Origin of the sequence: Nonomuraea basaltis (genome assembly GCF_005893125.1) — a bacterium.
In the GTDB taxonomy this organism is placed as follows: Bacteria; Actinomycetota; Actinomycetes; order Streptosporangiales; family Streptosporangiaceae; genus Nonomuraea; species Nonomuraea basaltis.
This window is the reverse complement of the sequence record NZ_VCJS01000011.1, coordinates 54777-110121: the sequence shown is the minus strand read 5'-3', so window position 1 is coordinate 110121 and position 55345 is coordinate 54777. Positions and strand designations below refer to the sequence as shown.

At 69.5% G+C, this 55345-nt stretch carries 57 protein-coding genes, 2 tRNA genes, 1 pseudogene and 1 riboswitch (1 of these 61 running past the window's edge); of the genes and pseudogenes, 31 read left to right on the top strand and 29 right to left on the bottom strand.

Features of this window, described 5'->3' with window-relative positions; all coding sequences use genetic code 11:
• From EJK15_RS07830 to EJK15_RS07815, 4 genes are all read left to right on the top strand, one after another.
• Positions 1–32, top strand: partial view of a PAS domain S-box protein gene (locus EJK15_RS07830; RefSeq protein ID WP_171074167.1) — the 3' portion only. It extends 739 nt beyond the left edge of the window; the window shows 32 of its 771 coding nt (coding positions 740–771); its start codon lies off the left edge, out of view; it ends in the stop codon at positions 30–32.
• Positions 16–477 carry a hypothetical protein gene (locus EJK15_RS07825; protein ID WP_138709699.1) on the top strand — a complete coding sequence of 154 codons (462 nt, stop codon included), beginning with the start codon at positions 16–18 and terminating at the stop codon, positions 475–477. The genes EJK15_RS07830 and EJK15_RS07825 overlap by 17 nt, the downstream gene beginning before the upstream one ends.
• 69 nt (positions 478–546) lie before the next feature.
• Positions 547–1623, top strand: a complete 1077-nt coding sequence (locus tag EJK15_RS07820; protein ID WP_206060705.1) for a DUF6745 domain-containing protein — start codon at positions 547–549, stop codon at positions 1621–1623.
• A gap of 10 nt (positions 1624–1633) precedes the next feature.
• The gene (locus EJK15_RS07815) at positions 1634–2065 is read left to right on the top strand and encodes a hypothetical protein (protein WP_138709697.1); all 432 of its coding nucleotides are present in this window, start codon (positions 1634–1636) and stop codon (positions 2063–2065) included.
• Here the strand turns inward: EJK15_RS07815 and EJK15_RS07810 are convergent.
• The 3 genes from EJK15_RS07810 to EJK15_RS07800 all read right to left on the bottom strand — a co-directional run bounded on the left by EJK15_RS07810 (position 2062) and on the right by EJK15_RS07800 (position 5192).
• Positions 2062–3042 (bottom strand): LLM class flavin-dependent oxidoreductase, encoded by a 981-nt coding sequence (locus EJK15_RS07810; protein WP_138709696.1) that lies wholly within the window; start codon positions 3040–3042, stop codon positions 2062–2064. The genes EJK15_RS07815 and EJK15_RS07810 overlap by 4 nt on opposite strands.
• 107 nt (positions 3043–3149) lie before the next feature.
• On the bottom strand, positions 3150–4472 hold the full coding sequence (locus tag EJK15_RS07805) for a glycoside hydrolase family 6 protein (RefSeq protein ID WP_138709695.1): 1323 nt from the start codon (positions 4470–4472) through the stop codon (positions 3150–3152).
• A gap of 156 nt (positions 4473–4628) precedes the next feature.
• Complete coding sequence (locus EJK15_RS07800) at positions 4629–5192, bottom strand: TetR/AcrR family transcriptional regulator (RefSeq protein WP_138709694.1); 564 nt, start codon at positions 5190–5192, stop codon at positions 4629–4631.
• A 97-nt stretch (positions 5193–5289) separates the two neighbouring features.
• Here EJK15_RS07800 and EJK15_RS07795 point away from each other — a divergent pair, with 97 nt between their 5' ends.
• The 5 genes from EJK15_RS07795 to EJK15_RS07775 all read left to right on the top strand — a co-directional run bounded on the left by EJK15_RS07795 (position 5290) and on the right by EJK15_RS07775 (position 9981).
• Positions 5290–7095, top strand: coding sequence for an MDR family MFS transporter (locus EJK15_RS07795; RefSeq protein ID WP_138709693.1), 1806 nt, complete (start codon positions 5290–5292; stop codon positions 7093–7095).
• Positions 7092–7502, top strand: a complete 411-nt coding sequence (locus EJK15_RS07790) for a hypothetical protein (protein WP_138709692.1) — start codon at positions 7092–7094, stop codon at positions 7500–7502. The genes EJK15_RS07795 and EJK15_RS07790 overlap by 4 nt, the downstream gene beginning before the upstream one ends.
• Positions 7503–7542: 40 nt before the next feature.
• Positions 7543–8265 carry a M15 family metallopeptidase gene (locus tag EJK15_RS07785; protein ID WP_171074165.1) on the top strand — a complete coding sequence of 241 codons (723 nt, stop codon included), beginning with the start codon at positions 7543–7545 and terminating at the stop codon, positions 8263–8265.
• A 177-nt stretch (positions 8266–8442) separates the two neighbouring features.
• Entirely contained in the window at positions 8443–8865 is a 423-nt protein-coding gene (locus EJK15_RS07780) for a hypothetical protein (RefSeq protein WP_138709691.1), read from the top strand.
• 264 nt (positions 8866–9129) lie between these two features.
• Positions 9130–9981: an NUDIX hydrolase gene (locus EJK15_RS07775; RefSeq protein ID WP_138709690.1), complete on the top strand. Its 852-nt coding sequence runs from the start codon at positions 9130–9132 to the stop codon at positions 9979–9981.
• A gap of 69 nt (positions 9982–10050) precedes the next feature.
• Here the strand turns inward: EJK15_RS07775 and EJK15_RS07770 are convergent, their stop codons facing one another.
• On the bottom strand, positions 10051–10404 hold the full coding sequence (locus EJK15_RS07770) for an STAS domain-containing protein (RefSeq protein WP_171074164.1): 354 nt from the start codon (positions 10402–10404) through the stop codon (positions 10051–10053).
• Between the two features lie 24 nt (positions 10405–10428).
• On the opposite strand from EJK15_RS07770, the gene EJK15_RS07765 reads away from it, so the two are divergent.
• Positions 10429–10515: transfer RNA gene (locus EJK15_RS07765), tRNA-Ser, on the top strand.
• Between the two features lies 1 nt (position 10516).
• Here the strand turns inward: EJK15_RS07765 and EJK15_RS07760 are convergent.
• A complete protein-coding gene (locus tag EJK15_RS07760; RefSeq protein ID WP_138709688.1) occupies positions 10517–12379 on the bottom strand; it encodes a MinD/ParA family ATP-binding protein in 1863 nt (620 codons plus the stop codon).
• A gap of 114 nt (positions 12380–12493) precedes the next feature.
• Between EJK15_RS07760 and EJK15_RS07755 the strand changes: the two genes are divergently transcribed.
• Both EJK15_RS07755 and EJK15_RS07750 read left to right on the top strand, forming a co-directional pair.
• Positions 12494–13450: an NAD(P)H-quinone oxidoreductase gene (locus EJK15_RS07755; RefSeq protein WP_138709687.1), complete on the top strand. Its 957-nt coding sequence runs from the start codon at positions 12494–12496 to the stop codon at positions 13448–13450.
• Positions 13451–13455: 5 nt separating this feature from the next.
• Positions 13456–13971: a bacterial proteasome activator family protein gene (locus EJK15_RS07750; protein ID WP_138709686.1), complete on the top strand. Its 516-nt coding sequence runs from the start codon at positions 13456–13458 to the stop codon at positions 13969–13971.
• Here EJK15_RS07750 and EJK15_RS07745 read toward each other — a convergent pair.
• The gene (locus tag EJK15_RS07745; protein ID WP_338089851.1) at positions 13968–14738 is read right to left on the bottom strand and encodes an HAD family hydrolase; all 771 of its coding nucleotides are present in this window, start codon (positions 14736–14738) and stop codon (positions 13968–13970) included. The two genes, EJK15_RS07750 and EJK15_RS07745, sit on opposite strands and share 4 nt — an antisense overlap.
• A 251-nt stretch (positions 14739–14989) precedes the next feature.
• On the opposite strand from EJK15_RS07745, the gene EJK15_RS07740 reads away from it, so the two are divergent.
• Both EJK15_RS07740 and EJK15_RS72645 read left to right on the top strand, forming a co-directional pair.
• On the top strand, positions 14990–15193 hold the full coding sequence (locus EJK15_RS07740) for a cold-shock protein (RefSeq protein ID WP_043619750.1): 204 nt from the start codon (positions 14990–14992) through the stop codon (positions 15191–15193).
• Positions 15194–15358: 165 nt separating this feature from the next.
• The gene (locus tag EJK15_RS72645) at positions 15359–16771 is read left to right on the top strand and encodes a hypothetical protein (RefSeq protein WP_206060704.1); all 1413 of its coding nucleotides are present in this window, start codon (positions 15359–15361) and stop codon (positions 16769–16771) included.
• On the opposite strand, the gene serS is transcribed toward EJK15_RS72645, so the two are convergent.
• From serS to EJK15_RS07715, 4 genes are all read right to left on the bottom strand, one after another.
• Positions 16755–18017, bottom strand: coding sequence for a serine--tRNA ligase (serS, locus tag EJK15_RS07730; protein ID WP_138709684.1), 1263 nt, complete (start codon positions 18015–18017; stop codon positions 16755–16757). The genes EJK15_RS72645 and serS overlap by 17 nt on opposite strands.
• 142 nt (positions 18018–18159) lie before the next feature.
• Complete coding sequence (gene pheA, locus EJK15_RS07725) at positions 18160–19080, bottom strand: prephenate dehydratase (RefSeq protein WP_138709683.1); 921 nt, start codon at positions 19078–19080, stop codon at positions 18160–18162.
• A gap of 74 nt (positions 19081–19154) precedes the next feature.
• The gene (locus EJK15_RS07720) at positions 19155–19574 is read right to left on the bottom strand and encodes a DUF4446 family protein (RefSeq protein ID WP_240776820.1); all 420 of its coding nucleotides are present in this window, start codon (positions 19572–19574) and stop codon (positions 19155–19157) included.
• A 22-nt stretch (positions 19575–19596) separates the two neighbouring features.
• A complete protein-coding gene (locus EJK15_RS07715; RefSeq protein ID WP_138709682.1) occupies positions 19597–20787 on the bottom strand; it encodes a glycosyltransferase 87 family protein in 1191 nt (396 codons plus the stop codon).
• Positions 20788–20844: 57 nt separating this feature from the next.
• On the opposite strand from EJK15_RS07715, the gene EJK15_RS74260 reads away from it, so the two are divergent.
• A complete protein-coding gene (locus EJK15_RS74260; protein ID WP_240776819.1) occupies positions 20845–23421 on the top strand; it encodes a hypothetical protein in 2577 nt (858 codons plus the stop codon).
• A gap of 259 nt (positions 23422–23680) precedes the next feature.
• Here EJK15_RS74260 and mptB read toward each other — a convergent pair.
• From mptB to EJK15_RS07695, 3 genes and pseudogenes are all read right to left on the bottom strand, one after another.
• Positions 23681–24496 (bottom strand): annotated as a pseudogene (mptB, locus tag EJK15_RS74255) (polyprenol phosphomannose-dependent alpha 1,6 mannosyltransferase MptB); the annotation flags it as partial.
• A 535-nt stretch (positions 24497–25031) separates the two neighbouring features.
• Entirely contained in the window at positions 25032–25760 is a 729-nt protein-coding gene (locus tag EJK15_RS07700) for a glycosyltransferase family 2 protein (RefSeq protein ID WP_138709681.1), read from the bottom strand.
• 320 nt (positions 25761–26080) lie between these two features.
• Positions 26081–26428: an STAS domain-containing protein gene (locus tag EJK15_RS07695; protein ID WP_138709680.1), complete on the bottom strand. Its 348-nt coding sequence runs from the start codon at positions 26426–26428 to the stop codon at positions 26081–26083.
• A gap of 186 nt (positions 26429–26614) precedes the next feature.
• Between EJK15_RS07695 and EJK15_RS07690 the strand changes: the two genes are divergently transcribed.
• Complete coding sequence (locus tag EJK15_RS07690; protein WP_240776818.1) at positions 26615–27088, top strand: hypothetical protein; 474 nt, start codon at positions 26615–26617, stop codon at positions 27086–27088.
• On the opposite strand, the gene EJK15_RS07685 is transcribed toward EJK15_RS07690, so the two are convergent.
• Positions 27078–28193 carry a sensor histidine kinase gene (locus EJK15_RS07685; RefSeq protein ID WP_138709679.1) on the bottom strand — a complete coding sequence of 372 codons (1116 nt, stop codon included), beginning with the start codon at positions 28191–28193 and terminating at the stop codon, positions 27078–27080. The two genes, EJK15_RS07690 and EJK15_RS07685, sit on opposite strands and share 11 nt — an antisense overlap.
• Positions 28193–28891 (bottom strand): response regulator transcription factor, encoded by a 699-nt coding sequence (locus tag EJK15_RS07680; RefSeq protein ID WP_138709678.1) that lies wholly within the window; start codon positions 28889–28891, stop codon positions 28193–28195. Before EJK15_RS07680 ends, EJK15_RS07685 begins: the two co-directional genes overlap by 1 nt.
• Before the next feature lie 94 nt (positions 28892–28985).
• Between EJK15_RS07680 and EJK15_RS70300 the strand changes: the two genes are divergently transcribed.
• The 3 genes from EJK15_RS70300 to EJK15_RS07670 all read left to right on the top strand — a co-directional run bounded on the left by EJK15_RS70300 (position 28986) and on the right by EJK15_RS07670 (position 30088).
• A complete protein-coding gene (locus EJK15_RS70300) occupies positions 28986–29159 on the top strand; it encodes a hypothetical protein (protein WP_171074158.1) in 174 nt (57 codons plus the stop codon).
• A complete protein-coding gene (locus EJK15_RS07675) occupies positions 29156–29356 on the top strand; it encodes a DUF6412 domain-containing protein (RefSeq protein WP_138709677.1) in 201 nt (66 codons plus the stop codon). Before EJK15_RS70300 ends, EJK15_RS07675 begins: the two co-directional genes overlap by 4 nt.
• A gap of 78 nt (positions 29357–29434) precedes the next feature.
• Positions 29435–30088: a YidC/Oxa1 family membrane protein insertase gene (locus EJK15_RS07670; protein ID WP_138709676.1), complete on the top strand. Its 654-nt coding sequence runs from the start codon at positions 29435–29437 to the stop codon at positions 30086–30088.
• Here EJK15_RS07670 and EJK15_RS07665 read toward each other — a convergent pair.
• Positions 30072–30503, bottom strand: coding sequence for an ATP-binding protein (locus tag EJK15_RS07665; RefSeq protein WP_240776817.1), 432 nt, complete (start codon positions 30501–30503; stop codon positions 30072–30074). The two genes, EJK15_RS07670 and EJK15_RS07665, sit on opposite strands and share 17 nt — an antisense overlap.
• A 142-nt stretch (positions 30504–30645) precedes the next feature.
• Positions 30646–32514 carry a sensor histidine kinase gene (locus EJK15_RS07660; protein WP_138709674.1) on the bottom strand — a complete coding sequence of 623 codons (1869 nt, stop codon included), beginning with the start codon at positions 32512–32514 and terminating at the stop codon, positions 30646–30648.
• A 97-nt stretch (positions 32515–32611) separates the two neighbouring features.
• Here EJK15_RS07660 and EJK15_RS07655 point away from each other — a divergent pair, with 97 nt between their 5' ends.
• Complete coding sequence (locus EJK15_RS07655) at positions 32612–33184, top strand: methylated-DNA--[protein]-cysteine S-methyltransferase (protein ID WP_138709673.1); 573 nt, start codon at positions 32612–32614, stop codon at positions 33182–33184.
• Here EJK15_RS07655 and EJK15_RS07650 read toward each other — a convergent pair.
• The 3 genes from EJK15_RS07650 to EJK15_RS07640 all read right to left on the bottom strand — a co-directional run bounded on the left by EJK15_RS07650 (position 33150) and on the right by EJK15_RS07640 (position 35405).
• Entirely contained in the window at positions 33150–34481 is a 1332-nt protein-coding gene (locus tag EJK15_RS07650; protein WP_138709672.1) for a purine-cytosine permease family protein, read from the bottom strand. The genes EJK15_RS07655 and EJK15_RS07650 overlap by 35 nt on opposite strands.
• Positions 34473–34585, bottom strand: a riboswitch (TPP riboswitch). Its footprint overlaps the gene before it by 9 nt.
• Positions 34586–34650: 65 nt before the next feature.
• On the bottom strand, positions 34651–34974 hold the full coding sequence (locus tag EJK15_RS07645) for a rhodanese-like domain-containing protein (protein WP_138709671.1): 324 nt from the start codon (positions 34972–34974) through the stop codon (positions 34651–34653).
• Positions 34971–35405: a winged helix-turn-helix transcriptional regulator gene (locus EJK15_RS07640; protein WP_138709670.1), complete on the bottom strand. Its 435-nt coding sequence runs from the start codon at positions 35403–35405 to the stop codon at positions 34971–34973. The genes EJK15_RS07645 and EJK15_RS07640 overlap by 4 nt, the downstream gene beginning before the upstream one ends.
• Positions 35406–35482: 77 nt before the next feature.
• On the opposite strand from EJK15_RS07640, the gene EJK15_RS07635 reads away from it, so the two are divergent.
• A complete protein-coding gene (locus EJK15_RS07635) occupies positions 35483–36889 on the top strand; it encodes an MFS transporter (protein ID WP_138709669.1) in 1407 nt (468 codons plus the stop codon).
• 1 nt (position 36890) lies between these two features.
• Here EJK15_RS07635 and EJK15_RS07630 read toward each other — a convergent pair whose 3' ends face one another.
• Genes EJK15_RS07630 through EJK15_RS07620 form a run of 3 tightly spaced genes read right to left on the bottom strand, consistent with a single transcriptional unit; the run spans position 36891 to position 39752 of the window.
• Positions 36891–37769, bottom strand: a complete 879-nt coding sequence (locus EJK15_RS07630) for an Fpg/Nei family DNA glycosylase (RefSeq protein WP_138709668.1) — start codon at positions 37767–37769, stop codon at positions 36891–36893.
• Positions 37770–37828: 59 nt separating this feature from the next.
• A complete protein-coding gene (locus tag EJK15_RS07625; protein WP_138709667.1) occupies positions 37829–38434 on the bottom strand; it encodes a TenA family protein in 606 nt (201 codons plus the stop codon).
• Between the two features lie 43 nt (positions 38435–38477).
• Positions 38478–39752, bottom strand: coding sequence for an LCP family protein (locus EJK15_RS07620; RefSeq protein WP_240776816.1), 1275 nt, complete (start codon positions 39750–39752; stop codon positions 38478–38480).
• 323 nt (positions 39753–40075) lie between these two features.
• On the opposite strand from EJK15_RS07620, the gene EJK15_RS07615 reads away from it, so the two are divergent.
• Together EJK15_RS07615 and EJK15_RS07610 are read left to right on the top strand one after the other, a co-directional pair.
• On the top strand, positions 40076–41434 hold the full coding sequence (locus EJK15_RS07615; RefSeq protein WP_138709666.1) for a hemolysin family protein: 1359 nt from the start codon (positions 40076–40078) through the stop codon (positions 41432–41434).
• Positions 41431–42450, top strand: a complete 1020-nt coding sequence (locus EJK15_RS07610) for a hemolysin family protein (protein ID WP_138709665.1) — start codon at positions 41431–41433, stop codon at positions 42448–42450. The genes EJK15_RS07615 and EJK15_RS07610 overlap by 4 nt, the downstream gene beginning before the upstream one ends.
• Positions 42451–42777: 327 nt before the next feature.
• Here EJK15_RS07610 and EJK15_RS07605 read toward each other — a convergent pair.
• Positions 42778–42860 (bottom strand) — tRNA-Leu (locus tag EJK15_RS07605).
• A gap of 202 nt (positions 42861–43062) precedes the next feature.
• On the opposite strand from EJK15_RS07605, the gene EJK15_RS07600 reads away from it, so the two are divergent.
• The 7 genes from EJK15_RS07600 to pknB all read left to right on the top strand — a co-directional run bounded on the left by EJK15_RS07600 (position 43063) and on the right by pknB (position 51745).
• Positions 43063–43803: an FhaA domain-containing protein gene (locus tag EJK15_RS07600; RefSeq protein ID WP_090946111.1), complete on the top strand. Its 741-nt coding sequence runs from the start codon at positions 43063–43065 to the stop codon at positions 43801–43803.
• Between the two features lie 17 nt (positions 43804–43820).
• The gene (locus EJK15_RS07595) at positions 43821–44291 is read left to right on the top strand and encodes an FHA domain-containing protein FhaB/FipA (RefSeq protein ID WP_138709664.1); all 471 of its coding nucleotides are present in this window, start codon (positions 43821–43823) and stop codon (positions 44289–44291) included.
• Entirely contained in the window at positions 44288–45586 is a 1299-nt protein-coding gene (locus EJK15_RS07590) for a Stp1/IreP family PP2C-type Ser/Thr phosphatase (protein ID WP_138709663.1), read from the top strand. The genes EJK15_RS07595 and EJK15_RS07590 overlap by 4 nt, the downstream gene beginning before the upstream one ends.
• Positions 45587–46981, top strand: a complete 1395-nt coding sequence (locus tag EJK15_RS07585) for an FtsW/RodA/SpoVE family cell cycle protein (RefSeq protein WP_240776815.1) — start codon at positions 45587–45589, stop codon at positions 46979–46981.
• Positions 46978–48438 carry a peptidoglycan D,D-transpeptidase FtsI family protein gene (locus EJK15_RS07580; protein WP_138709662.1) on the top strand — a complete coding sequence of 487 codons (1461 nt, stop codon included), beginning with the start codon at positions 46978–46980 and terminating at the stop codon, positions 48436–48438. Before EJK15_RS07585 ends, EJK15_RS07580 begins: the two co-directional genes overlap by 4 nt.
• Before the next feature lie 21 nt (positions 48439–48459).
• On the top strand, positions 48460–49812 hold the full coding sequence (locus tag EJK15_RS07575; RefSeq protein ID WP_138709661.1) for a serine/threonine-protein kinase: 1353 nt from the start codon (positions 48460–48462) through the stop codon (positions 49810–49812).
• An 82-nt stretch (positions 49813–49894) separates the two neighbouring features.
• Positions 49895–51745: a Stk1 family PASTA domain-containing Ser/Thr kinase gene (gene pknB / locus EJK15_RS07570; RefSeq protein ID WP_138709660.1), complete on the top strand. Its 1851-nt coding sequence runs from the start codon at positions 49895–49897 to the stop codon at positions 51743–51745.
• Positions 51746–51915: 170 nt separating this feature from the next.
• Here the strand turns inward: pknB and EJK15_RS07565 are convergent, their stop codons facing one another.
• From EJK15_RS07565 to EJK15_RS07560, 3 genes are read right to left on the bottom strand one after another with little or no spacing between them, the layout of a single operon-like run.
• The gene (locus tag EJK15_RS07565) at positions 51916–52488 is read right to left on the bottom strand and encodes a glutamine amidotransferase-related protein (RefSeq protein WP_138709659.1); all 573 of its coding nucleotides are present in this window, start codon (positions 52486–52488) and stop codon (positions 51916–51918) included.
• Entirely contained in the window at positions 52485–52643 is a 159-nt protein-coding gene (locus EJK15_RS70295; RefSeq protein ID WP_171074163.1) for a hypothetical protein, read from the bottom strand. Before EJK15_RS70295 ends, EJK15_RS07565 begins: the two co-directional genes overlap by 4 nt.
• 1 nt (position 52644) lies before the next feature.
• Positions 52645–53298 (bottom strand): class E sortase, encoded by a 654-nt coding sequence (locus tag EJK15_RS07560; RefSeq protein ID WP_138709658.1) that lies wholly within the window; start codon positions 53296–53298, stop codon positions 52645–52647.
• Positions 53299–53443: 145 nt separating this feature from the next.
• Between EJK15_RS07560 and EJK15_RS07555 the strand changes: the two genes are divergently transcribed.
• Complete coding sequence (locus EJK15_RS07555; protein ID WP_127938089.1) at positions 53444–53689, top strand: cell division protein CrgA; 246 nt, start codon at positions 53444–53446, stop codon at positions 53687–53689.
• A 61-nt stretch (positions 53690–53750) separates the two neighbouring features.
• On the opposite strand, the gene EJK15_RS07550 is transcribed toward EJK15_RS07555, so the two are convergent.
• Entirely contained in the window at positions 53751–54617 is an 867-nt protein-coding gene (locus tag EJK15_RS07550) for a rhomboid family intramembrane serine protease (protein WP_138709657.1), read from the bottom strand.
• Between the two features lie 75 nt (positions 54618–54692).
• Positions 54693–55229, bottom strand: a complete 537-nt coding sequence (locus EJK15_RS07545; protein ID WP_138709656.1) for a peptidylprolyl isomerase — start codon at positions 55227–55229, stop codon at positions 54693–54695.
• Positions 55230–55345: the final 116 nt, after the last annotated feature.

Genomic DNA, 55345 nt, shown 5'->3' with positions numbered 1-55345 from the left:
TGGGAGGAGGCCGCGATGTCCGCGCTGAGTGACCTCCTCATCCAGCTCGCCGTGGGCACCGTCCCGCTCGGCGTGGCGTACCTCGCCTTCAGGTCGGCCACCGACGCCAACAAGAAGACGCAGCAGACCGCGCTGATGCAGGCCGAGCGGCAGGCCGAGCTAGAACGTTCCAAAGTGGACGCCGAGGCGTTCCTCCGGGCGAAGACGATCTACGAGGACGCGCTGAGCCTGATGGAGACGCAGATGGCCCGGGTGCACAACCAGTCCGCGCAGCTCAGCACCGACCTGGCCAACGAGCAGAGCACCTCGACCGCGATGCGCGACCAGATCCGCCGGCTCCAGGCGCAGATCCGGGCCCTGGAGCGGACCGTGATCGCCCTGCGGTCCCAGCTCGTCGCGGCGGGCCTCTCACCGGCACCTTCGTCGGAGACCACCGGCCCCTACACGGTCGGCCGGCGAAATGACGACACGTGGTAGACACGCGCCGCGCCGATCTGTCACTATTTCGTACATGATCGTGAGAAAGGACGACGCCACCCTCATCTGGTGAGCGTCCTCGTGCAGCGGGAAGCTGCCAAAATCCGCGAACAATGGCTGGGCTGGGCGTTGTCGACGCTGCCCGCCGACCGTCCGGCCGCTGAGGCCGCCATCTCCGAGCTGTACGACCTGATCGGGCTCGCCCCGCCGCGCTTCCACTGGGTCCTGTCGCCGCTCGCGGCCCTGGTGACCGAGCCGCCCGGAGTTCCTGCCCGCGAGAGTGTCGCGCGCCTGCCCGGCTGGCCGCTGCCGGCCCGCTTCTCCGCCCTGATCGTGGAGCTGTGCTACGGGCTCGACCGCCGGGTCGAAGGGCGCCGGGAGCCACTCGAACGGCTGATCCGCCAGGAGATCCGCTTTCCGGTCTCCCAGTCCGTCAGCAGCTCGCTCCTCCCGCCGCTCCAGGCGGCGCACGATGTGCCGTTCTACCAGGTCAGCCGCTGGTACAGCAGGCAGGCCCCGTCCTGGGTGGCCCACTACGACGCCCTGCGCCGGCTCGCCGGGGTGGAGTTCACCGCCGAGCAGCGCCGCCGGCTCGGCCTGTGGGAGACCGTGGCCAGGTCGTGCGGCTGGTGGTGGCCGCGGCAGGACGTGTGCGTGGTCTCCGAGCGGCCCACCTTCGTCCACACCGAGACAGCGGCCGACGACGGGCGGGTGCGGCTGCACCACGCGGACGGGCCGGCGATCGGGTACGCGGACGGGTGGAACCTGCACTCCTGGCACGGTACCCAGGTGCCCGCCTGGGTGATCGAGGACCCGGACGTCCGGCGGATCGCGAACGAGGGCAACGTCGAGGTCAGGCGGTGCGCGATCGAGCGCATCGGCTGGGCCTCCTACATCGAGCAGGCCGAGCTACGGCTGGTGTCCGTCGCTCCCGACCCCGGCAATCCGGGCTTCGAGCTGCAGCTCTACGACATGCGCAGGGAGACCGGGGTGCTCCTCGCGGTCAACGGGTCGCTTGAACGCGACGGGCACCGCCGCCGGTACGGGCTGACCGTGCCGGGCTACTTCGACGATCCGATCGCCGCCGCCGGCTGGACCTACGGGCTGTCCGGCGAGCAGTACTCCCTACTCCTGCGCAGAACCTGAGGTGATTCCCATGAACGTGACACTCGCTTCCCTTTCCCAGCAGACCGGACTCACCGTCCTCGACCACCTCGAGCAGTCGGTGACCATCCCCGTCGTCGACGGGCTCCAGGCCCAGGGCGACCTCATCGTCATCCCGCACTCCGTCGTCGCCTCGTCCGTCAAGCCAAGATCCGATTGGATTCCCGTACCCGCTGAGGGGATCGAGCTGCTGCGCGGCGCCGCCGGGGGCAACCCGCACACGCTCGTCGCCGAGCCGGGCACCTGCCGGTGGACGACCGCCGTGACGGACGCCGACGGGCTGGCGATCGGCATGTTCGAGGCGTCGGCCGTCGTCTACCTGCTGCATCCCGAACACGGAGGCTCAGGCTGCGCGCCGGGCACGTACGTGGTCCGGCGGCAGCGCGAGCGCGACGGTCAACGGGCGCGCCTCGTGGCGGACTAGAGCCCGTACGCCCGGGCCAGCAGCTCCGCCGAGCGCAACCACGCCTTCCTGTCGGGCGCGGAGAACACGACGATGAGCTCGTCGGCCCGGGCGTGCTCGGCGAACCGGTCGACGTACGCCTTCACCTCGTCCGGGTCCCCGACGGCGGAGTACTTGGCCATCTGCAGGAGCTGCTGCCCGGCCGGCGACTCGAGGATCATGTCGGCCTCCTCGGGCGTGAACGTGCGCCCCCGCCCGAGGAACCGGCTCACCCTGAACCGCTTGGCCGACAGGAACTGCTCCTGCGCCTCCTCGGTGGTGTCCGCCGCGATCACGTTGAGCGCGGCCATCACGTACGGCTGCTCCAGCTGCGCGGACGGCTTGAACTCGCGCCGGTAGAGCGCCACGGCCTCCTCCAGAGCGGCCGGGGCGAAGTGCGAGGCGAACGCGTACGGCAGCCCGAGCGCGGCGGCGAGCTGGGCGCCGAACAGGGAGGAGCCGAGGATGTACAGCGGCACGTTGGTTCCCTTGCCGGGGGTCGCGTCCACTCCCGGGATCCGCGACTCGCCCGCCAGGTAGCCCTGCAGCTCCAGGACGTCCTGCGGGAACGCGTCCGCGACGGCCGGGCTGCGGCGCAGGGCCCGCATGGTCTGCTGGTCGCTGCCGGGCGCACGGCCGAGCCCGAGGTCGATCCGCCCGGGATGCAGGGTTTCGAGCGTGCCGAACTGCTCGGCGATCGTCAGCGGGGCGTGGTTCGGGAGCATGACGCCGCCGGCTCCGAGGCGGATCGTCCGCGTGTGGGCGGCCACGTGGGCGATGAGCACACTGGTCGCCGAGGACGCGATGCTGTCCATGTTGTGGTGCTCTGCGTACCAGATCCGCTCGTATCCGAGCTCTTCCGCGCGCTGCGCCAGGGCCACGCTGGCGGTGAAGCTGTCGCTCGCCGTCTCGCCCTCGCCGATGTGCGCCAGATCAAGGATGGACAGCGGCAGAGCCATGGGTACGCGCCTTTCGCAGAGCGGGCATTGGTGACCTGGCTCTTGGCAACAGCCGCGAAGGCGCGGTTATTTCGCCATCGGCCCCCGGCGGGGGCCGATGGCGACGGTCAGGAGGCGGTGCAGGTGACCGGGGACGGGGTGCCGTTCTGGCCGTTCGAGCTGCCGAGGAAGCCGAACGTGGTGGTGGCGCCGGGGGCCAGGGCGCCGTTCCAGTTCAGGTTGGTGACCGTGACGGTGCCGCTGCCGGCGAGGGTGCCGTTCCAGAGCTGGGAGATCGTCTGGCCGTTCGGGAACGTCCAGCCGACCTTCCAGCCGGCGATGGCGGCCGAGCCGGTGTTCTTCACGGTGACCTCACCCTGGAAGCCGTCCGACCACTGGCCGGTCACCTTGTAGGTCGCCGTGCAGCCTGCCGGGCCAGTGGTCGGCGTCACGGTCGGCGTCACGGTCGGCGTCACGGTGGGGGTGACCGTCGGGGTGACGGTGGGCGGCGGGGCGGCGATGGCCAGGTCGTACGCCCGCTGCGGCACGAACTGCCCGGCCCCCGCGATGCATCCGTCCGCCTCGCCCGGAAGCTTGACCCACAGGAAGGCGTCGATGGCCGGGTCGCCGGTGTTCGTGGTGCTCCAGGTGCCGGTCGCGCGGCCGGGCGGGTCGCACCACTCGCTGCCGGCCGGGCCGTTGCCGTTGCGGCTGGTGTCGATGACGGCCTTCAGCCCGGACGCGCCGGTCGCCGCGATCACGCTCTTCGCGTACGACACCAGCCCTGGCGTCGACCGGTAGTTGGAGGTGTTGACCGCGATGCCGTCGGCGCTGCTCGCCACCTCCGCGCCGGTCAGCCTGGAGGCGGCCTCCGAGGCGGACAGCCAGGCGTCGTGCCCGATGTCGAAGTACACCTTGACCTGCGACGACGTCGCCTTGAACCGCTTGCCCGCGTACGCCATGGAGGCCTTGACCTCGGCCTGCTCGGCGGAGTTCATGCAGTTGGACATGATCGCCAGGGCGTCGGGCTCCAGGATGATCGTCGCGGGACGGCCACCGAGCCCGGCCGCGATCTGGTCGATCCAGGCGCGGTAGGCCTGGTGGTCGGGCGCGCCGCCGGCGCTGGCGCCGCCGCAGTCGCGGTTCGGCATGGCGTACACGACCGTGATCGGGATCTTGCCGGCCGCGGCGGCGGCGCCGACGTACGCGTCGACCTGGCTCCGCACGGTCGAGGGGTTGTACGTCGCGAACCACCGGCCCTGCGGCACGGCGGCGATCCGGTCCCTGATCACGGAGGCACGGCTGTCGTTCGGATTCGCGGCCACCCACTTGGCGGCGTTGGTCTGGGGATCCACGTAGAAAGCGGAGTCGGCTGCCTGGGCGGTGGACGAGGAGAGGACGACCGCCCCTGCCGCGGCCATGGCGGCCGCCGTCAGGAGCACCGCCAACATGGGCCTTCTGCGAGACATGCAATCACTCCGTCGGTTCTGTGGGAGCGCTCCCACCGGCACACCGGATGCTAGGGAGCCGCTACCGCCTACTCCAAGACATCCGATCGCTGGCAGCCTCATTCCCCCAGGCCAGAGCGGTCCCGGCGGGTGAAAGTTTCACTCCGCCAGGCACGCCTCGAAGACCGCGGTCAGCCGGTCGACGTCGGCCGCGGTCGGCGTCTCGGGACCGACGCGGCGGCGCATGGCGCCGATGCCCAGGAAGACCGACGCGGCCATGCGGGCCCTGGCGCGCGCGTCCGGGCCGCCGCCGAGCTGGGCCTCCAGCGGCTGGAGCACGGCGGCGATCAGGCGCTCGCGGGCCACCTCCTGGACCTCGGGATGGCGGGCGGAGCGCTCGAGCGCGCGCAGGATCGGGGTCTCCGGCGGGTGCTGCATGCGCTCGGCGGCGTACTCCGCCAGCCGCCTCGGCAACCCCTCCCGGTCGCCTTCGAAGAGGGTGCTGATGGACGGCTCGCCCTCCAGCACCGCGCCGAACAGCCCGGCCTTGGAGCCGAAATAGCGGCCCACCAGCGCGATGTTGGCCTCCGCCGCAGCGGCGATCATACGGACGGTCACCTGCTCGTAGCCGTGCTCGCCGAACAGCGTGCGCGCCGCCTGCAAGATCCGCTCGCGCGTGGCCTCCCGGCCCCGCGGCCTGCCCTCGGTCACCTGGGCGTTCATGCCCCGAACTCTACTCAAGGCACCCCAGCTTGCCGAGCGGCAAGTAAACATGCGTATACTCAAGTCGGACAAAGCTATACGAAGGGGGTGTGGAGTCTTGGTAGCCCAGGCGCAGACCGCCTCCCCCGCGACGCGGAGCTACTCCCACCGCGAAATCCTCGAGGTCATGTCCGGGCTGATGCTCGCGATGCTCACGTCGATGATCTCGACCTCGGTGGTGGGCACGGCTCTGCCGACGATCGTGGGGGAGCTCGGCGGTCAGGACCAGTACTCATGGGTGGCGAGTGCCACCATGTTGACGATGACGGTGTCCACGCCGTTGTGGGGCAAGCTGTCCGACCTCTTCGGGCGCAAGCTGCTCTTCCAGACCGCCCTGGGGCTGTTCGTCGCGGCCTCGCTGGTGGCCGGACTGTCGCAGGACATGGGGCAGCTCATCGCGGCGCGGGCCGTACAGGGCCTGGGTGTGGGCGGATTGTCGGCGCTGGCGCAGGTGATCCTGGGGGACATCGTCTCGCCCCGCGAGCGCGGCCGGTACTCCGGCTACATGGGCGCCGTCTTCGGGATCTCCACGGTCGCGGGGCCGCTGCTCGGCGGGTTCATCGTGGACGCCGACTGGCTCGGGTGGCGCTGGTGCTTCTACGTCGTGGTGCCGTTCGCGCTGGTGGCGTCCATCGTGATCCAGAAGGTGCTGCGGCTGCCGAAGGTCAGGCGGAGCACCTCGATCGACATCTGGGGCGCGACGACGATCACGGCCAGCGCGAGCGCGCTCATGCTGCTGCTGACGCTCGGCGGCAACCAGTTCGCGTGGAGCTCGGTGTGGACCTACTTCCTGGCCGCGACCAGCCTGCTCATGCTGGCCCTCTCGGTGCTGGCGGAGCGGACCGCGCGCAACCCGATCCTGCCGCCGCGGCTGTTCCGCAACCGCACGTTCGTGCTGACCAGCCTGGCCTCGTTGTTCGTCGGCATGGCGATGTTCGGCGCGATGATCTACCTGCCGCAGTACCTGCAGATCGTCAAGGGGCTCAGCCCCACCAAGTCGGGCCTGATGACGCTGCCCATGGTGGTGGCGCTGTTCCTGGCCGGCGTGGTCTCGGGCCGGATCGTCACCAAGACCGGCAAGTGGAAGATCTTCCCGGTCGCGGGGCTGCTGATCGTGGCCGTCGGGCTGTTCCTGCTGTCGCGGCTGCACGTGGACTCCAGCGAGTGGCTGATCGGCTTCGACGTGGCCGTGCTCGGCATCGGCCTCGGCCTGTCCATGCAGATGCTGATCCTGGCCGCCCAGAACGGCTCCGAGCCACGCGACATGGCCTCCACCACGGCGGGGGTCTCCTTCTTCCGCTCGCTGGGCGGCGCCGTCGGCGTGGCCGCATTCGGCGCGATCCTGACGAACCGGCTCAAGGACGAGATGGCCGGGATGCTCAGGGCCGCGAACATCACGCTGCCCGGCGGTTCGGAGGTCAAGCTCGGCAGCCCCGCCGCGATCCAGCAGCTTCCCGAGCCGATCAAGCACATCGTGCTGGAGTCGTTCACGCGGGGGCTGGAGACCGTGTTCATGGTGGGCGTGCCCATCGCGCTGATCGGGTTCGTGGCCACGATCTTCCTCAGGGAGCTGCCGCTGCGCGGCGCCACGGCGGCTGCGCCCGTGCCCAAGCCGCTCGGCAAGGACGACCTGGTGCTGGCCGGACTGCTGCTGGAGCTTGTGGCGCAGCGCATCGAGCGGTCCAACGGCGAGCGGTCCGCGCTGCTCACTGCGGTCGCCAGAATGGCGCCGCCGGATGACCGCTCCGAGCGCGAGCGCGCCAGGTCGGTCGCGCAGACGGTGCTGCGGCCCGCCTCGCGCGCCCTGATCGCGCAGGCCGCACCACCACGGAAAGACCTCGTAACCGGAGGAGTCTCGCAATGATTCGCAAGTTCGCAGGCGCCGTCGCGGCGGCCCTGGCCGCGCTGGCCGGGCTGTGGCTGATGATCGCCCCCTTCGCTCTCGGCACCCAGCCCGAGAACGCCGACTGGACGAACCCCACCATGACCGAGTTCTTCACCGGCCTCGGCGTGGCCGTCGTGGGGCTCGCCGGCATGGTGTGCTTCGCCCTGGCCATCCGTGAGGAGCTGGTGGCTCGGGGCCTGGTGGCCGTCCGGCCGCACAAGGTCGAGCCGGAGCCCGAGCCCGTGCCGGCCGCGCCCCAGACGACGTCCGCGGAGCTGGCGACCCTGCTCGCCCCGCTCGTCGAGGCGCTGCGCGAGGACCTGAACACTCCTGGTGCGGCTCGGTGGCGGCCACCCTGGCGAAACGGGCTCGGCGCACGGTGCTGATAGTCCCCTGAGCTGGCGAGACGTCGCATATGGTGGCTAGATGAAACGTGCTGCCGCCATAACATTCGTGGTGCTCGCGTCCGTTTCGTGCGGCGCGGCGGAGCAGGTCGCGGCGCCCGCTCCTGAGCCCACGACATCCGCTCCTGTCTACAACAAGCCCGGCTCGCCGACCGCCGCGCCGAGCCCGACGGCCCCGCCCGCGTTCAGCGCCAAGGTCTCGAAGGTCGCCCGCGACCGCCTGCCGTACTCGTGGCGGCCGGGCTGCCCGGTCCACTACCAGGACCTGCGGCTGATCACGCTGTCGTACTGGGGGTTCGACGGCAAGCCGCACACCGGCGAGCTGGTCGTGCGCAAGACGGTCACCGACGACATGGTGACGGTCTTCAAGAAGCTGTACGCGTGGCGCTGGCCGGTCAAGCAGATGAAGCTGGTGGACGCGTACAAGGCGGACGACTTCGACTCGATCGAGGCCAACAACACCTCTGCCTTCAACTGCCGGCGGGCGACGGGATCCAGCAGTTGGTCCAACCACGCGTACGGGGAGGCGATAGACATCAATCCCCGTGAGAACCCGTATGTCACCGCAAGTGGCAGCACGGCACACGAAAACGCCAAAAAGTTCACCAAGCGCCCCATGAAGGGTAAGGGTGTGATCAATCCTGGCGACAAGGTGGTGAAGGCCTTCTCGCAGGTCGGCTGGGAGTGGGGCGGCTACTGGTCCGGAGCGAAGGACTACCAGCATTTCTCCAAGGGTGGCGGGTAGGACCTGCGCAAACGGTCACGCCCCCATCCTTGTCCCCGCATGACTCCTCAGGAGACCGGCATCGTTCCTAGGACGAGAGCCTTGCTCTAGTACGTGCGAGCGCATCCGTCCGGTTCATACCTATACCTTGGCGGGCTATTCGGGGCAGACAGCGATGGGCCACCACACACTGGGGCCATGGGATACCCTCCACAGCCTCACCCGCAAGAACCGTGGGGCCCGCAGGCACAGGAACACGGCCAGCCGGGGTACGGCCAGCCAGCCGGTCAGGCGACTCCGCCGCCAGGGTACGGACCGCAGGGCCCCCGCCATGGGCAGGGCCAGGGACCCGGCCGGCCGAGACACGGCCTCCAGAATCCGCACGACCGGCAGCCCCAGTACGACCGGCAGCCCCAGTACAACCCGCATACCCAGTACGACCCGCAGAGCCACTACGACGCGCAGACCCAGTACGGCCAGGGCGATCCGTACGGCATGCCCTCGCCCGGGAGCAGGGGGGTCATCGCCGACAGGAGCTCGCTGGCGACTTCACGTACTTCGGCCATCGCCGAGCCCCCGTGGCCGCGCGACACCTATGGCAATCGGACGACGGGTTGCTAAGTGGCACCCACGGCATAATGAGCGCCATTTCCCCCGGGTATGACACCAGCGAGAACGCGTTCCCATCGGAGCGGCCCGCCCAAATGACAGCAAGGCTTCGGGCCGTCTCTGGGCCGTCAGACGACCCAATCGCCCCACCACGATCAACATCGACCAACGCATTTACGCAGGTTGACGCGGAAACCCTCTACATTGGGCAGATGAGATCGCCCCAGGAGGAACTACCAGCATTTCGCCAAGGGCGAAGGCTGAGAGAATCGGCCCATGGCGGCTAAGGACGGCGACGGGTGGGCTGAGTGCTCCCTGGGCCACAGGCATTGGGGACTGCACGGGGCTTCGGGGCTGCTCCTCGTACACCACGACGAGCTCGGCGTGCCGCACGTTCTCATGCAGAAGCGCGTCTGGTGGAGCCACCATGGCGGCACGTGGGGGCTGCCGGGCGGAGCGCGTGACAGCCATGAGGACGCCGTCACCAGCGCGTTGCGCGAGGCCCGCGAGGAGGCGGCGCTCGGTGCCGATGGGCTGCGCGTGCAGGGCGTCTACCTCGACGACCACGGCGGGTGGGCGTTCGAGACGGTGATCGCCGAGTCCGCCGAGCGGCTGGCCGCGGCGCCCGCCAACCGCGAGAGCACAGAGCTGCGCTGGCTGGCCCTGCCCGAGATCGCCGATCGGAGGTTGCATCCCGGCTTCGCGGCGACGTGGGGCGAGGTCCAGGGCATGCTCAGGCCGGAGACCATCGTGCTCGACGTGGCCAACATCGTCGGCGCGCGGGCGGAGCACGGCTGGTGGCACGACCGGGCGGGGGCGGCGACCCGGCTGCTGGAGGACGTGGCGGTGCTCAGGCTGGAGCATCCGGTGCTGGCGCAGTGGTACCCGAAGGTGGTGGCGGTCGTGGAGGGCGCGGCCAGAGGCGTGTCCGAGGTGCCGGGGATCCAGGTGGTCGCGGCCACCGGCAGCGGGGACGACGCGATCGTCGAGGTGGTGCGCGCGGCCAGGCCTTGGGAGCGGGTGGTCGTCGTCACCGCCGACCGGGCGCTGCGGGAGCGGGTCGGCGAGCTGGGCGCGGAGACCGCAGGCCCGAAGTGGCTGCTGTCCCGGCTCAGCGATCGGCGATAGCGCGCCGTCTCAGCTTGGTGATCGGCCATGGCGCGCTGTCCCAGCTCGGCGGGCGGGGGTTGCGCCCACTCACAGCTCCGCGACGGCCACGCTGTCGAAGGCGGCCTTGAGAGCCGTCACCTCGAGCACGCGCTGCAGCACGCCGTGCACTCCGACCAGGCGTAACGAGCCGGCCTGCGCGGCCACCCGGCGCTGGTGCTCCACCAGAACCCACAGGCCGCTCGAGTCGCAGAAGTCGAGCGGCGACGCGTCCACGACGATCTCCACGCGGCCCTCGGCGAGCAGCTTCACCAGGACGTCCCTGAGCAGCGGCGCGGTCAGCTTGTCGAGATCGCCGTCGACGCGCACGAGCGTGGCCGAGTGACCGCGCTCCACCTCGACGTTGAGATCCGCCACCTCCTGAACGTACACCCCTGTCACCACAGCCGCTATCGTGGTTTGCGCACAGGAGGGTTCGCATAGTGGACGAGTGCAGCCGCCTTGAAAGCGGCCAGGTCAGCGATGGCCTCGTGGGTTCGAATCCCACACCCTCCGCTCACTCGCGGACTCCCGCGAACCCGTCGCCCACGCAGGCGGCGAGCTGGAGGTAGGCGTCCCTGGTGACCTCCTGCAGCCGGTCCAGGTCGATCTCCGCGCCCTCCTCCAGATGCGGGTCGTACGGCACCCGGATCACGGCGCGGCACCTGGCGGCGAAGTGGGCCTCCAGCTTCTTGATGTCGACCGCCGACTTCGACCGCGGCCGGACGCTGCACAACACCACGGTCGCGTTCTTCACCAGGTCGCCGTAGTGGTGCGCCTCCAGCCAGTCGAGCGTGGCGGAGGCCGCCCGGGCGCCGTCCACCGACGCGGAGCTGACCAGGACGATCTGGTCGGCGAGCCCGAGCACGCCGCCCATGGCGGAGTGGAGCAGCCCGGTGCCGCAGTCGGTGATGCAGATGGAGTAGAAGTTCTCCAGCACCTGGGAGACGTCCTGATAGTCGGCGCCGCTGAACGCCTCCGACACCGACGGGTCGCGGTCGGAGGCGAGCACCTCAAGCCGCGAGGGCGCCTGCGAGGTGAACGCCCTGATGTCGACGTAGCGCTTGACCTGGTCGCGCTCGTTGAGCAGGTCGCGCACGGTGGCGGAGGTCTCCAGGACCAGCTTGTCGGAGAGCGTGCCCCGGTCGGGGTTGGCGTCCACGGCGATGACGCGGTCGCCGCGCATCTGGGCCAGGGTGGCGCCGAGGCCGACCGTGGTCGTGGTCTTGCCCACGCCGCCCTTCAGGCTCAGCACGGCCACCCGGTGATGTCCGGTGGTCACCGGGGTGCGAGCCCTGGCCACGAGCTCGCGGCGGCGGCGTACCTCCGGCGGCTCGCCGGGCTTGATCCAACCGCCCGACGCCTTGTAGATCAGGCGGCGCCAGCCCTTGGAGGGGGCGTTACGCCTTCCGCGTAGCAGGGACTCCGGGTCAAGGCTGTCGGCGGTCGGCCGGCCGGTGGCCGGCGGCCTGGGTGGGGCGGTGAACACCGGAATGGGGGCCGGACGGCGGCGCGGCTGGGGAGGCGGCGCCGGGATCTCGCGCTCCGCGGGCCGCCATTCCTGCTGCTCCGTCCACTGGGGACGCTCCTGCTGCTGCGGCGGCTCCGGCCGCCGCTCGACCGGCTCGGGCCGCCGCTCGACCGGCTCGGGCCGCTGCTGGACCGGCTCGGGCCGCTGGGGAGGCTCGTCCTTGGGAAGTGGCTCCGGCTCGCTCCGCTGAGGGCGCTCGGCGGACTCCGCCCACTTCAGCGGCTCGTTCCTGGGGAGGGTGTCCTCCCATGCCTCGTGGGCGTCCTTATCCGGGGCGCGCTCCTCGGCGGGGGCGTGCTCCTCGAAGGGCTTGCGCACCTGTACGGTCTGCGGCTCCTCTACGGGCGGCTCGGCCGGCCGCGACCAGTCGGGCGGCGGCGGCCACGGGGCGTCCTGGGGCTCGTCCGCGGTCTGCTCCGGCTTGCCGGCCTCGACCGGCGGCGGCGTGAACGACAGCGCGTAGGTATCGGTGTCGTCCGGGCGCGGCAGCGGCTTGAGCGGGGCGTGGAACGGGTCGTCCGCGCTCGGGCTCGGCGGCGGGCTCTTGGGCTCCTCCTTGGCGCCTGCCTTGCCGAGCCACTCCCCGGCCTCGCTCTCCTCCTCGGGGAGGTCCTCGGCCGCCTCGGCGCCGTACACGGAGTCGACGGCCGCCCGGAACAGCGGCGGCGTCGGCGTGTCATGCTGCGTCGGGACGAGCAGCCACGGGTCCTTGGGGTACGGCGAGGAGACGGGCTCGTCGGCAGAAGCAGTCGAGGCGCTGACGGAGACGGGAGCCTCGTCCGTCTCCTTGATCGCATCCAGCCAGGCCAGCTGTTCCTCGAGAGATTCTTCTCGATCGTGTCTTGCCACCGTGTTCCCCCTCGGGTGGGTCTAAAGGGGCAGCAAATACCTTGCAGGTTAACGCCACAGACTCCCGTGCAGCCCGGCAACCCACAACTTCTTTGCCCGGCTACCGTGGTTCGCATGCGAGCCATTGAGATTGCCGAGCCGGGCGGACCAGAGGTGCTGGAGTGGCGGGAGGTGCCGGAGCCGCGTGTCGAGCGCGGTGACGTGCTCATCGACGTGGCAGCCTCGGCGGTGAATCGTGCCGATGTTCTGCAACGTAACGGATTCTACGATCCTCCCCCGGGCACGCCGCCGTACCCGGGGCTGGAGGTCTCCGGCGTGGTGGCCGCGGTCGGCGCGGACGTCGAGCAGTTCCAGGTGGGGGACGAGGTGTGCGCGCTGCTCGCCGGCGGCGGTTACGCCGAGCGCGTAGCCGTGCCCTGGCAGCAGGTGATGCCGGTGCCGGACGGCGTGCCGCTGGCGGTCGCCGCCGGGCTGCCCGAGGCGGCGTGCACGGTGTGGTCCAACGTGTTCATGGTCGGCCGGCTTCGCCGAGGCGAGACGCTGCTGGTGCACGGCGGGGCGAGCGGGGTGGGAACGTTCGCCGTCCAGCTCGCCAAGGCGCTCGGCTCGTACGTCGTCGCGACCGTCGGCACGGCGGAGAAGGGCGAGCGCGTCCGGGAGCTCGGCGCCGACGAGGTCGTCAACTACCGCGAGGAGGACTTCGCCGAGAAGGTGAAGGCCGACGTCATCCTCGACATCATGGGCGCAAAGTATCTCGCGGGGAACGTCCGGGCGCTCCGCACCGGCGGCCGGCTGGTGGTCATCGGGCTGCAGGGCGGCCGCAAGGCCGAGATCGACCTCGGCGCCCTGCTCGCCAAGCGCGCCTCCGTCCACGGCACCACGCTGCGGGCACGGCCGGTGGAGGAGAAGGGCGCCATCGTCCGGAGCGTCGTGGACAACGTCTGGCCCCTGGTCGGGGCCGGTGCCGTACGTCCCGTAGTGTACGCGGAGGTCCCCATCTCGGAGGCGGCCGAAGCTCACCGAATGTTGGATTCGGGGGAGCACGTCGGCAAGATCCTGCTAGTACGGTGAGTGTTATGAATGCTGAGGAGAACAACACCCCCCACATCGTGGTGGTGGGCCCCGACTTCCAAGGTCAGGGCGATAGCGGCGAAGAGGATCGCTCGGTCACCAACCTGGTCGAGCAGCCCGCCAAGGTGATGCGCATCGGCAGCATGATCAGGCAGCTTCTCGAGGAGGTCCGCGCGGCGCCCCTCGACGAGGCCAGCCGCAAGCGGTTGAAGGAGATCCACGAGTCCTCCATCAAGGAGCTCGAGGACGGCCTGGCGCCGGAGTTGGTCGACGAGCTGGAGCGCTTGTCTCTCCCGTTCACCGACGAGAACGGCACGCCGCCGAGCGAGGCGGAGCTGCGCATCGCGCACGCCCAGCTCGTCGGCTGGCTCGAGGGGTTGTTCCACGGCATCCAGACCACGCTGTTCGCGCAGCAGATGGCCGCCCGCGCCCAGCTGGAGCAGATGCGCAGGGCGCTGCCCGGCGTGCCGGGCGATGAAGGACCGCAGCGGCCGCACGGCGGCTCGGGGCCCTACCTCTAGAACAGCTTCTCCAGCACCCGCGCGACGCCGTCGTCGTCGTTGGCCGCGGTCACGTGGTCGACCGCGGCCAGCACGTCGGGGTGCGCGTTCGCGACGGCGTACGACGTGCCTGCCCAGCTCAGCATGGGCAGGTCGTTCGGCATGTCACCGAACGCGACGGCCTGCGACGGCTTGATCTCGAGTTGCCCGGCGAACGCCGCCAGGGCGGTCGCCTTCGTCACGCCCTGGGCGCTCATCTCGATCAGGCCCCTGCCGCTGGAGTGCGTGGCGGTCACCAGGTGCCCGACCAACTCGTGCACGACGGACTGCAATTCATCCGCGCCCATGCGCGGGTGCAGCGCCAGCAGCTTCGCGCATGGACGAGAGGTCACCGAATCGACACACACCGCTGCGGCGCTCTTGCGGTCCAGGCCGCCGAGCAGGAAATCGGACTCATGCGCAAAACCGGCTTCGTACTCGACCGAAAATACGAGTCCGGACACGTTCGCTCGTAGCTGAGCGACGACTTCCCCGAGGACCTCGACGGCGATCAGGTGAGATTCCACTATCTGTTCGGTATGCAGATCGTAGATCAGCGCTCCGTTCGCACAGATGGCGATCCCGTGGTGACGTACCGCACTCGCGACCCCGCCCATCCACCGGGGCGGCCGCCCGGTCACGAACACCAGCACGGAGCCCGATTCCTCGACCCTGCCGAAGGCCACGACCGTGCGGGGAGACACGGTTCCGTCGGTTCGCAACGCGGTTCCGTCGAGGTCGGTGGCCACTAGGCGTGGTGCGGGAAGGCTCTGCATAACAGGTTCCAGTTTGCCGGGTGATGCCACCTGACAGAAATCTTCCTAGGGAGAGGAACACCAACGCTCCAGAATGGTGTTAGATGTGGAGGCGTTGTATTAGCTGATCCCGTAGTGAAAACCAGCATGACTTTGTCTGAGCCACCCCGGGGTGCTTGCTGTACGACACACCGGGACCCACGAGGTGTGGGTCCCATAGATTCACATCCTGAGGGAGAGCTTTTATGGCTCAGGGAACCGTCAAGTGGTTCAACGCCGAGAAGGGCTTCGGCTTCATCGCCCCGGACGGCGGTGCGCCGGACGTGTTCGTGCACTTCTCCGAGATCGTCGGCAACGGCTACCGCAGCCTTGAAGACGGCCAGCGGGTCGAGTTCGAGATCACGCAGGGCCAGAAGGGGCCGCAGGCCTCTCAGGTCCGAGCCATCTGACCTGTAGCAGCGAGACAGACCGGGGTTCGCTTCCAGCGGGCCTCGGTCTTTTGCTTGTGTCGGGTTGGTCACGGGTGGGCCAACACCCCGAACCTCCAGCCCTTCCCCACCGTCGACCTCTATATGAAGTACGCGTGGTTATGTCATCCCGTGACCGTTACCGGGGTGATCGTGCTCTTGGTCAACGACCACCTGCTCAAGCAGGCCTGGCCCGGGTTCGCCACGGGCAAGCTCAGCGACGTGGCCGGACTCGTCGCGGCGCCCGCGCTGCTGGCCCTGCTCTTCCGGCGGCGGGCCGACCTGGCCGCCACGGTGCTCACGGGAGTGCTGTTCGCGCTCGTGAAGACGACGGAGACGGGCGCTGAGGCCGCCTCCCAGGCCTGGACCCTCGTCGCGGGCCCGTCGCGCGTCCTGGCCGATCCTACGGACCTCCTGGCGCTGCCCGCGCTCGCCCTGGCCTGGTGGGTACGCCGGCGCAGCCGCACGACGGCCCCCTCCGCGCGATGGCGGATCATCGTGACGATCCCGCTGGCCGTGCTGGCGGTGACCGCCACCGCCGCGGCACCTCCGCCACCCGCGGCCGACTCCGTCGAAGTGGACAGGGGAGGGCGGATCACCGTCCGCGCCGAGTACGGGACCACATGGTTCTCCGAAGACGGCGGCACCACCTGGTCGGAGGAGAGCACCGTCTCCTGGCCGGAGGAAGGCGACGCCACCTCGTCAGCGGGGAGCGACGTCTTCCCGTCGGAGGGCAGCGGGGAGCCGGTCAAGGTGCGGCAGAGCGCCGCGTGCGTGCCCTACCAGGCGATGCGCTGCTACCGGGTGGTCCCCGGCCAGATGGCCGTGGAGCAGTCCGACGACGGCAGCAAGACCTGGGCCCTGTCGTGGTCGCTGTCCGGGGACGACCGCGAGCGCCTCCTCAGGCGGTACGACGAGTCTTCCGGGCTGAGCGCGAAGGGCCTTGCCGTACAGGGCTGGCCTGGCGGGCACGTCGTGGTCGTCGCGAACGGCGTGGACGGCATCATGGTCCGCGACGTCTCGGGCACGTGGCGACGCGTGGGCTGGCCCGGCGAGACCGAGGCCGCGCAGGTGGACCTCGATCCCGAGTTCGATGTGGCACTCTTCCTGGCCGCGTGCATGCTGTTCGGCGGCGCCGGGGCCGGGCTGCGCCGGCACCACCGCTCCTACCCGGTCTTCGCGGTGGTGACCTGCCTGGGCTTCTATCTCGCCCTGCTCGGCTGGGGCCCGGAGCTGCCCTTCTCGAGCTCCGGGCCGATGCTGCTCGCCGGCTCGCTGATGACCATGACGGGCGCTCTGGTGTGCTTTGTCCTCCTGTGCACCGGGCACGCGCGGCCCCTGCCGGTGGCCGTCGGGGTGCTGGCCGCGCCGCTGGTCTACGCGAGCGCCTACCTGCCCTTCCACGGCTGGGCGGCCGGCGTGCCCGGCTCTCACTGGGTCGCCGTCGTGCTGGCCGTGCTGCTGACCGCCGCGGTGCTGCTCGGGAGCGTCGCCATCATCAGGCGCGACGCCCGGCGAACGGACGCCGGGCGCACGAAAGCGGCTACTTGGCAGGCGTGAGCACGTCGAGGCCCACGAAGGGGCGCAGCGCCTTGGGGACCACCACGGAGCCGTCGGCCTGCTGGTGGTTCTCCAGGATGGCCACGATCCAGCGGGTCGTGGCCAGCGTGCCGTTGAGCGTGGCCAGGTGGCGAGGCTTGCCGTCCTTGCCGCGGTAGCGGACGGCGAGCCTGCGGGCCTGGAACTCGGTGCAGTTGGAGGTCGAGGTCAGCTCCCGGTAGCGGCCCTGGGTGGGGATCCACGCCTCGCAGTCGAACTTGCGGGCGGCCGACATGCCCAGGTCGCCCGCCGCCGTGTCGATGATCCGGTAGGGAACCTCGATCTTGGCGAGCATGTCCTTCTCCCAGGCGAGCAAGCGCTGGTGCTCCTCATGGGCGTCCTCAGGGCGCACGTAGGAGAACATCTCGACCTTGTCGAACTGGTGCACCCGGATGATGCCCCGGGTGTCCTTTCCGTACGAGCCGGCCTCGCGGCGGAAGCACGACGACCAGCCCGCGTAGCGCAGCGGCAGCTCGCCGGCGTCGACGATCTCTTGGGCGTGGTAGCCGGCCAGCGCCACCTCCGAGGTGCCGACCAGGTAGAGGTCGTCGTCGGGGAGGCGGTAGATCTCCTTGTCGTGGGCCACGTGGAAGCCGGTGCCCTGCATGGTCTCCGGCTTCACGAGCACCGGCGTGATCATCGGGGTGAACCCGGCCTCGATCGCCTGCTGCATGGCCATGTTGAGCAGGCCTAGCTGCAGGCGCGCGCCGACGCCCTTGAGGAAGAAGAACCGCGAGCCGGACACCTTGGCGCCCCGCTCCATGTCGATGGCGCCGAGCGCCTCGCCCAGCTCCAGATGGTCCTTGGGCTCGAAGTCGAACTCCCGCGGCTCGCCGACGGTCTCCAGCACCACGTAGTCGTCCTCGCCGCCGGCCGGCGCACCCTCTTCGACGATGTTGGGCACCGTCTGGACGAGCTCGTCGAGCTCGGCCCCGAGCTTCTCCGCCTCCGCCTCCAAGGCCTTGACCTGGCTCGCGAGATCCTTGGCCCGCCGGAGCAACGCGGCCTTCTCCTCGCCCTGCGCCTTGGAGACCGACTTGCCCATGCTCTTCTGCTCGGCGCGCAGAGACTCGAACGAGGTCAGCGCGGATCGGCGGCGCCCGTCGAGGTCGAGCAGCGTGTCGACGACGGAGTCGTCCTCACCGCGGGCACGCTGCGACGCCCGTAGCCGGTCGGGATCCTCACGAAGGGTACGCAGGTCAATCACAAGGAAAGGCTACCGGCGCCTGGCAACGCCTCGCCCCTGGATTACCGCGGCCCGCCCTCCCCGGATCGCCACGCTGAGCCCGTATAGAGGCCGGACCTGGGCCAGGCGTCGATTCGGGCGAGGCGTCAGGGGGCGCCGAGGCTCACACCTGGCCGGCGCGGACGCGGGCCAGCCATTCCCCTGCCTCGGCGAACTCCGCGTCGCCCGTGCCCCGCTTGATCTGCGGCGCGATGCCGTCGGCTCGCGGGTAGCTGCCGAGGAAGCGCACCTCGCCGCAGATGCGGTGCAGCCCGGCGATCGCCTCGCCGACCCGGGCGTCGGCGACGTGCCCCTCGAAGTCGAAGTGGAAGAAGTAGCGCCCGATGCCGTCGCCGGTCGGCCGCGACTCGATGCGGGTCAGGTTGACCCCGCGCACGGAGAACTCCGTCAGCATCTCCAGCAGGGCGCCCGGGTGGTCGTCGGCCAGGAAGACGACCAGCGTGGTGCGGTCGGAGCCGGTCGGCTCGGGCAGCGACCCCGGCCGGCTCACCCTGACGAACCTGGTCACGGTGTCCGACCTGTCGCCGATGCCGGTGGCCAGCTCCACCAAGCCATAGTGCTCGCCGGCGATGCGGGCGGCGATGGCGGCGTCGTAAGGGGAGCCCGGCAGCGACACCTCCTGGGCCGCGGCCGCCGTCGAGGGCGCGGCCACCACGACCGCGTCGGGCAGCTCGCGGGAGGTGAAGGCGCGGCACTGGGTGATGGCCGCCGGATGCGAGTAGACCCGCTTGATGTGCGGGATCTCGGTGTCCGGCCTGGCCAGCAGCGAGAACTGCACGGGCAGCAGCAGCTCGGCCGTGATCAGCAACGGCTCGCCCCAGGCGAACTCGTCGAGCGTCGTGGTGATCGCGCCCTCGACGGAGTTTTCCAGCGGGACCACGGCGCCGTCGGCGTCCCCCGCCCGGACGGCGTTGAGCGCGGCGCTGACCGTGGCGCACGGCAGCCGCTCAGCGGTGGGGTCCAGGAGCCGAAGGGCCTCTTCGGTGAAGGTCCCCTCCGGTCCGAGATAGGCGAGTCCGGGCATGCATCCAGAGTAACCGCAGGTTGACACGCCGCGTGCGTCTCTTTACGCGTTCGAGCACGGCGGGCCGGCCGCTCTCAGAGCGGCCCTGACGCCCGGCACGGGACCAACGGCCCGAGCCCGAGCCTGGCCGCGCGCACCGCCTCTTCCTCCTCCGGCGACAGCGGCTGCTGCCCCTTCCCGCCCACCACGGGCCGTACGTAGGTCCGCGTCTCGCTCCGGCCGTTGATCGAGGTCAGGACGATGCCGTCACCCAGCCCGTTGATCATCGCGATCGAGAACGACAGCCGCCCGGACATCTCGGAGAGGGCGTCGTACCGGCAGACGGCCACGTCCCTGATGGCCTTGAGATCGCCCCTGCCCTCGCTGATCTGCCTGGCCAGCATCCGCCGGCAGTCCTCCATCGTGGCCCTGGCCTGCCGGAGCGCCAGATAACCGATCACGACACCGCTGACCCCGGCGACGACGCCCACGATGACCCATGTGGTAACGAGCACGGCACAGAGGGTAACGGCTACGTCAAGCGATCTCCCGCCGTTTCGGCAACCAGGACACCAACAACCACACCAGAGCCAAGGCGCCCAGCCCGAACCCGTTCTGGACGATCTTCCCCAGCACCAGGCTGACCCCGGGTATGTCCGCGGCCTTCAGCGAGACCCCCCACCACGGGATCGGCACCACGTAGTACAGCCACACCCCCGCCGCCACCCGCAGCCTGACCGGATCCCGCCCGTCGCCCACGATCGCGCCGAGCACCACGACCACCCAGGCCAGGTGGTGGATCCAGGCGACGGGCGAGAGCAGCACGGCCAGCAGGCCGACGAGCGCGACGGCGGTGACCGGGTCGTCCGCCTTGTACGCGTCGCGGGCGCCACGGAAGCCGTACCAGCCGACCGCCGCCACGATCGCGAGCCAGATCACGGACGTCAGCGCGTCGGGCAGGTAGAGGCGGAGCAGCATGCCGCGGATCGACTGGTTGGTGGTGGCCTCGTTCGCGCCGAGCCGCGTGGGATCGAGCAGCGCCGAGAACCAGAAGTCGGCCGCGTCCTGCGGGATCACCGCGAACGGCAGCAACGTGAGCACCGCTGCCGCGAACGCCGCCATGAAGAACGTCCGCCACTGCCGGGTGACCAGCAGATAGATCAGGAAGACGCCGGGCGTCAGCTTCACAGCCGTGGCCAGCCCGATCAGGAAACCCCGAGGCCACCACGGCCGCCTGGCCGCGCAGTCGGCCAGGCACAGCGCCACGAGCATGATGTCCACCTGCCCGAACCGCACCTGGTCCCTGATCGGCATCAGGTACGCGCAGGCCACCATGACCAGCCCGAACACCCAGGGCACGTGCTTCCGCAACGCCGGTCTGAACGAGAACGCGACGGTCACGGCCAGCGCCACGAAGATCCCGGCTGTCCACAGCCACTGGGCCGTGCCCCACGACATCTTGGCCAGCACCACGGCCAGCATCGCCGCGACGGGCGGGTACGTGAACGGCAGCAACTGCGGCGCGGGCGTGTAGTAGTCGTACACCGGCCGGCCCTCGAGGAGCATCTGCCCGCCGGTACGGTAAACGTCCAGGTCGACCAGCCGTTGATCGTCCGGGTTCGTGAGCCACATGTGCACCAGCGGGGCCACGGCCGCCGCGACGACGAGCGCCACGACGGCCCACGCCCACCACTGCCGCCGGATCACCCGCACCTCGCCACTTGTCATGAGGCGGCACGTTACCGTGGCTGTTGTCGATCGAGGGCAGACGCTGGGGGTCCGCACATGCCATACGACGCCATGCCCGGCCCACACGGCGGCCGGTTCTGGGCGCGTCGCGTACGGCGTGCGCACGCGCACCGGCCCCTTGACCGCGCGCCCAGGCGTACGTTCGCCGCCGCGCTGCTCGTCGGCATGGCCCTCGCGGCACCGCTGGCTCCGGCGGCGGCGCACGCGGCCCAGCAACGGGCGTCGCAGGAGCCGGCACGCCAGGGATGGACCATCGGCGACCAGGCGCACCCAGGGCATGCCGTGCAGGCACACCAGTCGCGGGCCTTGAGCAAGCAGGCCGTTCAGGGGCGGGTGGCGCTCATCGGCGTGCCCGGGCTCGAATGGAGCGACCTCGACCAGGCCCGGACCCCCAACCTGTGGGGCCTGGTCGGTCAGGGCGCCTCCGCCTCCCTCTCGACGCGCGCCGTGCCGCCCCCGGACCGCGGCATCACCTGCCCCATCGCCGGCTGGATGACCGTTTCCGCAGGCCAGCGGGCCGGTACGGGGGGCAAGGGCTGCTCCTCTCCCGCCGCTCCCCAGCTCGCGGGCACGGAAGCCACCGTCCCGAACTGGCCGGCCCTGACCGCGTACCAGTCCGAGACCGGTTACGCCGCGCAGCTCGGCACGCTGGGACAGCTGGTGACCGATGGTGGAGGCAAGGTCGCCGCCATCGGACCGGGCGCCGCGGTTGGCGGGGCCGACAGGTCCGGAAAAATCGCCAAATACGCCCCCACTCCCGATGCCTTGGGGGACCCGACCCCGTACAACCTGATCGTGTTCGAGGCCGCCGACCTCGCGAACGCCTGGAGCCGCCGGCCCCTCGACGAGTACGGCGTCCCCACCCCGCTCCCAGCCGCGGCCCGCCAGGCCGCCGTCGCCCAGGCGGACCAGCAGATCGGCGCCCTGCTGAGCAAGCTGCCGCCCGGCACGACCATCCTGGTGGCCGGCGTCTCCGACGTGACCCCGAACGCCCACCTGCACGTGGCGATCGCCGCCGGCCCGTCCCCGAGCGGCGAGCCGTACCCGCACGGCTCCCTCACCGCCACCTCCACCCGCCAGGACGCCCTGGTCACGATCAACGACCTCACCGCCACGACCATCCAGGTCCTGGGCCTGACCACCCCGCGCCAAGTGGCGGGCCGCCCTTGGCAACCGGGCGGCCCGGCCCCCGCCACCCCCGCCGACACGGTGACCCAGCTGGCGGACGGAGATCTGGCCAGCCAGGTCCTCCGCGAGGTGCGCGGCCCGTTCTTCACCGTCCTGGTTACGGTCCAGCTTCTCTTCTACGCCTGGGCCGCCCTCGCCCTTCGCCGCCGGCGCTCCCCGGAGCGCCCAAGCTCCTCTGGCGCCGGCGCAGAGAGGTCCACCGACACCGGCAACCCAGCCGGCGAATCAGGTCTCGCCACACATCTCGCACATTCCACGGAGCCCGGAACACCACCCGCCACAGAACAGGCGCGAAGCGGGCCGGATGCTTCGGCCGCCACCTCCACCGAACTTCTCGCGAGCGCCTCCAAGCTCCTCCGAGCCGTCCAGGTCGTGGCGGTGATCAGCGGGGCCATCGCCGTCTCCACCTTCCTGGCGCAGTTGGTGCCCTGGTGGACGCTGCCGGTGCCGATGCTTTCGGTGATCGTGACGATCCTCGGCATCGCCGGCCTGATCACCGCCGTCGCCTTCGCCGGTCCGTGGCGTGCTCACGTGCTCGGCCCGCTCACCACCGTCGCGGCGATCACCTCCCTCGCCCTCCTCATCGACGTCATGACCGGCTCCAGGCTGCAGGTGAACGCGGTGACCGGCTACGAGCCCGTGACCGGCGGGCGGTTCTACGGCTTCAGCAACATCGCCTTCGCCGTCTACGCCACGGGCACCATCCTCGGGCTGGCCGGGGTGGCACAGTGGCTGTTCGGCAGAGGCGTGTCCAGGCTCGTGGTCGTCACGGTGTGCGCGTTGTACGGCGGTTTCGCGGTGTTCGCGGACGGGTGGCCTTCGTGGGGTGCGGACTTCGGCGGGGTGCCGGCGTTCGTGATCGGGCTGGCCGTCTTCCTCATCCTGCTCTCGGGCAGACGCGTGTCGGTGCTGAGGCTCCTGCTCGTCGGCCTGGTGGGGGCGGTGTTCGTCGGCGCTCTGTCCGTGTTCGACTGGCTGCGTCCAGAGGCCCAGCGGACCCATCTGGGCACGTTCGTGCAGCAGGTCATCGACGGTCAGGCGTTGACCGTCGTCGGCCGCAAGTTCAGTGCCATGATCGGCGTGACGGTCGGCAACTGGTCACTGACCCTCCTCTCGCTGGTCGCGCTGGCCTTCCTGTTCCTGGTGCTGGCCCGCCCCTCGCGCTGGGGCGCCTCCGCCCTCGGCCAGGCGTACGCACTCGCCCCGACCCTCAGGCCAGGTCTGCTCGGCGCCCTGACGTGCGCCCTCGTCGGCTTCCTGATGAACGACTCGGGCATCGCCATCCCCGCTATGGCGCTGACGGTGGCCGTCCCGCTGACGCTGGCCGCCTGCGTTCGCGCCCTGCAGCTCGCCACGCCCACACCACCAGGGCCACGGTCAGAGCAAGCAGCACCCACGCGATCTGAGGCCGGACCACGGTCCTGAGCCAATCGAGGTCCGCAGGCTGCCCGTCAACCCGGGCAGGCAGGTAGGCGAGAGACAGGGCCAGCAGGTGAACGACCACGAACCCGTCGACCGCCGAGGCCGTCACGAGCGCCAGCATCCCGAACGCCAGCCCGTCGTACCAGGGCAGGATGTAGGGGGTCGCGAACAGGTACGCCACCACCAACCCCGCCGCCACGACCGGCGCCTCCAGCCCGCGCACGCCGTTCACACCGTGGTGCCCGCTCGACCGGTGCGTACGGCCGGCCCAGCGCAGCAGGCACCAGGCGACGAGCGCGAGCACCAGCAGAGAGCCGACCTGAATCTCCCCCCGGTACGCGCTACCGGTGCCCACGATCGACTGCAGCCAGCCCTGGACGAGCTTCCAGAAAGAGGCGTGCGAGATCGACTTGCTGGTGCGCGTCACCGGCGCGATCGCCTCCGACCCGATGATCGCGTACCCGGCGACCACCAACGCGAGGGCGCAGGCCGCCATGAGCGCCAGGCGGGCGGGACGCCGGCGTAGCTCCCAGGCCGGGCCGAGGGCCACGAGACCGGCATTGATCTTGATCGCCACCCCCAGCCCGAGCAGGACGCCCGAGCCCGCGGGGCGGCTCCTGGCCAGGAGCGCGGCGACCATGCAGGCGACGGCCAGGGTATCCACGTGCATGCCCGCGACCAGGTGATAGAGCAGCAGTGGGTTAGCAGTCCACAGCAGGGCGGCCCGCAGGCGCCTGGCCGGATCGTCCCTGGTGAAGCGGTCGATGAGGAGGCCGGTCGCGATGAAGGCGGCGGCGTTGAACAGGGCCAGCACGAAGATCGTCAGCCGGAGCGAGTCACCGCCCGCCCAGCTCGCGACCGCCTGCAGGGCCGTCGCCACCGGACCGTAGACGCTCGCCTCCTCACGCCACGGCTCCTCGACCGCGTCGGTGACGGGGTCGCCCGGCAGATCGACCGCGCCATGGGTGTACGGGCTGAGGCCCATCGTGACCATGCGGCCGTACGCGGCGTAGTTGAGGTGGTCGCCGGAGCCCGAGGGGGGAAGGAACGCGAGGACCCCGGCGGCCAGGCATCCCATGAGCACGAGCAGTCGCGAACTCGGCAGGCCCCGACGCCCACCCGACCCGGCCTCCCCGGCCGGCCCCGGACGACCGGTCTCATGGTCGGATGCGGCCGGCGCGCGGCTCTCGGAACCGGATCCGACCGCGATCGGGACTCTGGCCTCGGCCGTGGGTGAGGCGCGGATCGCGAGCAGGGCGGCCAAGAGGCCGAGGCCGCCGAGGATGAGCGCGGCCGCGGCGAGGGCGATCACCAGATGGGGGGCGGGGTGGACGTCGAGAGAGTACGGCGGATGCCAGGCGGGGCCGCTCAAAGCGGGGACCATGGCCGAAGGGCCGAGGAGGCCGATGGTGATCGTCAGCAGGATCGAGACACCGATCGCCCCGGTGGCCGCTCGTGCGAGCCGGCCTCGTGCCTTGTCGTGCCGCGTCTCCGAAGTCACCCGCAAATTCCAGCACACTCGCCAGACGCCTCCGGCCGGACGGCGGCTCCCTGTGGATGACCGGCCCGGGGAAGCAATGTCAGCGGCGTCGTGCCGCTTCCCGAGAAGGTGGTCAGCGTTTGGGGTGGAATTTGTTGAGATTTTCGGTGATGAGCGGGTCTCGGGTGGCGAGGGCGCGTGCCACGTCCCGGAGTTGGATCGCGCGGTGGAGCTGCGCCCGCCAATCCGTTCCCGTGGCTCGATGCGCCATGTCGACCTCGACCTCCGTGACCCGGTACGCCTTGCGGAGCAGGTCGATCGTCAGCGCGGTCTCCACGCCGAACCCGTGCGCCAGCGGCCGGGCCGCTTCGAAGGCGGCTCTGGTGAGGCAGCGCTGGCCGTTGAGGGGCTGGGCGAACTCCGAGCCGGTGGCCCGGCGGATGCCCTCCCTGGACAGGCGTACGACTAAGCCGTGGCCGCCGAGCCTCACCCTGGTCGTGAACACGGCGATGGTCATGTCGGCCTTGGAGGCGCGTACGGGCTCGATGAGCGGCGCCGCGGCGCTGGCCGTCTCGCCGAGGTCGGCGTCGAGGAAGAGCAGGTGGCGGGGAGTGGCATCCTCGTCCAGGAGGCGTACGGCCTCCGCTCCCGTCTCCATGGCCGCGGCCTTGCCCCGGTTGCGGCTGTGCCGCACCACACGGGCCCCCGCCGCGCGCGCCACCCTGCCGGTCCGGTCACGCGAGCCGTCGTCCACGACCACGACGAGATCCACGCCGGGCAGGGCCGCGGCGGCCTTGACGGTGGCCGCGATGCGGTCGGCTTCGTTGGCGGCAGGAATGATGACCGCCGTATCACCGCTCACTGACCGTCACCCCCATCGAACAGGACATCGCCGCCCAGACCCAACCCTTCACCGATACGCCACCAACCCAGCGCCCAGTACAGCACCACCGACCCAGCACGCGCCGCCACGGGCCCGGCGCGCACCCAGCAGGCCGCCGCCATGCGCCTGTACGACGGTACCTGCCCGACACCCATACGACGCAGTGCCCGTCAGACGCCCATGCGACACGGTGACCGCTCGGCGCCCATGCGATGCGGCGTCCACTCGACGTCTAAAAGCGAACCCGGCGACGGCATCGCCTGAGCGACCACCGTCCCCGCGTTCGCGTACGGCTTCCGTCATGATCGCTCGGTGATGAGGAACTCCTGCGGCACCTCATCATGCACGGTGAACACCGAATCCAGCCCGGTGACCTGCAGGATCTTGCGTACGGCGGGACGAGGGGCGGCCACCTCGAGAGACCCGCCCTGCTCCTTCATCCGTTTGAGCGCCGACAGCAGCACATTCATCCCCGTGGAGTCGCAGAAATCCACGGCGGACATGTCGATGACCACCCGGCTGGGCCCGTCCTGCAGCAGCCGAGTGAACTCCGACTGCAGGCGAGGCGCCGTATAGAGGTCGATTTCCCCGGTGACGGCAACGAGTGCGCACCCGGCATGTGATCGAGTCGAGACCTTGAGCTCCACATGGGCAGGCTAGCGGCGCGAGAGCTTCCGGTCACGTTGTCACGCCGATAGGGCAACCACAGGTTTTTGTCCTCCGTTTGGGCTTCATGGAAACGGAGAGTACGCGAAGCTTGACAGCGTGACACCGAAACAGCCGTCACCACACCGAGAAGGAGGGACCAGGGCACGCCAAACGGGCCCCGCATCATGAAAGCAGAGAAACCTGAAGATCCTCAGCGTCAAGGGCTCCGAGAACGCCTGGAGTCCATCCTCATCCGCACAGAAAAGGCCACCTCATGGCATGACGAAGCAGGGCGCCTCCGCGGCCTGGTGAACCACGAAGGCTACGTCCCCGTCCGCACCCGGCTCGCGACCGAGGACCTCGAGTTCCTCGCCGGAGCCCGTACCGATCTGCTCAGATTCTCGGAGCTCGGGCTCAGGCTGCTCGATCTCCACCAGCCGCGGGACGCGGGCGGCATCACCAGTGACACCGCGCACCCGATCCTGCGGTGCCGGAGCTGCATGTGGCGCTGGCCATGCCCGACATATCGGGCAATGCTTGAGTCATTCGGTACGCATCGGGATACGAGCGAAACAACGGAAACCACCGAAACACCGGATCTCTCGGAAAACGGCACCGGCCCCCGGAGCGCGCTGCAGGGACCGGCCGTCAGCCGCTGACCAGGGGAAGCCGGATCTCGAAGCGGCACCCCGGCCCCTCGTTGACCACCTCGATCACCCCGTCGTGCGCCTCCACGATGCCCTGTGCGATGGCCAGCCCGAGCCCCGCGCCACCATCGACGCTGGGTGTCCGAGCCGCCTCCCCCCGGAAGGCCACCTCGAACACCCGGGGCAGATCCTCCTCGGGAATGCCCCCGCAACAGTCCGTCACCGACACGCACGCCATCCCCTCGTCCACTCCGGCCCGCAGCACCACGGTCCGGTCCGACGGCGTGTGCCGGATGGCGTTGACCACGAGGTTCCCGAGTGCCCGCCCCAGCGCCCCGGCGTCGGCCTCCACCGGCACGGCCGCCGCCGCCTCGGCCGTGAGCACCACACCCTTGGCCCTGGCGAGCGGCTCGGCGCCGTCCAGCGTGTCGGCGACGAGGTCGGCCAGCCCGATCCGGGCCCGCGAGAGACGCAGGGCCCCGGCGTGGATGCGCGACAGCTCGAACAGGTCGTCGACCATCGAGGAGAGCCGCTCCACCTCCAGTTTGATCTGCCGGTGGTAGCGCGAGACCGTCCTCGGGGACGTCACCACCCCGTCCTCGAGCGCCTCGGCCATGGCCCGCATCCCGGCCAGCGGCGTCCGCAGGTCGTGGCTCACCCAGGCGACGAGCTCGCGCCGCGCCCCCTCGAGGGCCTGCTCCCGCGCGTACGCCTCCTCCAGCGTGTTGGCGATCTCCTGCAGCTCGGCGGGCAGCCCCTGGGGTGCTGCGAACGGCATGTCGCGTACGGCCGCCACGAGCCGCCTGCTCTCCCTCACCACCCGTTTGGCCAGCACGAACGCGACGCCCAACCCCACCAGCCCGCCGACGGCCACCACGCTCAGCACGAAGTCCCTGACGACCCCCTCAAGCAGCATCTTCATGATGATCGCCACGACGCCGGCCAGCGTGGCCGCCACGGCGACCACCACGACCACGGCCAGCATCACCCCGATGGACCTGGTACGCAGCCGCCACATCACCCCGATGCCCGCCAGCGCGATCAGCAGCCCGAGCCCGGCGGTGACGGCCACGACCATCGGCAGCTGCTCGGCGGGCGGCGGCATCGCGAGCGTCATCACGAATCACCGTCCAGCGGTTCGTACCGGTATCCGACGCCCCACACCGTGACGATCCGGCGCGGCGCGGTCGGGTCGGGCTCGATCTTCTCCCGCAGCCGCCGGACGTGCACCGTCACGGTGGACGAGTCGCCGAACGACCACCCCCACACCTGATTGAGCAGCGCCGACCGGCTGAAGGCCTGGCGTGGGTTGCGCATGAGGTACGCCAGCAGATCGAACTCCCGGGCGGTCAGCATCACCTCGCCGCCGCGCAGCCGTACCTCGTGGGCCCCCACGTCCACCACCAGGTCCGCGTCGCGCAGCACGCCGGTGCCGCCGGTGATGGAGGCGCCCCGGGCCCGCCGCAGCACGGACTGCACGCGCAGCGCCAGCTCGCGCGGGCTGAACGGCTTGGTCACGTAGTCGTCGGCCCCCGTCTCCAGGCCGACCACCCGGTCGATCTCCTCACCGAGCGCGGTCAGCATGATCACCGGCACCGGCCAGCGCTCCCTGAGCTTCCTGCACACCTGCAGGCCGTCGATCTTGGGCAGCATCAGGTCGAGCACCATCAGGTCCGGCGGATGCGCCAGCGCCCGGCGCAGCGCCTCGGCGCCGTCCCCGACGCATTCCACCTCGTGCCCGTCGCGCTCCAGATAGCGGGCAACGACCTCGGAGACGGTCGGATCGTCATCGACCACCAGGATGCGCGTGTTCACTACTTCACGGTATGGCCCAGCGACCCGGAAGTGACATGGACGTCATTGGTTCGTAAGCCTCGCGGATCATGCCGGGAGGACGTACGGTGGCTGCATGAGTAGAGTCGTGATGCTCGTCATAGGGACCTTGCTGGGTCTCTTCGTGCTGTTCAACTTCCTGCTGCCGCTGCTGGCAGGCTTGCTCAAGGTCGCTCTGATCGTGGGTGTGGTCGCTCTGCTCGTCTTCATCACGGTCACCGTTGTGGGCAAGTCCTCCCGATCACATTGACGCTGTTCCTGCTCGATCCGTGGCTGGCCGGGATCACCATGGTGGCGATCCTGCTGCTGGCCACGTGGGCGGCCGCGCTGCTGCCCACCCTCAGCGGGGAGCCACCGAGCTTTCCGCTGACTTACGCACGCCGTACGGCGTTCCAGCGCCAGCGCGACCCCGACGCATCCGGACGTCCGCGTCCACGAGCCCCTTAGGCCGGCCCCGCTTCCTCTGACAAGCGGGGCTCGCCGAGTCGTGAGCCCTGATTCAGCTCACGATTGGTCGAAGGGCTCATGATCGATTCTCTTGTCACGTTCGTCATCAGCATGGCCGGCGGCCACGCGGCGCTCGGGATCGTGCTGTTCACGGTGGCCGTGCGGCTCATGCTGCTGCCGCTCAACGTCCGCCAGGCCCGTACGGCGAAGATCCGCGAGCGCATCGCGCCCAAGCTGCGGGAGCTGCAGAAGCGCTACAGGCGCAACCCCGAGCGGCTGGCCAAGGAGACGTCCGCGCTGTATGCCAAGGAGGGCAGCTCGCCGTTCGCCGGGTTCCTGCCGATGCTGGCGCAGCTGCCGTTCATGTGGCTGATGTACCGCGTGGCCACTCACCCGACGGCGCTGGCCGGTCACGATTTGTTCGGGGCGCCGCTGGGTCACCAGGTGGCGGGCGTGATCGCTAATTACGGTCTGGCCAGTGCCCCATTTTTGGTCTTTGTTCTGGTCATCGCCCTGGTCACAGCGGTGGCATGGCTGTCCGCAAAGCACATCGCCAAGAACACCGAGATCGCCGAGGAGCAGCCGGAGCTGATGAGGAAGATCATGCGGCTGCTGCCGTACGGCTCCGTGGTGGCGGCGCTCGTGCTCCCGCTCGCGGCCGGGCTCTATCTGCTGGTGTCCACGGCGTGGGCGACCGGCGAGCGCGCGGTGCTGGCTACCCGGCCTCTTTGAGTGCCGGGACCTGCCCGTTCATCGATCCCTTGGGGGCGGGCAGGATGGCCCACACGGTGGTCGTGTCGCCGTCGTGGCGCACTCCCCAGCTCTCCGCCACGTATTCCACGATGCCGAGCCCCCGGCCTCCGAGCGAGGACAGGGTCGGGCGGCCCGCCCGCGGCTCCGTGGCCGCACCTCCGTCGCTGACCGCCACCTCGATGTGATCGTCGCTACACAGCCAGGTCACCCGCACCATTCCCGACGGCAGCGGATGAGCGTGCCGCAGCGCGTTGCTCAGCAACTCGCTCACCACGAGCACCGCATCGTCGATCGCGGTGGCGAACACCCCACTGTCCTGCAGGTCAGTGCTCAGACGCTGGCGGGCAACGGCGACGCTGGACGGCGCGTACGGCAGCAGCACCACGCTTGACACACCCACCTCCCCGTTCCCTGTGCCCCCCGCGGGAACACTCCCCGGTACGACCGAAATGCCCCGTTACTCAATCCCAGAAACCGCATCTCGATCACAGCTTGTGCACATTGGACGATAGATCAGCGCAACCGTGACCACCTCGTTACCGCATCGGTGTGTCGGATCCGATAGGGGAAGCGCGCTTGAGCACCAGCCGCATCCTCGTGCCGCCTCCGGGCCTCGGATGAGCGCTCACGTCGCCTCCCTGTGCTCTGGCGAGGCTACGGACGATGTAAAGACCGAGCCCCACTCCACCAAACCTTCTGCGGTCGCCGCTGTCCACCTGGACGAACCGCTCAAAGATCCGCTCGCGGTCAGGCGGGGCGATACCGACGCCCTCGTCGTCGACGACCACGACCACGTTGTGGTCCTCGGTCCAGGCCTCGACGCTGATCAGCCCGCCCTGGGGGGAGTACTTGAACGCGTTCTCCAGCAGCTGCCCCAGGACGATGTCCGTGGCCAGCGCGTCGCCGATCACGTGCGGGAGCTCTCCGGGGATGACCACCTCCACCCGGTGCTTGTCCGACAGCACGGGCAGCCCCAGCGTGGCCGCGTGGATCCGCTCGGCCAGGTCGAACGTCTCGATCCGCACCTTCAGCTCGTCCGCCCCCGCCCTGGCGCCGAGCAGCAGGTGGTCCATGAGCTGCCCCAGCGACCTGGCCCGCTCGGCGATCGTGTGCACGGCGGAGCGGCGCTCGGGGTCGCTCATCTTGTCCCAGCGCGAGTCCAGCGTGCTGGCGAATCCCCGGACGATCGTGATCGGCGTACGCAGCTCGTGGCTGGTCGTGGCCAGGAACAGGTCCTTGGCCTCCTCCAGTTCCTTGGCCGTGGTCACGTCGCGGAAGTCGACGACGACCTCGCCCGTCTCCTCGATCTGCGCGCTCACGACGTCCAGCCAGCGCCCGGTCTCCATCTGGAACGTGAGCTTCTTCCCCGCCTTGGGGAGCGGGAACGGCGGCGGTCCCCCGATGACGGCCCCGGCGGGGAACCCCGTGATCTCGGCGGCGGCCGGGTTCCACCGCACGACCCGCCCGGCCTCGTCCAGCACGGCGATGCCGTCGGCGCTGGCGTCGAACACGGCCCGCTCGTGCGCCCGCTGCCGGATCGCCTCCTGATAGGCCACAGCGTTGCCGACGGCGATGCCCGCGTGCCCGGCGAGCAGTTCCAGCAGCTCCAGTTCGAGATGGCCCGGCGTGCGCCGGGCGAACAGGGCGTAGAGGGCGCCGTACGGCCGCCCGCCGACGGCGGCCAGGCCCAGCGCGATCGTGTGCAGGCCGTCCAGCCGCGCCCACACCAGGTCGTCCAGCCCGTCCGATTCGAGCAGGACGGTCTTGCCGGTGCGTAAGAGCCGGTCCACGAGGCTCGTGCGCAGGTCGGTCGTGGTCCCCCTGATCGTCTCCGGCAGCTGGTACGTGCTGACCAGCCGTAACCGCTCCCCCTCGATCAGCACGAACCCGCCCGCGTCCGCCCCGGTCAGCTCGGTGAGACTGGCCGAGATCCGGTCGAGCACGGCGGACAGCTCCAGCTCGGAGTTGATGTCGCCGACCACGTCGGTCAGCCGGCGCACGAGCCTGGCCCTGCGCGCCATGCGGTTCCTGGCGACCTCGTCGGTACGCGACAGGTGGTGGACGCAGACATAGCCGGCCACGGCGCTGCCCAGCCGCAGCGCACTGATGTCGACCCGCACGTCGAGCACGCCACCGTCGCTGTGCAGGCGCTTGGTGCGCAGCGACACCTGGCCTCCGGTGCGTACGCGTTCGAGCACGGCGTTGTGCTCGGCGGTCAGCTCCGCCGGCACGATCGGCGCCCGGCGCCCCAGCATCTCCGCCGCCGTCCACCCGAAGAGCCGCTCGGCGGCGTCGTTCCAGACCAGCACGCTCTGGTCCCGGTCGAGCGCCACGACGGCATTGGGCGAGCCGGCGAGCACCGCACGGGCTATCTCATCGTCACTACCGGCCCATTGGTCCCCCACACCTCCATAGTGCCCGTGGCGCGGTGGGTGCGTCGGGCGATCCGTCCGATACGCTGCGGTCACGGTGATTTCTCGGTGGGCGGGGAGGGGTGGCGGCATGGCGAGCGGCGATCTGGATGCCCTCCTGCGCGTGACCTCCAGCACCTATCGGGGCGAGTCACCGCCGGACATCGCGTTCGGCACCTACGACGGCGCCGTGGGCAGGCTGGTGCTGGCCGTGACCGGCAAGGGCATCGCCGCCTGCAGCTTCGAGCCGGAAAACGACGTCTTCGAGCTGGTCAGCAGGCATGTGGGCACGTTCATCGGGCCGGACCCGCGCCGGCTGGACCCGGTGCGCAGGGAGCTGGACGCCTACTTCTCCGGCCGCCTGCGCGCGTTCGCCACGCCGGTCGACCTGTCGCTGGCCACGGCCTTCGCGCGTACGGTGCTGCAGAAGACCATGGCGGTCCGCTACGGCACGACCACGACGCTCGAGGAGATCGGCGAGAGCATCGGCAGGCCGCGCGCGCTGCGCGCGATCGGCAACGCGCTGGCCTCCAACCCCGTCTGCGTGATCGTGCCGTGCCACCGGGTGGTGCGCGAGGACGGCGCGCTCGGCGACTACGCGGGCGGCGCGGCGGCCAAGCAGCACCTGCTCACCGTCGAGAAACGCGCGTCAGCCAGCCAATGAGCAGCGTCACCAGCGCCGCCACCAGCGCACCGCCGAGGGCGCCGTTCATCCACGCCTCCCGGGTGAAGCCGATCACCACGCGCGCCCGCGTCCAGAAGTCGTCCCACGCCGGCACGGTGGGGGTCGAGGTGGTCAGCCAGTAGGCGGCGAAGCCCAGCACCCACGGCACCAGCATCGACCAGCGCGAGGGCGCGTCCTCTGCGGTGTTCCAGTGGTCGGAGCGGGCGAAGACGAAGTAATCCACGGCGAGCACCGCGAACATCGGCACGAACACCGCCCCGATCACGCCGAGGAACGCGCCGTACGACGTGACGTCCACGACCAGGGCGATCGCGACGGTGAGCACGCCGATGGCGGTGGAGAAGATCCGCCGGTCCACGCGCGGCATCAGGTTCTGCAGTGACACGGTGGTGGAGTAGACGTTGGCGAAGGACTGGTCGGTCTCGCGCAGCACCAGGATGGCGAAGAACACCGCGCCCAGCGGCACCGCCACGAACGGGCTGAACACCGCCGTGGCGTCGGCGAGCACCGCGTCCGCGCCCGCGATGGCCACCGCGTACACACCCAGCCCCAGGCAGGCCACCTGGGCCAGCGTGTAGCCGCCGACCACGCCGGTGAAGGCGGCCCTGCTCGACCTGGAGTGCCGGGCGAAGTCGGCGGCCATCGGCACCCACGACACCGACAGCGCGATCACGTAGTCCACGGCGGCGGGGAAGGCGGTCCACGACCCGCCGGTGTGCGCGGGGGCCTCGGACACCAGGAACCAGGTGAACCAGATCATGGACACGATCACGCCGATGGTGACGTACCGCCGGATCAGGCGCACCGCCCCGAGCGGCCAGATCGTCAGCGCCGTGGTGAGCACGCCGGCCGCGATCACCCACACCTGGTACGGCACGCCGCCGAAGATCGCGGTGGCGGCCTTGGCGATCACCCAGAGCTCGAACGCTCCCCAGCCGAGCATCTGCACGATGTTCAGCACGGTAGGCACGTAGGACGTCTTCGCCCCGAACAGCCCGCGCAGCAGCACCATCGAGGGCTGCCCCGTCTGGGTGCCTGGGATGGCGGACAGGCCCACCATGGACGTGCCGATCAGGCTGCCGACCACGGTGGCGGTGAGTGCGGCTATCAGGCTGAGCGGCGCGTTGCCGAGGGGGTTGAGCAGGTAGAGGGCCCCGGAGAAGCCCAGGAGGCTGACGCCGAGGTTCGCCCAGAGCGCACCCTGGTCGAGGACGCCCAGCGTCTTCGGCGGCTTGCCTTCGAGGGTCAGCGGAACTTCGTCGGCGACATGCGTCATCGCACGCTCCCTACGCCGGCATTACCCGGACAGGTTCAGGCGGTCGGCAGCGGATCAGTAGCTGCCCTCTCAGCCCGGCACCCCGAGCTCCCGCGACGTTCTGCAGTTGGCGCCCTCATGATGCCCTAATGACGGCAGAACCGCCATAGTGGGCGATTACCTTTCAGTTTCAGGCGACGAAAGGCTGCTGTCCGGTCTCGCTGACCATCGGGCGGCGCGCGGCCTCCCACGACTGCATGCCGCCACCGACGTTGACCGCCTCGCGCCCGAGGTGGTTGAGCCAGGCCGCGACCTGCAGCGACCGCCCGCCGACCCGGCAGACGACGTAGACCTTCCGGTCGCCGGGCACCTCGCCGACCCGGTCCTGGATCTGGGTCATGGGGATGTGCACGGCCTCGGGCGCGTGGCCCGCCAGCCATTCGTCCTGCTCCCGGACATCGAGCAGGTAGGCATCGTCCGGAACGGCAGTGGCCGCGATTTCAGGAACGGTCATGTCTCCATCATCTCGCGCCGCGAGTCGTACGCCGCACGCGACGCCGCGATCTCCTTCTGGTGCTCCTCGGTCCACGTGACCAGGGCCTTGATGGTCTGGTGCAGGGTGCGGCCGAGGGGCGTCAGCGCGTAGTCCACCCTGGGCGGCACGACGGGATGGACCGTTCGGGTCACCAGGCCGTCACGTTCGAGGTGGCGCAGCGTCACGCTCAGCATGCGCTGGCTGACGCCGTCGATCTCGCGGCGCAGCTGGGTGAAGCGCAGGCTCTGGCAGTCGAGCAGCGCGATGACCAGCAGCGACCATTTGTCCGCGATGCGGTCGAGGATCTGGCGGACCTCGCAGTCCTCCCGTGTGTCCCACTGGCGCACGTCGTAGTCGTCGTCCACGGTGCCCTCGCAGTAACTGAGTGCCTTCAAAGTGCCGTCTTCCATGACATTTCATGTTGGCCCAAGATGTGGATGGTTACAAGAGAGAACCGACATGCCTATTCATAACCGGGGGTCTTGCCATGCCTGCCCGTTCCTGGGGTGTACTCGCCGTGTTGTGCGGCGCCATATTTCTCGAGGGCATCGACGTCGCCATGCTGAACGTCGCCCTCCCTTCCATCCGGGCCGATCTGGGGCTGTCCACGGGCACGCTGAGCGGGGTCGTGAGCGCGTACGTGCTCGGCTACGGCGGTTTCATGCTGCTCGGCGGCCGGGCGGCCGACCTGCTGGGCCGGCGCCGCATGTTCCTGCTCTGGCTCGGGGTCTTCCTGGTCTTCTCCGGGCTCGGCGGCTTCGCCGGCGAGGGCTGGATCCTGCTGGTCGCCCGATTCGTCACAGGGGTCGCCGCCGCCTTCATGACCCCGGCCGGCCTCTCGCTGATCACCACGACGTTCCCTGAGGGCAGGCACCGCAACCGGGCCCTGCTCATCTACGCGGGTACGGCCGCGGGCGGCTTCGCGCTCGGGCTGGTGGTCGGCGGCCTGCTGACGGCGTTCGGCTGGCGCTGGGTCTTCTTCGCGCCGGTGCTGATGTCGGCGGCGATCCTGCTCGCCGCGATCCCCCTGCTCAAGGAGCCCGCCGCGCACCGTCCCCCGGCCGGAGGCTTCGACGTGGCGGGCGCGATCAGCATCACGGGCGCGATGATGCTGATCGTCTACGGCGTGGTGCGCCTGGAGCAGCCGGCCGACGGATGGCCGCTCACCGTCGCGGTCTTCGCCGGCGGCCTGGCGCTGCTGGCCGCGTTCGTCGCCGTCGAGCGCCGCTCCGCGAACCCTCTGGTCCGCCTCGGCCTGCTCAGGTCGGGCCCGCTGGTCCGGGCGAACCTGATGGCCGCCCTGCTCACCGCCTCGTTCTTCGGCTTCCAGTTCCTGATCACGCTCTACCTGCAGGAGCTGCGAGGCTGGTCCACCATCCAGACGGGCCTGGCCTTGCTGGCGGCCGCCGCCGACGTGGTCCTCGCCCCGACGCTCACCCCGTGGCTGGTCAACCGGTACGGCAACGCCAAGGTCGTCCTCACCGGCCTGCTGTCGGGCCTGCTGGCCTTCGCGCTCTTCCTCGGCGTCGGCCTGGACTGGACGTACGCGGCCATGCTGCCGTCGATGCTCCTGATCGGCCTGATGTTCGCCTTCGTGTACGGCCCGCTCACGATCGTGGCCACGGACGGCATCGAGGAGCACGAGCAGGGCCTGGCCGGCGGCCTGATCAACTCCTCGTTCCAGTTCGGCGCGGCCCTGGGCCTGTCGGTGGTCACGGCGGTCAACGTGGCCGCCCTCGGCGCCGCCACCACGCCGGAGGCGGGCCTGACCGCCCTGCGCACGGCCCTGGTGGTGCCGGTGGCGGCCACGCTGCTGGCGGCGGTCATCGCCGTCGCCGGCCTGCTCGCCCGCACGAGGACACCGGCCGAGGATCGCGTGCCGGTCGAGGCGTGAGCTATTTGAGCAGCTTGGAAAGACGCCGGTCGGCCAGCGGCTTGCCGCCCGTCTGGCAGGTGGGGCAGTATTGCAGCGAGGAGTCCGCGAACGACACCTCGCGGATCGTGTCACCGCACACGTCGCAGGGCTGCCCCGTCCGGTTGTGCACCCGCAGCCCGGACTTCTTCTCCGCCTTGAGGTCCTTGGCCGCCAGCCCGTGCGCCCGCTCGACCGCCTCTCCCAGCGTCGTGACGATGGCCTCGTGCAGGTCGGCGATCTGGGCGTCCGTCAAGGTCGCCGCGATCTTGAACGGGGACATCTTGGCCGCGTGCAGCACCTCGTCCGAGTAGGCGTTCCCGATGCCGGCGATGATCTTCTGGTCGCGCAGCAGCCCCTTGATCTGGGTACGGCTGCCGCCCACGATCCTCTTGAGCGCGTCGACGGTGAAGGACTCGTCGAGGGGGTCGGGGCCGAGGGCGGCGACGCCGGGGATCTCGTCCGGATTTTTCGTGACATAGACGGCCAGGCGCTTCTGGGTCCCCGCCTCTGTGAGCTCGAACCCGGCCGCCAGCCCCTCGTCGTCGGGCGCCAGCCGTACCCGTACCGCGAGCGGCCCCTTGCCCGGACGGACCGGCTTGGCGCCCGAGAGGTCCTCGCGCCAGCGCAGCCACCCCGCGCGGGCCAGGTGGATGACCAGGTGCAGCCCGTCGCAGTCGAGATCGAGGAATTTGCCGTGCCGCGCCACGCCGGTGATGGTGAGCCCGCCCAACGCGGTGACCGGCGGGTCGAACGTCTTGAGCGCCTGGATGGCGACCACGTCGACACCCAGGATGGTGCGGCCCACCGCCCGTTCGCGCAGGAAGTGGGTGAGCGATTCCACCTCGGGAAGTTCCGGCATGCCACCAGGGTACGGCGCACACCACGCCGTCCACAGCCTGTGGACCGCTCACCGTGGAACTACGGCACGCTCCAGAAGGCCAGCTCGTGCGCCATCCCCTCGGCGAACAGCGCCTCCGCCCTGGCGGGATCCGGGCTCGCCTCGTCGATCATCTGCGCGATCCGCACGGTGAGCGCCGCGAAGCCCGGGTCCGCGTACGTGTCCACCCACGCCCGGTAGCGCGGCTCTGCGGGCGGGTCCTCCGCCAGGATCCGCCCGAGGCTCGAATACCCCCACATGCACGGATACAGCGCCGCCAGCCCCTCCTCGTAGGACGCCGCCGACTCCAGCAGGAACGCCGTGTACGCCGCGCACGCCGGCCCCTTCACCGCCCCCTCCAGGTCGGCGCCGAACTCCGCCGACAGCGACCGGTGCAGGCTCAGCTCGTCGTGGTACGTCGAATGCGCCAGGTCCACCAGGTCCCCCAGATGCGCGGCGGGCGCCTGCCAGGCCAGCCGGGCGAAGACCCGCACGTAGTCCAGCAGGAACAGGTAGTCCTGCTCCAGCCACGACCTGAACACCGGCTCGGCCAGGTCACCCCGCGCGATGCCGGCCACCGTGGGATGCTCCAGCTGGGCCTGGAGCATCGGACGGCCGACAGCGTGCAACTTCTCCGAGATGGTCATGGCTGGGAGATTAGTGTCACAACGAATCCATGAGGATCGCGGCTCAGCCGGCGTCGGTGACGGTCTTCGGGACCGGCTTGTCGCTCTTCAGGGCGTCGAAGAGGGCCAGGGCCTTCTGCCGGTCCCACTGAACCGCCGTGCCGCCGCCGGGGATGACCTCGTTCCCGCCGAACGGCACCACCGTCGTCACAGGGCTGTCGCCCATGGCCAGCCCCAGCGAGAGCATGTCGAACGCCCCGGTGCCGCCGTCGACCTCGACCGCGTCCGTGGCGCTCATGGCCAGCGGGATCGACGTGAACGGATTGATGAGCACCCCGGGGCTGGCGGCCTTCTTCACGACCGCCCCCAGGAACTGCCGCTGCCGCTTGGTCCGCTCGAAGTCCGGCAGCGCGCCACCCTTGCGGGTGCGTACGTATCCGAGGGCCTGGGCGCCGGTGAGCACCTGCGTGCCCTTCTTCAGCTTGAGCCCCGCCTTGGGGTCGTCCACGGCGGCCCGTACGTTGATCTCGACCCCGCCGACGGCGTCCACGATGTCCACGAAACCGGCGAACCCGATCTCCATGTAGTTGTCGACGCGTATCCCGGTGACCGTCTCCACGGTGCGGACCAGCAGCTTCGGCCCGCCGATCGCGTACGCGGAGTTGAGCTTGTCGCGCCCCTTGCCCGGGATGGTGACCGCCGAGTCGCGGGGCAGGCTGACCAGCGTCGGCTTGTCACCGCTCTCGGAGAGGTGCAGCAGCATCATCGAGTCCGTACGCTGCCCGACGGCGCGTCCGGTGGCCAGCTTCTTGCGCTCGGCCGCCGTCAGGCCCTTGCGGCTGTCGGAGCCGACCAGCAGCCAGTTGGTGCCGGGGGTGTCGGCGGGACGGCCCTCGTAGTCGTCGAGTACGCCCTCGATCCCGCTCAACCGCGAGTTGATCCAGAAGAACATGCCCACGGCCGCCACCAGGAGCACCACCAGCAGCCCTGCGACGATCTTCAAGATGGTCTTGCCGGACGGCCTCCTGCGCGGCCCTCTGGGGCCCTTCTGGGACGGCTCGCCCTTCTGCCTCAGCGGCTTGACGGGGCTGCCGCCCGAGCGCTCCTTGCCGTACACGCGCGAACTGGCCCTGGGCCGCTCACCCTCGGCGGGAATCCGCGGCGGCGCTTCGGGAACCTGGGAAGCGGCGGGAAGCTTGTGCGTGGGCGCCCCCGCCCCGCCGGACGGGACCTGGTAGGCGGGCGCTCCGCCGGAGCGCAGGCCGTCACCGGGCCTTGGAGGCAGCGGTCGGCCGTCGCCTGGCGAGCGCATGGCCCTCGTCCGGTCGTCCTCAGACACTTCGCCTTCTTCCCTTCGCTTTGACATAGACGCTACTTCGAACCCCAAGCAAGTGCAGGCCCCCGGCCAACGTTTGTCTAGGGAAAAGTACGGGGAACCAACGGCGGGCAATGGTCGTGGCCAGCGATTCCGCCACTTATTCGGCTGACTCGCGCCGCTGGATGTGGATCACGGCGTGTGACGGAGGGTAGCCGCGGAAACATAGACGCCACCTGTGTCGTTAGGTTAGGGACGACCTCTATCGAAGGGATGATCGTGTCCGCTCCGGACCCGTGGAGTCTTCGCCCGTGCTGGGGCACGGGTTCCTCTGAAGGCTCACTGCGGTGAGCGCCTATCTCGGGCTGCTGGCCCTCTTCCTCCTCACGGCGGCGACCGGTTATTTCGTCGCCCAGGAGTTCGCCTTCGTCGCCGCCGACCGCGGCATCCTGCGCGAGCAGGCCGCCGCCGGTGACGCCGCCGCTGAGAAGGCGCTCCAGGTCACCTCTCGGCTGTCCTTCATGCTCTCCGGCGCCCAGCTGGGTATCACGGTCACAGCGCTGCTGGTCGGCTTCCTGGCCGAGCCGGCGATCGCCGTGCTCGTACGCCCGTGGCTGTCGGGCACCGGAATGTCCGACGCCATGATCACCGGAGTCTCCGTCGCCGTGGGCGTGTTCGTGGCGACCGTGGTCCAGATGGTGCTCGGCGAGCTGGCGCCGAAGAACCTGGGCATCGCCAGGCCGGAGCCGGTGGCCAAGTTCCTGGCCGGCTCGACGCTGGCGTATCTGGCGATCGTGGGGCCGGTGGTGCGGCTGTTTGACTCGGCCGCCACGGGCCTGCTCAGGCGCGTCGGCATCGAACCCGTGGAGGAGGTCGAGCACGGCGCGACGCCGGAGGAGCTCTCACGGATCATCGAGGACTCCACCAGGGCGGGCGAGCTCCCGCCACGGCTGTCGGACCTGCTCGAGCGCGCCCTGGAGTTCGGCGACCGCACGGCGGAGGAGATCATGGTGCCGCGCCCCCGCGTGGTCGTGCTGCGCGACACGCAGCCCATCTCCGACCTGCTCGAGGTCATGCGCCAGTGCGGCCACTCCCGCTACCCGGTGCTCCGCGACGACGGCGACGTGGTGGGCGTGACAGGCGTACGCGAGCTGCTCGCCTCCGGCCGGGACGAGGGCTCCGTCAGCACGGTCACCCGCACCGCGCTCCTGGTGCCCGACTCCCTGCCGCTGCCTTCGGTGCTCGACAGGATGCGGACGGGCAGAGACGACATCGCCTGCGTCATGGACGAGTACGGCGGCCTGGCCGGCGTGATCACGATCGAAGACCTGGCGGAGGAGCTGGTCGGCGAGCTACTGGACGAGAACGACCCGGACCCGGTCGGCGCCGTGGAGCAGCCAGGCGGCATCTGGGAAGTTCCCGGCTGGCTCCGGCTCGACGAGGTCGAGCGCGCCACCGGCATCTCACTCCCGGAGAGCGACGACTACGACACCCTCGCCGGCCTGGTCCTGGCCAGATTGGGCCGAATGCCGGACTCAGGCGACACAGTCACCGTGCCGGTCACCCAACCCACCGACGACCCGTTCGCGGAAACCAATGACGACCTCCTGGCCCGCCTGACAGTGATGTCCCTGAACCGCCGAGTGCCCGAATGGGTCCGCCTGACGCCGGTGCAGCACGCCGAGGCCGCGGAGGCGACCCGATGACGATGCTCCTGCTCAGCCTCGCACTACTGGTGTTCAACGCGCTCTTCGTGGCGGCGGAATTCGCCTTCGTCTCCTCCAGACGCCACCGCCTGGAGGAAATCGCCGCAGGCGGCAACCGCCTGATCAGAATCGCGGCCAGATCCGCGGTGGGCGGCGGCCGCCAGCTCTCCCTCATGCTGGCCGGCGCCCAGCTGGGCATCACGCTGTGCACCCTCGGCCTGGGCCAGGTCACCGAACCGGCGATAGAACACGCCTTGGAGCCCCTCTTCGCCTACGCGGGCGTACCGGAAGCCCTCCGCCTCCCCATAGCGCTCACCATCGCCCTGGCGCTGGTGACGTTCCTCCACATGGTGATCGGCGAAATGGCCCCCAAGTCCTGGGCCCTGACCCACCCGGAACGCGCGGTACTGCTCCTGACCCTCCCATTCCGCGCCTTCACCTCACTGATGCGCCCCCTGCTCTCGGCCCTGAACGCCCTGACGAACGCCATCCTCCGCCTGTTCGGCGTCCAGCCACGCAACGAGCTGGCCACCACCCGCACCCCTCGCCAGTTGGCCATGCTGGTAGGCGAGTCAGGCCGAATGGGCCTCCTGGACAGAGAGGAACACGACCTCCTGACCAGAGCCCTGCGCCTACAGGCAAAAGGCATAGAACGCCTGATGGTCCCGATAGCCCAAGCAGTCACAGTCCCGCCCTCGGCCACCGCGCCCGAGATCAAAACGGTCGCAGCAGCCAGCGGCCACCTGCGACTCCTGGTGGGAGGCCAAGGAGCGGTAGAAGGCGTCCTACACGCCCGAGACGCCCTGCTGGAGCCCTCCAGCACAGCGAGAGACCTGAGCCGCCCCCTACCGAGACTCGCCTGCGTGACCCAGGTCCCAGAGGCGGTCACAGCCCTCCAAGAGGCGAGATCACACCTGGCTTTGGTAACGAACCAAACAGGATCTGTCATCGGAATGGTCAGTCTCACCGACCTCCTGGGCGAACTACTGGACACCAGAACGATGACTGTGACGTAAAACACACTCGCAAGTAACCCGAAAGCCCCCTGCAACCACCCAGACCTACCGTCCGAAGGCGGCCACGGCCGTTACCAAGAGGTTCTTGAAAAGAAAGAGCCCCGGCTCTTGCGATCCGGGGCTTACTTCGTCAATGTGGGTCTGCCAAAGCACCAAGGGCAACGCAGCAGGACAAGGGCAACCACAGCAGGATGGGGGGTCCGGGGGGCGCGCCCCCCGGACCGGGTTTCCCCTGGGGGTCCGGGGGTTATCCCCCGGGGGACATGACGAGGGGACCCGAGGAAGCAAGCCTGCAAGGCTTGCGACCAGGGGCCCCCAGTCACCGAGTGGGCGAGGAGGGATTTGAACCCTCACGTCCTTTCGGACACACGGACCTGAACCGTGCGCGTCTGCCGTTCCGCCACCCGCCCTTTGTTTGGGTGCGGAGAAACAGTAGCACGGAACAGCCACTGGTACTGAACCCGGATACGATCGCATAAGACACGGGAGCGGAGGAGCTGGGCGCGACAGCCGACGGGCGCCAGGGAAGGCCGCGACGTGGGACTAGCGGGAACCGGGCGCCGGACGCGTCTGGGGGCCGCGATCATATGCACGGAGGAAGGGAGGTACCCGGTGGGAGTCCTTCAGCGCTTCGAGCGAAGGCTCGAAGGCTTGGTTGAGGGGGCCTTTGCGCGGGCGTTCAAATCTGACCTTCAGCCGGTCGAGGTCGCCAGCGCGGTTCAGCGGGAGATGGACGAGCGGGCGGCGATCGTTGCCCAGGGTCGCACGCTTGTGCCCAACGACTTCGTGGTTGAGCTGTCCACGACCGACAGCGAGCGGCTTGAGGTCTACGCCGACAGCATCAGCCACGAGCTGGCCAACCTCGCCAGGGAGTACGCCAAAGAGCAGGGCTACTCCTTTGTGGGACCGGTCCGGGTCCGCTTCGAGACCGCCGGCGACCTGGCTGTGGGATTGTTCCGCATCAGGTCGGGCGTCATCCGCGGAGCGACGGTCGAGCAGGACGAGATTCGCCAGCCGGCGAGCGACCTGCCTCCGTCGCGGCCGAACGCGTTCAACGGGCGGCCCAGGCTGCTCGTCTCCACTCAGGACGACCCGCAGGGCGACCGTTCCTACGAGCTCACCACTCCGGTGACCTTGCTAGGCAGGGGCACCGACTGCGATCTTCGTCTAGTCGATCCGGGAGTTTCGCGGCACCATGCGGAGCTGCGCGTCGAGGGCCAGCTCGTGGTTCTCGTCGACCTCGGATCGACGAACGGCACTTTCGTCAATGGCCAGCCGGTACGCAGGATCGAGCTCCAGAACGGCACGCGAGTGACCTTGGGGCGCACGACTCTGGTGTTCCGGCGCGATTAGGGGTAGACAAACGGTCCATGTCCGAGCTCACGCTGCTGCTGATCCGGCTCGCCTTCCTGGCGGTGCTGTGGTTCTTCGTCATTGCCGCAGTCGGCGTGATCCGGACTGACTTGTTCGGTTCACGCACGGCTCCCGCGGGTGGGCGCAAGAGCACCAAGCCCGCCAAGGCCGTGGCCAAGCCCAAGAGTAAAAAGGGCGAGCCACGCCAGCTCATCGTCACAGGTGGCCCACTGCAAGGCACCACCATTAACCTCACGGAGACGCCCATCACCATTGGCCGGGCGAACGACGCCACGCTGGTAGTCACAGACGACTACGCTTCCAGCCGGCATGCCCGGCTCTTCCCTCAGGACGGTCAGTGGATCGTGGAAGATCTCGGTTCGACGAACGGCACGTATCTCGACCGCTCGAAAGTCACCCGCCCGACCCCGGTGCCGCTCGGTGTTCCGATCCGCGTCGGCAAAACAGTCATTGAATTGCGCAAATGACCATCGCACTCCGCTACGCCGCCCGCTCGGACGTCGGCCTCCTCCGCGAAGGAAACGAGGACTCGGCGTACGCTAGCGGCCGCCTGCTCGCCGTCGCAGACGGTATGGGCGGGCACGCACACGGCGAGGTGGCGAGCTCTGTCGCCATCGCCGCCATGGCCTCTCTGGAAGAGGCACAACAGGGGGGTGACCTGCTCAACGCCATCGAGGCAGCGGTACGCGACGCCAATCGCAGACTGCACGAGATGGTGGGGCGGGATCCCAGCCTCAAGGGCATGGGCACGACTCTCACGGCCATGCTGTGGCACGGCACACAAGTCGCCTTGGTGCATGTCGGCGACTCGCGCGCCTACCTGCTCAGGCGTGGGGAGCTCTACCAGATCACCCATGACCACACGCTGGTGCAGCAGCTCGTCGACGACGGGCGCATCACGCCGGAGGAGGCCGCCACGCATCCGCAGCGTTCCATCCTGCTGCGCGCGCTGGACGGCAGCGGCGAGGTCGATCCAGACCTCACGCTCCGCGAGGCGCAGGTGGGCGACCGCTACCTACTGTGCTCGGACGGGCTGTCCGGCGTGGTGAGCGCGGAGACGCTGCACGCCACGCTCACCAACATCGACGACCCGGAGGAGGTCGTCCGCCAGCTCATCGACCTGGCGAACAGAGGCGGCGGGCCGGACAACATCACATGCGTCCTGGCCGACGTGCTGGAGATCACCGATGGGCAGCAGGTGCCTGCCGAGGCCGCCGTCGTCGGCGCCGCGGGCATGACCCGGCTGCACGGAAATCCGCAGGACACGTCGCCGGGGCGAGTAAGCGCGGTGACCGCGCCCCAGCCGGCGATCACCGATGACGAGTTCGACGAGCCGGTCGCGCAGGCGTCCCGGCGGTCGGGCAAGCGTCGTCGCGTGTGGCCCGTGCTGGTCACCGTGCTCGGCATTGGCATCGCCGTCGTCGGCGTCGGCGGCTACTTTGGATATCAGTGGACTCAAGACCAGTTCTTCGTCGGTGCTAGGGGCGACGAAGTGGTCGTGTTCAAGGGGATCGAAGTGGAGGTGGGGCCGTTCCAGCTCTTCAGTGTCTCCAAGCCCACGGGCAGGCAGCTCTCCAAGCTGTCCGAGGCCGACCAGGCGCTGATCAAGAGCGGCATTCCCGTCACCACCGTCGACGAAGGAGTGGAGAAGATCAACGCGTTGAAGTTCTCCCAGGAGCCGAAGAGCGACACGTCCCCGCCCGCGACCACTTCGCCCTCGCCGACGGCATCCGCGACCGCGACGAAGACGAAACAGCAGTAAATGAGCGAAGTCGCCGCAGCCCCCGTCCCGATGCCGGCCAAGCGCCGCGCCGCCCAGCTGATCATGCTGGCGTTCGCGGTGCTGCTCGTCATGGGCGCCTACGCCAATGTCGGGCTGGCCACGGACGGGAAGATCCCAGCCGGCATGCTGACGTACGGTTTGAGCCTGGGCGGCCTGATGCTGGCCGCCTACCTGGTGCTCGCCAAGTTCGCTCCGTGGGCGGACCCTTTGATCCTGCCGCTCGTGACGCTGGTCAACGGCCTCGGCCTGGTGATGATCTACCGGCTGTCCGTGTCCGACTCGAATTTGCCCTCCGCCAGGCTCGCCTCGCCCAGCTCCCAGCTGCTGTGGACGTTCATCGGCGTCGTGCTGTTCAGCCTCACCCTGATCTTCCTGCGCGACCATCGCATCCTGCAGCGGCTGACCTACACCGCCGGCGCGGTGGGCCTGTTCCTGCTGGTCTCGCCGTTGATCCCGTTCCTCGGCCAGGAGATCAACGGCGCCCGCATCTGGATCGGCATCCCCGGCCTGGGCCAGCTCCAGCCGGCCGAGTTCGCCAAGCTCGCGCTGGTCGTCTTCTTCGCCGGCTACCTGGTGGCCAAGCGGGACGTGCTCGCCCTCGCCGGGCGCCGGCTGCTGTTCATCGACCTGCCGCGGGCCCGTGACCTCGGCCCGGTGCTCATCACCTGGGGTGTCAGCCTGGGCATCCTGGTGATGCAGAAGGACCTGGGCTCCTCGCTGCTGCTGTTCGGCACGTTCATCGCGATGCTCTACGTCGCCACCCAGCGCAGTTCCTGGGTCATCATCGGCATCCTCCTCTTCGCGGGCGGCGCGATTCTGGCCGGCATGGTCTTCGACCACGTCCAGCAGCGCTTCGAGGTCTTCCTCAACCCCAGCGATCCCGAGCTCTACCGTGCGGTCGGCGGCAGCGAGCAGCTCATGCAGGGCCTGTTCGCCTTGGGCTCCGGCGGCATCCTCGGCACGGGGCTCGGCCAGGGGCACCCCGAACTGATCCCGCTGGCGTTCTCCGACTTCATCTTCAGTGCCACGGGCGAAGAGCTCGGCCTGACAGGCGTGATGGCGCTGCTGATGATCTACGCGTTGATCGTCGAACGCGGTTTGCGCACCTCGCTGGCGGCCCGCGACCCCTTCTCGAAGCTCCTGTCGGGCGGCCTGTCGTTCCTCCTGGCGTGGCAGGTTTTCATCATCGTCGGCGGCGTGACCAACCTCATCCCGCTGACCGGCCTCGTCACTCCGTTCATGTCCCAGGGCGGCTCGGCCCTGCTGGCTAACTGGATCCTTATCGCGCTTCTGGTAAGAACGTCAGACGCCGCCAGACGCCCCCCGCCCCAGGCGATCCAGAACGAAGGATTGACGCAGGTGTTCCAGCGATGAACGGCACCCTGAAGCGCATAGCCGTGGCCTGCCTGGCCATGTTCGCGCTCCTGATGATCAACGTGAACTACGTGCAGGCGGTGCGGTCGGAGAACCTGCGCTCGAACGCTCTCAACACCCGCAACTTCTTCGATCGTTACGCCATCGAGCGCGGCCGCATCACCGCCGGCGGCACAGTGATCGCCGCGTCTGCCGAGACCAAGAGCAAGGACTTCAAGTTCATCAGGCAATACCCGGACGCCAAGCTGTACGCGCACGTCACGGGCTTCTTCTCACCTGAGAGCGCGAGCGCGATCGAGGAGAGCGAGAACAAGCTGCTCGACGGCTCGAGCGCGGACCTGCTGCTGCGGCGGAGCATCGACCTGTTCACCGGCGAGCCGACCAGGGGCGCCAACGTCGACCTCACGATCAACCCGAAGGCGCAGAAGGCGGCCTACGACGCGCTGCGCAACAGCGGCAAGCGGGGCGCCGTGGTCGCGCTCGACCCGAAGACCGGCGGGATCCTGGCGATGGTGTCGCTGCCGACCTACGATCCCACCGAGCTGTCGGGGACCAACAAGGGCAAGGTGTTCACCCGCTACGACGAGCTGGCCAAGGAGAAGAGCCAGCCGCTGCTCAACCGCACCATCGGGCAGACGTACCCGCCCGGGTCGACGTTCAAAGTGGTGACGATGGCGGCGTACCTGGAGGATGACTCCTCGCGCGGTCCGCAGTCCACCGTGGCGGCGCCGCAGCAGCTGCCGCTGCCCAACACGAACATCAGCCTGCCCAACTACGGCGGCGCGGCCTGCGGCTCCGGCCAGGTGACGCTGATCTTCGCGCTGGAGAAGTCCTGCAACACGCCGTTCGGCAAGATCGGCATGGATCTGGGCTACGACAAGATGAACGAGCAGACCGAGCTGTTCGGCATGGGCAAGCAGATCGGCGTGCCGATGTCGGTGGTCCCGAGCGACTTCGGTCGCGAGGAGGACAAGGCGGCCCTGGCGATGGCCTCCATCGGGCAGCGCGACAACCGGATGACGCCGCTGCAGATGGCCATGATCGCCGCGGGCATAGCCAACGAGGGCAAGGTCATGACGCCGTACCTCGTCAACAAGATCACTGACGCCAAGGGCGACACGGTCGAGGAGGCCAAGCAAGAAGAGCTGAGCGAGGCGATCAGCGCGGAGACGGCGGGCAAGCTGCGCGAGATGATGGTGAGCGTCGTCAACAACGGCACTGCCAACCGGGCGCAGGTGCCGGGCGTCCAAGTAGCGGGTAAGACAGGCACCGCGGAGTCGGGCACACGCGACGCGCCGCACGCCTGGTTCATCTCCTTCGCGCCCGCGGAGGACCCGAAGGTGGCGCTGGCGGTCATCATCGAGTCCGGCGCGGCGAACGTCGGCGCGGAGGCGACCGGGGGCGGCACCGCCGCACCGATCGGGAAGGCCGTGATGGAGGCGGTGCTGAACAAGTGAGTGACGCTAACCTGCTGGATCATGCGGCTCCGTAACCGTTACCTCCTGGTCTCCCGCATCGCCACGGGCGGTATGGGAGAGGTGTGGCGCGCCCGCGACGAGCTGCTCGGGCGCGAGGTGGCCGTCAAGATCCTGCGTAGCCACATCTACGCCGACCCCACCTTCCGCGAGCGCTTCCGCAACGAGGCCAGGATCACCGCGGCGCTGGCCGACCCGGGGGTCGCGCAGGTCTTCGACTACGGCGAGCAGAACGACCTGGCCTACCTGGTGATGGAGCTGGTCCACGGGGAGCCGCTGTCGGCCATCCTGGCCCGCAACGGCGCAACCGGGCCCGAGGTGGCGCTCGACGTCGTGCACCAGACCGCCAAGGCGCTGCACACGGCGCACGCGGCCGGGATCATCCACCGCGACATCAAGCCGGGCAACCTCCTCGTCACCCCCGAGGGCGTCATCAAGGTGACGGACTTCGGCATCGCGCGGGCCCTGGAGGCGGCGCCGGTGACGCAGACGGGCACCGTACTGGGCACCGCTCAATACGTCAGCCCCGAGCAGGCGCAAGGCTTCCCGCTCACGCCATCGACCGACCTCTACTCGCTGGGCGTGGTGGCCTACGAGTGCCTGGCGGGGCGCACGCCGTTCAGCGGGGACAGTCAGGTGGCCATCGCGCTGCTGCACCTCAACGAGCCGCCGCCGCCACTCGGCGTGGACGTGCCGGCACCGGTGCGGGAGCTGGTCATGGCGCTGCTGGCCAAGGATCCGGCGCAGCGCCCGGCCACGGCGCTGGAGGCGGCCGACCGGGCCTACGTGCTGCGTGAGTCGCTGGCCGGTGCCGAGCAGGGTGCCGACCTCAGCAGTCTGACCGACCCGTCGGGCTTCAGAGTACGTGAGCCGTCGCCGGAGGACGCGCGGGAGACCGACGACCTCGCCCCGGCCACCGCGCTGGAGGAGCAGCCGGGCAGGCGGCGCAAGGGCGCCAGGACGCTCGCCGCGGTGGCCACGGCCGGGTGCGTGGCCGCGGTGGGGCTCAGCGCCATCACCCTTGCCGGCCGCCAGCCGACTCAGCCGGCGCCCGAAGTGGCCGACCCCACGGAGTCGACGGTGCTGACCCCTGAACAGCCGCGACCCAGCAAGACGAAAACGCGCACCCGGCGGCCCTCGGTGGTTCCGGTGAAGTCGCGGAAGCCTATAACCTCGCGGTCGGCTACGGTAAGCAAGTCGGCATCTCCTACCAAGAAGCCGACGCCGAAACCGAAGCCGACCACCCGAACCCCTACGTCCACAGCCACCCCAACGCCCACCACTACACCGACAACTCCGACACCGACCGCCTCGCCGGACCCGGGGGAAACAAACCCGCCCAAGGAGGAGACGTGACGCGCCGCGGGGTCGATGATGGACACCGGCAGCCCCCGAGCAGGCCGGTACCCAAGATGAACGGTAAGGGACAGTGCAGGAAATGACTCAGCCTCGGCTACTCGGAGGTCGTTACGAGCTCGACGGTGTCGTCGGGCGCGGCGGCATGGCCGAGGTGTATCGCGCCCGAGACATCCGGCTGGACCGCATAGTCGCGATCAAGACCCTTCGGGCCGACCTGGCGCGAGACCACACCTTCCAGGCCCGCTTCCGCCGTGAGGCGCAGTCCGCGGCCTCCCTGAACCACCCGGCCGTCGTCGCGGTCTACGACACCGGCGAGGACGTCTCCGAGGGCGCCCCCGTGCCGTACATCGTGATGGAGTACGTCGACGGCAGGACGCTGCGCGACCTGCTGCGCCAGGACCGGCGGCTGATGCCCGAGCGCGCGGCCGAGCTGGTCGACGGCATCCTGCGGGCGCTTGACTACAGCCACCGCGGCGGCATCGTGCACCGCGACATCAAGCCGGCCAACGTGATGATCACCCGGGCCGGCGACGTCAAGGTGATGGACTTCGGCATCGCCCGCGCGATGGCCGACTCCGCGGCCACGATGACGCAGACCGCGCAGGTGATCGGCACCGCGCAATACCTGTCGCCCGAGCAGGCGCGGGGCGAGCGGGTCGACGCGCGCAGCGACATCTACTCGACCGGTTGCCTCTTCTACGAGCTGCTCACCGGGCAGCCGCCGTTCACCGGCGACTCCCCCGTCGCGATCGCCTACCAGCACGTGCGCGAGGAGCCGATCCCGCCGTCGCAGATCGACCGCGAGATCCCGCCGTGGGCCGACGCGATCGTGCTCAAGGCCATGGCGAAGGATCCGGCCCATCGCTACCAGAACGCGGGCGAGATGCGGGCCGACATCCAGCGGGCGATGACCGGCATGCCGGTCGACGCCCAGACGATGGCGATGACCGGCAACCACGGCCAGGGCACGCGCATGATGACCACCACGCAGGCGGCCACCGGCCCGGCCACGCAGCGCACCACCGCGGTCCCGCCGTACGAGTACGGCGATGGCGAGGGCGGTGGCCGCGGCGGACGGCGCAGGGCCAGCAGTGGCGGCAACGGCGTGAAGACGGCGCTGTGGATCATCATTCCGCTTCTGATCATCGGTGGGTTCATCACGGTCGGCTACATGCTGTTCGGCGCCCCCAGCACGCCGACGGACACGTCGATCACGATCCCGCCCCTCGCGTCGCAGGAGAGGGCGTACGCGGAGGAGCAGCTCACAAAGCTGGGGCTCACGGTCGAGGTGGTCCAGGAGCCCAGCTCCGACGTCGACAAGGGCACCGTGATCAAGACGGATCCCAAGGAGAACACCAAGGTCGAGAAGGGCTCCCCCGTCAAGCTGTTCGTGTCCTCGGGGCCGAAGAAGATCAAGGTGCCTGACGGCCTCGTCGGCGTGCCGCAGGCGGATGCCATGAAGATCCTGGAGGAGGCCGGTCTGCGGGGCGTGCTCAAGACCAAGGCCTCGACCAGGCCGCAGGGCACGGTCCTCGACACAAAGCCCAAGTCCGGCGAGGAGATCGTGGAGGGCGGCAGCGTCACCCTCTGGGTGCCCAAGCAGCTGGGCGAGGTGCCCAACGTGATCGGGCTCACCGTGGAGGACGCCACCGCCCAGCTCAAGGCGGCCGGCTTCAGGACGAGGGTCTCCGAGTCGCCCAGCGACCAGCCCGAGGGCACGGTCTTCCAGCAGAACCCCCCTGAGGGCCAGAAGCTGCCGCCGAACACGACGGTGACGATCGTGGTGTCCACGGGTCCGGAGCTGGAGACGACTCCCCCCTCCACCGACTTCCCGACGGACCAGCCCACGGACGACCAGACGGACCAGCCCACGGAAGAGCCGACCGAGGACAACCCGATCGGCGACGACGACGGCGGTTTCGGCGGCTGAGGCCCCTGACAGGCGGAAAGGGCCGCCCGTCCCCTGCGCGGGGGACGGGCGGCCCTTCGCATGGAACGCCTGGACGAACGTGGCAAGCCTGGAGGAAAAAGGAACGCCCCCGCCGCTCGGGGGCAACGGCGGGGACGCTCACTTGTTAGTCGCTGTACGCGAGACGTTTGTTACACGGTTCCCCGCAGCCAATTCTCGAGCAGCATGTGGCCGTGCTCGGACAGCACGGACTCGGGGTGGAACTGGATGCCCTCGATGGGCGCCCGGCGGTGGCGCAGGCCCATGATGACGCCGTCTTCGGTGCGCGCGGTCACGTCGAGCACCTCCGGCACAGTCTCGGGCAGCACGGCGAGTGAGTGGTAGCGGGTCATCCGCACCGGCGAGGGCAGCGACTCGAACACGCCCTTGCCGTCGTGGAAGACGGCGCTGGTCTGGCCGTGGAGGAGTTCGGGCGCGCGGGACACGGTGGCGCCGAAGGCGATGGCGATGGCCTGGTGGCCGAGGCAGACGCCGAGCAGCGGCTGCGCGTGCGCGGCCGCGTGGCGCACCAGGGGGACGCTCACGCCGGCCGCCTCGGGTGTGCCGGGGCCGGGGCTGATGAGGACGCCGTCGAAGCCGTCAGCGTCGCCCACGCGTACGTCATCGCGCGGCCGCACGTCGCAGTCGGCGCCCAGGAAGCGCAAGTACTGCACGATCGTGTGGACGAAGCTGTCGTGGTTGTCCACGATCAGCACGCGGCTCATTCCGTTACGGTCACCTCGTCAAGCGTCACCAAGGGCTCGAACAGCGGGAAGACGACATACCACAGTACGGCCACCACGACGGTGACCAGCACGGCGGCCGTCACCACCCTGGTACTCGTGCTGCCGGGCAGCTTGCGCCAGAGCCAGGCGTACATGTCATTCCTTCCTCGGCTCGGTCCTGTCGAGCATGCCGTAGACGATGAGCCGCTGGGCGTCCGAGTATTCGGGGTGGCAGGTGGTCAGCGTGATGAAGGGGCTGACGGGCCGCATGTTGGGCTTGCCGGGCACGGGGGCGATCACGTCGGTCTCGTCGGGCCGGACGATGTCCTGTGAGACCACCCGATAGGTGTAGCGGGCCTCACGGGCATCGACGATGATCTCATCGCCGCTTTCGAGCTCGTCGATCTCGTTGAACGGCGCCCCGTAGGTGGTCCGGTGCCCCGACACCACGAAGTTGCCGAGCTGGCCGGGCATGGCGCTGCCGGTATAGTGCCCGGGCCCTTTCTTGAGCTCTTCGATGCCGGTGCCCTCGACCACGGCGTACCGGAAGTGCCGGCCGAGCTTGGGAATGCGCAGCAGGGCCACGGCCTCACCCAGGCGGATCTTCCCCAGACGGCTGCGCTCCTCGGCCGTCTTGCCGCCCGCCGACTCGTCGGCAGGCAGTTCGTCGATCTTCAGCTCGCGCTGGAGCTGCGTCTGCTGGCTCTGGGTGTACGATCCCGTCCCCCAGAGCAGGTACGCACTGAACAGCATGAGAATCAGGCCCGCGGTGATGCTCGTCTCCCCCACGGCCCGGAGCATGGCCCGCATTCGATCAGGTTATCCGGGAGATACGCGTTCGCCGGGGATCGCCATGAAGTGCGCGTGGCGACTATCCTGGGCCACAATCCAACTAGGCTTAACAAAGAGCCTGCGGACGATCCGGATGCCCCAGGCCCTCAGCAGGAGTTACCCAGTGCCCAAGTCCAAGGCTCGAAAGAAGGCGGTCTACACCCCGCCGCAGAGGTCCCAGCAGGTCAAGGTCAGCCCCCGCTGGCTGGCCCCCACGATGGTCGTGGCGTGGATCATCGGTATTCTGTGGATCGCCGTCTACTACGTCGCACCACAGACGCCCTTCATCGGCGACCTCCAAAACTGGAACCTGTTGATCGGGTTCGTTTTCATCATCTTCGGTGTGGTGCTTTCCACCCGCTGGCGCTAGTTTTTTCCACAGTTTTTTCCACACCCTGTGGGCCTGCGGGGGCCAGTGCCCCCGAGGACCCTCAGGCGGCGCCCAGGATTGCTGACGCCCTCACCAGCACGAGCACGGCCAGCAGCGCCAGCGCTCCCGCGATCGCCAGGACCTGCCACAGGGCCCTGTTGCTCTTGGGGGCGTAGGCCAGCGCTCCTGCCAGCAACGATCCGGTGATCAGGCCGCCGATGTGGCCGGTCCAGCTGATGCCGGGGACCAGGAACGTGATCACCAGGTTGATCACGATGAGCACGGCGATGCCACGGACGTCCATGTTGAGCCGACGGCCGACCAGGAACACCGCGCCGAACAGGCCGAAGATGGCTCCAGACGCGCCGACCGTCGGCTGGGTTACCGGGTCGAGCCAAAGGCCGAGCACCGAGCCGCCGAGCGCGCTGATCAGGTAGATCGCCACAAAGCGCACGTGGCCGAAGGCGCGCTCCAGGTAGGGGCCGACGACGTAAAGCGCCCACGAGTTGAACAGGATGTGGAAGACGCCGCCATGCACGAACGCGGCAGTGATCAGCCGGTAGTACTGGTCGAGCCCGGCCACGCCGGCCGGCCACATGGCCAGCTGAGCCGTGACCTCGTTGCCGGTGAGGTATTGGGCGCCGAAGACCAGGATGTTGATGCCCAGGATGGCGTACGTCACGAACGGCGTGCGTACGACGTTGCCGCCGAAGGTGGACTTGGCCTGGCGGATGCCGCGGTTGCCCTCGGCCACGCACTCGGGGCACTGGAAGCCGACCGCCGCGTCGCGCATGCAGTCGGGGCAGATGGGACGCTCACAGCGCTGGCAGCGAACCCAGGTTTCCTTGTCGGGATGCCGGTAGCACGTGGGTACGGCCTCAGCCGGCTGCTCGGGCTGAGGGGGCGGACTGGGCGGCTGGCTGGTCATGACCGAAAGCCTATGACTTGCGGGCGGCTACCGCGTTACCCCGAAAGTCGCCTGCCCGTCCCCTCAGCGCCCGGGTCAGGCCTGGACGCGGTCGAAGGTGACCGACTCCAGGATGACGTCCTCCACCGGCCGGTCACGGCTGTCGGTGCGGGTCTTGCCGATGGCGTCGACGACGTCCTGGCCCTCGATCACCTCGCCGAAAATGGTGTGCTTACCGTTGAGGTGCGGCGTCGGCACCAGCGTGACGAAGAACTGCGAGCCGTTGGTGCCCTTGCCGAAGCGGATTCCCGCGTTGGCCATGGCCAGCAGGTACGGGCGGTTGAACCAGAGATCCGGGTGGATCTCGTCGTCGAACTCGTAGCCGGGCCCGCCGATGCCCTGGCCCAGCGGGTCACCGCCCTGAATCATGAAACCGGAGATTATCCGATGGAAGATCGTGCCGTCGTAGTAGCGGGCAGTGCTCTTCTCACCGGTGCCCGGGTGCGTCCATTCGCGCGAGCCTTCTGCCAGCTCGACGAAGTTACGTACCGTTTTCGGGGCCTTGGTAGGGAAGAGTTCCACCTTGATATTGCCGCGATTGGTCTGCAGGTTTGCGATCAGCTTCTCAGCCACGAGACAGCTGCCCCCCTCTATGCACAGGGTTGTTTTTGTGGTGTTTTGAGGACTATGGCCGTTGGGCCATCGGAGCCATCCTCCCACGACCGGCCATGATTGAGCCGCCTTGTCCA

Coding starts and splice junctions, on each gene's coding strand:
- EJK15_RS07825 (WP_138709699.1), top strand. CDS start 16: ATGTCCGCGCTGAGTGACCTCCTCATCCAGCTCGCCGTGGGCACCGTC.
- EJK15_RS07685 (WP_138709679.1), bottom strand. CDS start 28,193: ATGACGCTCGCGATGCCGCCGCCCGCCGAGCAGCTGCCGATGGTCGTG.
- EJK15_RS07750 (WP_138709686.1), top strand. CDS start 13,456: ATGAATGCTGAGGAGAACAACACCCCCCACATCGTGGTGGTGGGCCCC.
- EJK15_RS07595 (WP_138709664.1), top strand. CDS start 43,821: ATGTCCGAGCTCACGCTGCTGCTGATCCGGCTCGCCTTCCTGGCGGTG.
- EJK15_RS07805 (WP_138709695.1), bottom strand. CDS start 4,472: ATGTTGGCGGTGCTCCTGACGGCGGCCGCCATGGCCGCGGCAGGGGCG.
- EJK15_RS07785 (WP_171074165.1), top strand. CDS start 7,543: ATGAAACGTGCTGCCGCCATAACATTCGTGGTGCTCGCGTCCGTTTCG.
- EJK15_RS07790 (WP_138709692.1), top strand. CDS start 7,092: ATGATTCGCAAGTTCGCAGGCGCCGTCGCGGCGGCCCTGGCCGCGCTG.
- EJK15_RS07715 (WP_138709682.1), bottom strand. CDS start 20,787: ATGACAAGTGGCGAGGTGCGGGTGATCCGGCGGCAGTGGTGGGCGTGG.
- EJK15_RS07780 (WP_138709691.1), top strand. CDS start 8,443: ATGGGATACCCTCCACAGCCTCACCCGCAAGAACCGTGGGGCCCGCAG.
- EJK15_RS70300 (WP_171074158.1), top strand. CDS start 28,986: ATGAGTAGAGTCGTGATGCTCGTCATAGGGACCTTGCTGGGTCTCTTC.
- EJK15_RS07560 (WP_138709658.1), bottom strand. CDS start 53,298: ATGCGGGCCATGCTCCGGGCCGTGGGGGAGACGAGCATCACCGCGGGC.
- EJK15_RS07630 (WP_138709668.1), bottom strand. CDS start 37,769: ATGCCGGAACTTCCCGAGGTGGAATCGCTCACCCACTTCCTGCGCGAA.
- EJK15_RS07575 (WP_138709661.1), top strand. CDS start 48,460: ATGCGGCTCCGTAACCGTTACCTCCTGGTCTCCCGCATCGCCACGGGC.
- pheA (WP_138709683.1), bottom strand. CDS start 19,080: ATGCCCGGACTCGCCTATCTCGGACCGGAGGGGACCTTCACCGAAGAG.
- EJK15_RS07565 (WP_138709659.1), bottom strand. CDS start 52,488: ATGAGCCGCGTGCTGATCGTGGACAACCACGACAGCTTCGTCCACACG.
- EJK15_RS07625 (WP_138709667.1), bottom strand. CDS start 38,434: ATGACCATCTCGGAGAAGTTGCACGCTGTCGGCCGTCCGATGCTCCAG.
- EJK15_RS07815 (WP_138709697.1), top strand. CDS start 1,634: ATGAACGTGACACTCGCTTCCCTTTCCCAGCAGACCGGACTCACCGTC.
- EJK15_RS07635 (WP_138709669.1), top strand. CDS start 35,483: ATGCCTGCCCGTTCCTGGGGTGTACTCGCCGTGTTGTGCGGCGCCATA.
- EJK15_RS07650 (WP_138709672.1), bottom strand. CDS start 34,481: ATGACGCATGTCGCCGACGAAGTTCCGCTGACCCTCGAAGGCAAGCCG.
- EJK15_RS07740 (WP_043619750.1), top strand. CDS start 14,990: ATGGCTCAGGGAACCGTCAAGTGGTTCAACGCCGAGAAGGGCTTCGGC.
- EJK15_RS07590 (WP_138709663.1), top strand. CDS start 44,288: ATGACCATCGCACTCCGCTACGCCGCCCGCTCGGACGTCGGCCTCCTC.
- EJK15_RS07645 (WP_138709671.1), bottom strand. CDS start 34,974: ATGACCGTTCCTGAAATCGCGGCCACTGCCGTTCCGGACGATGCCTAC.
- EJK15_RS74260 (WP_240776819.1), top strand. CDS start 20,845: ATGCCATACGACGCCATGCCCGGCCCACACGGCGGCCGGTTCTGGGCG.
- EJK15_RS07655 (WP_138709673.1), top strand. CDS start 32,612: ATGGCGAGCGGCGATCTGGATGCCCTCCTGCGCGTGACCTCCAGCACC.
- EJK15_RS07640 (WP_138709670.1), bottom strand. CDS start 35,405: ATGGAAGACGGCACTTTGAAGGCACTCAGTTACTGCGAGGGCACCGTG.
- EJK15_RS07580 (WP_138709662.1), top strand. CDS start 46,978: ATGAACGGCACCCTGAAGCGCATAGCCGTGGCCTGCCTGGCCATGTTC.
- EJK15_RS70295 (WP_171074163.1), bottom strand. CDS start 52,643: ATGTACGCCTGGCTCTGGCGCAAGCTGCCCGGCAGCACGAGTACCAGG.
- EJK15_RS07610 (WP_138709665.1), top strand. CDS start 41,431: ATGACGATGCTCCTGCTCAGCCTCGCACTACTGGTGTTCAACGCGCTC.
- EJK15_RS07550 (WP_138709657.1), bottom strand. CDS start 54,617: ATGACCAGCCAGCCGCCCAGTCCGCCCCCTCAGCCCGAGCAGCCGGCT.
- EJK15_RS07800 (WP_138709694.1), bottom strand. CDS start 5,192: ATGAACGCCCAGGTGACCGAGGGCAGGCCGCGGGGCCGGGAGGCCACG.
- EJK15_RS07690 (WP_240776818.1), top strand. CDS start 26,615: ATGAAAGCAGAGAAACCTGAAGATCCTCAGCGTCAAGGGCTCCGAGAA.
- EJK15_RS07775 (WP_138709690.1), top strand. CDS start 9,130: ATGGCGGCTAAGGACGGCGACGGGTGGGCTGAGTGCTCCCTGGGCCAC.
- pknB (WP_138709660.1), top strand. CDS start 49,895: ATGACTCAGCCTCGGCTACTCGGAGGTCGTTACGAGCTCGACGGTGTC.
- EJK15_RS07670 (WP_138709676.1), top strand. CDS start 29,435: ATGATCGATTCTCTTGTCACGTTCGTCATCAGCATGGCCGGCGGCCAC.
- EJK15_RS07810 (WP_138709696.1), bottom strand. CDS start 3,042: ATGGCTCTGCCGCTGTCCATCCTTGATCTGGCGCACATCGGCGAGGGC.
- EJK15_RS07755 (WP_138709687.1), top strand. CDS start 12,494: ATGCGAGCCATTGAGATTGCCGAGCCGGGCGGACCAGAGGTGCTGGAG.
- EJK15_RS07585 (WP_240776815.1), top strand. CDS start 45,587: ATGAGCGAAGTCGCCGCAGCCCCCGTCCCGATGCCGGCCAAGCGCCGC.